This is a genomic window from Bacteroides sp. HPS0048, assembly GCF_964240755.1.
Lineage (GTDB): Bacteria > Bacteroidota > Bacteroidia > Bacteroidales > Bacteroidaceae > Bacteroides > Bacteroides nordii.
The window spans coordinates 1-57,671 of record NZ_CAXSVC010000031.1 but is presented as its reverse complement, the minus strand read 5'-3'; the positions used below and the strand labels follow the sequence as shown (position 1 = coordinate 57,671).

Below are 57,671 nucleotides of genomic sequence, written 5' to 3'. Positions count from 1 at the left end.
TATTTACCGGACGATTGCCACATGTCCCGATAGACGAGACTGAATTTAATTTCCTTTTTCATTGCCGTAATCTAATAAGGTGATTTTACATAATTTGGTTAACATGTCATCTATTACAAATATACAGAGTTATCTGACATAAAGACAAAATAAATCTAAAAAAGTTTAGTAAAAAGGATATGTTTTATATCATATTGTCACAAAACAAAAGAAATAAGAAGATTTTCACCTTCTTATTCCTTACAATTAAACAATAACAAGCCGTCTAAAACCACAGATTAAAATAAACACGGCTAATTCTCTTTCAATTTAAAATCTATCTAATTTATACCTATTGATTAAACAAAATCCTTCAATTCCTGTTGCAGTCTCTGACGTGTGAAAAAGATACGGCTTTTTACGGTACCTAATGGTAAATCAAGCTTCTCAGCAATCTCACGATATTTAAATCCTGAAACATGCATAGAAAAAGGTACTTTATATTCCTTGGGCAATGCATTAACAATGCGGCGCATCTCTTTGAGATCATAAGCTCCCTCGGTACTTTCAAATCCGGAATCTTGCGGCAAATTCAAATGATAAAGATTGTCTGTCTGGTCTACAAAAGTCTGATCGCGTACAATCTTACGATAATTATTAATAAAGATGTTACGCATGATGGTATACATCCATCCTTTGAAGTTTGTATCCGGGATATATTTGTCCTCGTTATCCAAGGCCTTAAGTGATGTTTCCTGCAACAAATCATTTGCTTCCTCACGGTTAGCTGTTAACTTATAAGCAAAACGAAGCAACTCTTCCTGAACTCCTATTAAATCTTTCTTAAAACTTAAACTTTTCATACTTAATGGTTTTTACGGTTAATATTTCGTTTCATTATCGATGTTGCAAGTTTAAAGGTATTTTTAGACTTTAGTAGGGGGGAATTCGTCTTTCTTTGGGGTGAAAACTATCAAAAAACAGTTTTTAGGTGCTTTTTGATAGTTATTGGGTGCTATTGATGATTTTTATTCTCTGTTCTATTGCAAGAATGATCACTTTCACCTATCTTTGAAAGTATTAATAACCCTAACAAATACACAAAATTATGACTCTATTAATCATTTTAGGAATTATCGTCATACTTGGAATCATGGTAGTTTCGATGTACAATTCACTGATAAAATTAAGAAATAACCGTGAAAATGCATTTGCAGATATAGATGTACAGTTAAAACAGCGTCATGATCTGATACCACAATTGGTAGATACCATAAAAGGTTACGCCACCCACGAAAAAGAGACATTAGACCGGGTGATACAGGCTCGTAACGGAGCAGTCAATGCATGTACGATCGACGATAAAATCAATGCGGAAAATCAATTGACATCTGCTCTTTCAGGATTGAAGATTACGTTGGAAGCTTATCCTGATTTAAAAGCCAATCAGAACTTTCTTCAGTTACAGGAAGAAATATCAGATATTGAAAACAAATTAGCATCAGTCCGCCGCTATTTCAACTCAGCTACAAAGGAACTGAACAATGCTGTTCAGACATTTCCTTCCAACCTGATTGCCGGTATATTTGGCTTCCACAAAGAAATTATGTTCGACCTGGGAACAGAACAGCGTGCCAATCTGGAACAAGCCCCTAAAATTAATTTCTAAACTCCTCACGGATAATTGATAAATCATGCAATACATCGGAATTCAAACACAACAGAACCGGAATAATATTCGTTCCGTATTTCTGCTGTTTCTGTTTCCTTGTTTAGTAGGGGTACTCTCCTATCTGTTCTGTTATTTGCTGGTAATGCTTACGCAAGAACAATATGTGGACTATAGTCGTATGGATATGGTGAATGACATATTCCTCCAATCTATACCTTATATAATAGGAGGTGTTACGATCTGGTTCCTTATTGCCTATTTTGCCAACACAAGCATTATCAAAGCTGCTACCGGAGCAAAGACACTGGAACGCAAAGAGAACAAGCGCATCTATAATCTGGTAGAGAACCTCTGTATGTCACAAGGTATGAAAATGCCGAAGATTAACATCATCAATGACTCTTCTCTGAACGCCTATGCCAGTGGAATTAATGAGCGTACTTACACTGTTACACTTTCCCGTGGGATTATTGAGAAACTAGACGATCAGGAGCTGGAAGGAGTCATAGCACATGAATTAAGTCATATCCGTAACCGGGATGTACGTTTGCTGATTGTTTCCATCGTATTCGTTGGTATCTTTTCTATGTTGGCGCAGATTGCCATACGTTCTATTTATTATAGTTCGCGTACACGTAGTAGCAATAGCAAAGGAAACGGTGTTATTGTGTTGATTCTGATTGCTCTCATTGTAGCTGCCATTGGCTATTTCTTTGCAAGTCTCATGCGTTTTGCCATCTCACGCAAACGTGAATACATGGCAGATGCAGGTGCTGCCGAAATGACAAAGAATCCGCTTGCTCTTGCCAGTGCGTTACGTAAGATTTCAGCCGATCCTGATATTGAAGCCGTAAAAAGGGAAGATGTAGCCCAACTTTTCATAGAACATCCGGGTAAACAGGCAAAGAGTAGTTTCAGCGGACTCAGTGGACTGTTTGCAACCCATCCTCCTATTAAAAAGAGAATTGAGGTATTGGAACAATTCTAAAAACGTCCATAACCTCATCTTTAAAGCATATAAAAACTTTTGCCATATAAATACGAATTTATTAAAACGCAAATGAACGCAGATTTTCACTAATTAGATTGCTGCGTTATGATTAAAAACAATATTCCATACAGAAAATCTGCGTTCATCCGCGTTTATCTGCGTTTCAATAATAATCCACTAAATAATCAATTGTGATATATTTACTGTATTTGTAATTACAATGTTATTTTTCCGAGGTTTTCGTAGTTCTTTTGTGATTTTTTCATAGCTTTGCCTACATATACATAAAAACACTTTATTTAATTATTTTATGAAACTAATCAAATCTCTCATCCTTTTGGCTGCGATAGCAGTTTCTGTCCCATCATTCGGACAAGGACTGAAAGCATTTAAGCTGAAAAACGGTCTTTCCGTATATATATGGGAAGACAACACGAAATCTGACGTATTCGGATTGGTAGGAGTACGTACAGGGGCAGTTAATGATCCTGCCGAGTATACGGGTTTGGCTCATTATCTGGAACATGTAATGTTTAAAGGAACCGACAAGATTGGTACACTCGACTGGACTACCGAAGAACCTATTTACCAACAAATCATCGCCAAGTATGATGAAATGGCCGACGAAGCTGATCCGGTAAAAAAAGAGGCTATCGGTAAAGAAATTAATGAATTGACTATTCAGGCCGGTAAGGTGAGTGTATCCAACGAGTTTTCTAATTTGATGGAAAGTATGGGAGGTAAAAACCTAAACGCTGCCACAGGTATGGATTTAACCTATTACCACAATTCTTTTCCTGCTTTCCAAATCAACAAATGGCTGGAAATCTCTTCTCAGCGTTTTCTGAATCCTGTATTCCGCACCTTCCAATCTGAGCTGGAAACGGTATATGAAGAATACAACCGCGGACAGGATAATCCCTGGCGTGTGCAATACGATTTTATTCAAAGTAAAGCGTACGAAGGACACCCCTACTCACGTTCGGTACTTGGTTTGCCCGAACATCTGAAAAACCCTCGGTTAAGCCAGTTAATCAAGTTCTACAATGACTGGTACACAGCAGAAAACATGGTATTGGTTTTGGTAGGTAACGTAAATGCCAACCAGATCAGTGGCAGAATAGCATCTACTTTCGGCCGTCTTCCTCAAAAAGCAACTCCCGAACGTAAAACCTATCCTGATCTGAATATTAAAGGCCGTACACAATATACGGCTAAAATTGGTCAATATCCATCAGTATGCATGATTTACAAAGGTGTACCAGCCGGACATCCGGATGAAAAACCCCTGGAAATAGCACTTGCATTATTACACAACAGTAGTGCTACCGGCGCACTCGATAAACTATCAATTGATGGTGAAATAACAAATGGTTCCGCATCTCTGGAAGCCAATCGTCAGCAAGGTCGTTGCAAAATAGCAGTAACTCCATTGTATGATGAAAACCAAAGACGTTTTGAATCAAACAAGAGTGCCGAAAAGAAAGCATTGAAAGCGATTCAGCAGATTGCTAATGGTGAAGTGGAAGATTGGATCATTAATGCCATCAAAACCAATATGTGCCGCGAATTCGATCAGGTCATGGAAGCAAGTGAAAACAAAGCACTCATTCTTTTACAAGCTTTTATCAATGAAGAAGATCTGGGACAGGTGCTCAACTACAAAGATGAAATCATGGCTATCAACATTGATGACATTAAGCGTGTAGCTAAACAATATCTGAGCAATGATTACTTAGCTCTTTATATAGAAAAAGGAAAATTGAGCAAAGATGCCAAAATAAAGAAACCAGGATACAAACCGATCGAACCTCCTGTAGGTAAACAGTCGCTCTATGCACAACAATTCAAGAGCTTACCTATTGGTCAGGTAGAAGAGAAGTTTATGAATTTTGGCGAAGTACAGACAAAACGGATCAACGACCGTTCTAAGCTGTTCTATACTGCCAACTCAGAGAATGAGGTATTCAGCCTGACACTGAAATATGGCGCGGGAGAACGTACATTCCCTAAAATTGGTATTGCTGCCAGCTTAATGAATAATGCAGGTATCATGGGGATTTACGAACCGCAAGAACTGAAAAAGGAACTTAGCAAATTGAACGTCAGCTGTAATGTATTTGCCGGTGATGACTATCTGTACATCTCAATGCGCGGATACGAAAACAATCTTCCGGAAGCCTGCCAGCTACTTGCCCGCCAGATCTTAATGCCAAAATTGGATGAGAAACAGTTAAGCCGTATCAAAGGTAGTACATTAGGATCACGTCAACAGCGTAAAGACAATGTACAGACCTTGGGAGTTGCTTTGAATCAGTACATCCGTTACGGAGATAAATCTCCTTTCATAGATGAACTGACCGACAAACAAATCCTGGAGTTACAGATATCAGAACTGACAGGTGATATCAATCGCGCTTCCAATTATGAAGCAGAAATCTACTATACAGGTACGTTGCCTTTCGACAATGTATATGAAATTCTGAGCAAAAACCTTCCGTTGGTGGCTAATGAGAAACCGACCGATTCACCACAGGTGAAACCGATAGCTCCCGTTACAGAAAACACAGTTTATTTCCTGCCGAACTCAGATGCAGAACAAGCTCAGATTTACTTCTTCATGCCGACAGCAAACTATGACAAAAAGGATGACGTATTGCGCGATGCATTCTACCAATACTTTTCCGGAGACTTCAACGGATTAGTGTTAAATGAGCTTCGTGAAAAACGTTCTATGGTCTATTCTGCATATGGGATAGTTACAACACCTATCCTTCCAGGGTATCCGACTACTTTCATCGGACAAATCGGCACACAAAACGACAAAGCCAATGAAGCATTAGCCCTCTACATGGATTTGTTGCGCAATATGCCGGAAAATCCGGATCGTATGGACAATATCAAGAGCTATCTACGCCAGGAAGCACTCACTACACATCCGGACTTCCGCGATAAAGCTCAATACTTTGAACAGTATAAGAGAGTGGGATATACACAAGACCCCGCTATTGAAAACATACCGAAAATTGATGCTTTGACTTTTGATGATATAATGAAGTATTATAAAGAAAACATCAAAGACAAACCAATTGCTATCGGTATCATGGGTAACCCCAAAGATATCAATGTAGAAGAACTGAAAAAATTCGGAAAAGTGGTAAGATTAACAGAGAAGAAACTGTTTAATACCAAAGATACATTGTTCTAAGAACTGAAAAGTAACTGATAATATGCAATCCCTGTTTGTAATACATTTATTACAGGCAGGGATTTCCATTTCCGGACATTAAAGCATTATAACGACCTCCTTCTTTTTTTGTTTAATTTCATTAAATAAAGTGCAGTTAATCTGTATTTTAGTATATTTGAATGTTAGTAATAAAAAAGAGTAGCGATATGAAAACGAATAAACGTACTATTACCTTAATGCTCCTGTTGATTATCGGTTTATCCGGAGTTTCTGCTCAAAGTAAGAAAAAGCAAAAAGAACAGAGAGAACAAGCTGTGAAAGAACAGATTGTATCGGAGAAGTATAAAATTAGTGTGAGTACCGCCTATCCTCGCCGTGGTAAGACCGTCTACTTATCTTCACCTTATTCACTGGAGATAAGAAATGATTCTGTTATTTCGTATCTACCTTTCTATGGACGCGCATACTCCATCCCTTATGGTGGAGGCGACGGATTGATATTTAAAGCACCTCTTGATGAATATGAAATGAAAATGAATAAAAAGGGAGCTGCAAAGATCGAATTTATAGCCCGTAGCCCGGAAGATAGGTTTAAGTTCAGCTTAATCATCTATCCCAATGGTTCAACCAGCATCAACGTCAATATGCAAAACCGTGAATCAATAAGTTTCTCGGGAGAAATGGCAGAGAAAGAGTTATAGGGAAAGTTATAGAGTGGTAAGGTTATAACCTTACCACTCTATAACCTTATAACTTTACATCTTCTTCCTCCTCCTCCCCTTTCAGAATCGGCAGGCAAATTTGATACTTTACTGCCAGAATGCGCGTTACAAAGACGCTGCATCCACTTATTATTTGCGTTACGACAGAGTCCAGTCCTAAAAGGTGACACATCCAATATACAACACCACCTACCACACATGCCATGGCATAAATCTCTTTACGAAATATCAAAGGAATCTCATTAATAAACACGTCACGAATCACACCGCCTGCCGCACCGGTAATGCTACCCATCATGATAGCAACCCAGAATGGGTATCCCAAAGCTATACTCTTTCCCACACCTACTACAGTAAACAGAGCCAGACCGACGCTATCAAATACAAAGAATGTATTATGCAAATGAATCAGATGTTTACCAAAGAAAATCACCCATAACAGAGCCATTGCCGTACAGATCAGATAGACGGGATTTGTCATCCACCCGGGAGTAACCCCAAGCAATACATCACGAATAGTACCACCGCCAATGGCAGTAGCCAGACCCACCACATAAGCTCCGAACCAATCAAAACGTTTGGCAGAAGCCAGACGAATACCACTGATTGCAAAAGCAAACGTACCTATAAAATCCAGAATTTGAACGAATGTTGGCATATCCTACTTTTTTTGTCTGCAAAGGAACAAATAATTCCGCAAGAAAGCGTACTTTTGTTTTCAGAAAAATAGATAGAAGAGCGATATGAAAATAACTATTGTTGCCGGGGCCCGCCCTAACTTTATGAAAATAGCGCCTATCACACGTGCCATTGATGCTGCACGGGCGCAAGGTAGAAGTATCTCTTACCGGTTGGTATACACCGGAAGGTGCGATGATACCAGTTTGGACGCCTCTTTATTTGCCGATCTCCATATGAGGCAACCGGATGTTTTTCTAGGAGTAAATGATAGCAATGCGACTCAATTAGCTTCGGGCATTATGGTTGCTTTCGACAAGGAACTGACAGAGAATCCCGCACATATCGTTCTTGTAGTCGACGATCTTACAGCTACAATGAGCTGTGCCATCGTTGCCAAGAAACAGGGAACTAAAGTTGCGCACCTTGTAGCTGGTACCCGTTCATTTGATATGAACATGCCGAAGGAAGTAAACCGGATGATCACTGACGGACTGTCCGATTATCTGTTTACGGCAGGTATGGTAGCAAACCGCAATCTAAACCAGACCGGAACAGAGGAAGCCAATGTATATTATGTAGGAAATATTCTTATTGACAACATCCGTTACAATCGTAATCACTTTATTCGTCCGCTTTGGCTTTCCGTACTCGGTGTAGAAGAAGGTGATTATCTTCTGCTCACCCTCAACAGACGGGTATTGCTGAACAAAAAGGAAAATTTACGCCGACTGATGGAAACAATTGTAGAGAAAGCTGCCGGCATGCCAATTGTTGCTCCGGTACATACCTATGTACGTGATGCAATCAAAGAACTGAGTATCTCTGCTCCCAACCTTCATATCATGCCCCCGCAAAGCTATCTTTCTTTCGGGTATCTGATGAATAAGGCAAAAGGTATTATCACAGACTCAGGCAATCTGGCTGAAGAATCTACATTCCTGGGCGTTCCCTGCATCACACTGAACAGCTATTCGGAACATCCGGAAACATGGCGTATCGGAACCAACGAGTTGGTAGGTGAAGATCCCGCCGCATTAGGCAAAGCAATGGATACACTGATGAAGGGGGAATGGAAACATGGCGGACTGCCCGAACGCTGGGACGGACGGACAGCCGACAGAATTGTGCAAATATTATTGTCCTGATTGCTTTTCGGAAAGAAAGGTACAGAGATAACCTAACTTATAAAAAGCAAAAAGCTTCAATGAAGGATGCTGGCTGGTAAGATTGCTTACCAGCCTTTTTTCATTATGCTTGAATAAAAAAGCGACAACAGATACCATTTTCAAACGTTTTACAGTAGTATACCATCGTAACAGCTTTACATGCGAATGCATCTGGTCTATGTGTCCGTCGAGATTACGGACCGCCCTGCGTATTTTCATAAGAAACTGTTCACTGTTCTCTTCCACCAAATGATATACCACATTGTCTATATGCAGTATTTCTACTCCCGCCTGCTCCAATTGCATTCCGAACAATGTATCTTCATATCCCAAATGGAATGATTCATCAAAGCATACCTTTAGAAAAGCATCTCTGCATATCATGAAATTCATGCTGATAAAGCGGTTATAAGGCTCCCGGTTTCTTTGTTCTGCCCTCTGTTCTTCAACAGCCATTCCATATTTATAACGTAACACGGCATTGGCAGGAATACTTTTGCGTGGATAAACGAATCCACCACAAACCACCAGACCGGGACGAGCCACTTTAAGATACTCGGCAATGAAAGAGTCGGATACCGGCATGACATCCGAGTCTAAAAACAACAGATAAGGATATTGGGCTTCCGAAGCCAGATAGTTACGGATACGGGCAGGCCCCTGATTTTCTTCCTTTTGCAGATAGCGGCAACCTTGCCATTCTGTTATTTTCCGGTTTTGTTGACGAATGTCTTCACGAGAGGCATCATCAGCCAGCAAAATCTCAAACGGGATTTGCAAAGCAACTGCCTGACTATGTACTTTCTCTATTAATGGCAGACAGACAGCATTGTACGTTGGTATCAATATAGAAATCATTATCAATCACAATTATAGGAGACAAAAGTAATACAAAAAAGGTTATTAAGAACTACGTTTTCAAGAGTAATTTGTTAACTTTGCCCCCTCATGTTGAAGTATATGAAGCTACTATATAAAAAACTTATCCTATTATTTCTGCTCGTATTTGCTGCGTCACAGTCTTTTGCGCAGCTAAAGGGGGTTATTACAGACTCAATTACACACGAGCCACTGATGTATATTTCTGTTTACTACGAAGGAAAAGGCGTTGGCGGAGTGTCCAATGCCAATGGTGAATATCAGATAGAGACCCGTAAAAACTGGAACGAAGTAACCTTCTCATCCATTGGTTACCGTACTAAAGTCATCAAACTGACTCCCGGGCAGAAAGTATTGGATGTACAAATGGTACCGGACGATGTAATGTTGACTGAGGTCGTTGTGAAGCCAAAGAAAGAGAAGTACTCAAAGAAAAATAATCCGGCTGTAGACTTCATGCGAAAAGTAATAGAGCATAAGAAGGCGCAAAAGCTGGAGGTAAACAATTACTATCAATATGATCAGTACGAGAAGATGAAGATGTCTCTCAACGATATTACTCCCGAAAAGTTGGAGAAAGGTATCTACAAGAAATACTCTTTCCTTAAAGATCAGATTGAAGTGTCGGAGACTACTAACAGTCTGATTCTCCCCATATCTATTCAAGAGACATCCTCACAAACTGTATTCCGTAAAAGCCCGGAAAGTAAAAAGACAATTATCAAAGGAATGAACTCCAATGGTATCAATGAATTCTTTTCGACAGGAGATATGCTTGGAACTGTTTTGCAAGATGTATTTACCAATGTTAACATCTATGACGATGACATCCGCCTGCTGCAAAGACGCTTCACCAGTCCTATAGCCAAAGAGGGACTCAATTTCTATAAATACTATCTGATGGATACGCTGACGGTGGAACGGGATACCTGTGTACACCTCACGTTTGTGCCGCAAAACTCACAGGACTTTGGCTTTACGGGCCATCTGTATGTATTGAAAGATTCAACATATGCCGTCAAGAAGTGCGTTATGAACCTGCCCAAGAAAACAGGGGTCAACTTTGTCAATCAGCTGGATATTGTACAGCAGTACGAACAATTGCCCAACGGAAACTGGGTCTTAATGGATGACGATATGCTGGTAGACCTCTCTCTGGTAAAGTCAATGGGTGGGCTACAGGTACAGCGAACAACGAAATATAGCAATTATAAGTTCGATCCTATTGAACAAAGGCTTTTCCGTCTGAAAGGTTCGGTAATCAAAGAGGCCGATATGCTGTCAAAGAGTGATGAATACTGGGCGGAAGTTCGCCAGGTGCCGCTCACCAAAACAGAGAGCAGCATGGATGTGTTCATGAACCGGATAGAACAGATTCCGGGGTTCAAGTACATCATCTTCGGAGCCAAAGCATTGATTGAAAACTTTGTGGAAACTACCGGACCTAAAAAACCGAGTAAATTTGACTTCGGACCTATCAATACTACGATATCCAACAACTATGTGGACGGTCTGCGACTGCGATTGAGTGGTATGACTACCGCCAATCTCAACCCACACTGGTTCCTGAGTGGTTATGGAGCTTATGGTTTCAAAGATCATCGCTGGAAGTATAGCGGGACACTGACTTATTCGTTCAATAAACGCGATTATGTAGTCTGGGAATTTCCCAAACATTTCATCTCTGCCACTTACAGCTACGACGTGATGTCTCCAATGGATAAATTCCTATTTACGGATAAAGATAACGTGTTTGTGTCGTTTAAGACTACAACTGTAGACCAAATGTCGTATATGCGTGATGTTGCTATTAACTATGAACTGGAAACCCCAACAGGTTTTGGTGTAAAAAGCATGCTTCGTCATCGTAATGATGAACCGACAGGTAATTTGAAATATTGGGCGAACAACAGTAGCGCAGACAAGATGCCATTGCCCAATGAAAAACCAATTCACGACATCACCACTGCCGAAGCAAGCGTAACCTTACGATATGCGCCGGGAGAAGCTTTTGTAAATTCCAAGCAACGCCGTATCCCGGTATCACTGGACGCTCCCATCTTTACTCTGACCCATACGGCCGGTTTCAAAGGAGTATTGGGTGGCGAATATAACTTTAACCGTACCGAAGCAAGTATCTGGAAACGCGTATGGCTCCCTTCGTCCTGGGGTAAAGTAGATATCAGTCTCAAAGGGGGAGCCGAATGGAATACTGTTCCCTTCCCATTGCTGATATTGCCGGAAGCCAATCTTTCGTACATTACACAGCGCGAAACATTCTGCCTTATCAACAACATGGAGTTCCTGAATGACCGCTTCGCCTCCCTTTCATTGTCGTATGACATGAACGGAAAGCTATTCAACCGTATTCCTTTATTGAAGAAGCTAAAGTGGAGAGAAATGATCCGCTTCCGCACCTTGTGGGGTACACTCACAGATAAGAACAATCCCTTCAAAAGTAATAACCCCGACCTCTTCCTTTTCCCGATGCGCGACGGCCAGTACACAAGTCATGTAATGGATCCGAAGATACCTTATATGGAAGCAAGTGTAGGTGTCTACAACATTTTTAAGCTGTTACATGTTGAATATGTACACCGCCTGACATATCGTGATAATCCGGGTATCAACAAATGGGGAATACGGTTCATGGTATTAATGGTATTTTAAATAGTGATTAACGGAGTAGTGATAAATGATTAGCTCCATGCGGATATAGCGTAGCCCACTTATCACTAATCACTTATCACTTACCACTAAATCACTTATCACTAACAATATGCAACCATTAGCAGAACGACTTCGGCCAAAGACACTGGATGACTATATAGGTCAGAAACATTTAGTAGGACCTGGTGCTATCCTGCGCAAGATGATTGATGCAGGAAGAATCTCCTCTTTTATCCTCTGGGGACCTCCCGGGGTGGGGAAAACAACGTTAGCGCAGATCATCGCCAACAAACTGGAAACTCCGTTTTATACATTGAGTGCAGTTACTTCGGGGGTAAAGGATGTGCGCGAAGTGATAGACCGTGCCAAGAGTAACCGTTTCTTTTCGCAGGGAAGCCCGATACTTTTCATTGATGAAATACACCGTTTCAGCAAGTCGCAGCAAGATTCACTGTTAGGGGCTGTAGAACACGGAACGGTAACACTCATCGGTGCTACCACAGAGAATCCCTCTTTTGAAGTGATTCGCCCCCTCCTCTCCCGCTGCCAGCTTTATGTACTGAAGTCTCTCGAAAAAGAAGACTTACTGGAGTTGTTGCAACGTGCCATCACCACAGATACGATACTGAAAGAGCGCCGTATCGAACTAAAAGAGACCAACGCCATGCTCCGCTTCTCGGGAGGCGACGCCCGTAAGTTACTGAACATACTGGAACTGGTAGTAGAATCCGAAACAGAAGAAACTGTCATCATCACTGATGAGATAGTAACCGAACGTCTGCAACAAAACCCACTTGCTTATGACAAAGACGGAGAGATGCATTATGATATTATCTCTGCTTTTATCAAGTCTATTCGTGGTAGTGACCCCGATGGTGCTATCTATTGGCTGGCACGCATGGTAGAAGGTGGCGAAGATCCTGCTTTCATAGCCCGCCGCCTTGTTATTTCGGCAGCCGAAGATATCGGACTTGCCAACCCTAATGCTTTACTTATAGCCAATGCCTGTTTTGACGCACTGATGAAATTGGGCTGGCCCGAAGGTAGGATTCCATTAGCAGAAGCCACCATCTATCTGGCTACAAGCCCGAAGAGTAACTCTGCATACAGCGCCATTAATGATGCTCTTGCCATGGTACGCGAAACCGGTAATTTACCCGTTCCGCTCCACCTGCGTAATGCACCAACCAAACTGATGAAACAGTTGGGATACGGACAAGAATACAAATATGCCCACAGCTACGAAGGTAACTTTGTGAAGCAGCAATTCCTGCCGGACGAGTTGAAAGACCGCCGCATCTGGCAGCCGCAACACAATGCTGCGGAACAGAAGCATGCCGAACGAATGCAGCAGTTGTGGGGTGAGAGATATAAAGAAGGAAAATAACCAATCAAACGAAAGAATATGAAAATTGTAGTATTAGACGGTTATGCCGCCAACCCCGGCGATTTATGCTGGGAAGGCCTGAAGGCACTGGGTGAATGCACGATTTACGACCGTACTGCTCCCGAAGAAGTATTGGAACGTGCTGCCGGTGCAGAAGCCATTCTTACCAATAAAGTAGTGATTACCGCAGAACATATAGCAGCCCTGCCCGAATTGAAGTACATCGGAGTACTGGCTACCGGATATAATATCATAGATATTGACGCTGCCCGTGCACGCGGAATCATAGTAACCAATATCCCCGCATACAGCACGCCCTCTGTGGGGCAAATGGTATTTGCACATATCCTGAACATCACTCAACAGGTGCAACACCACTCCGAAGAGGTTCATAAAGGACGCTGGACCAACAGCCCTGACTTCTGCTTCTGGGATACTCCGCTCATTGAATTGCTTGGAAAGAAAATCGGCCTTATCGGTTTAGGACAAACAGGATACAATACAGCCCGTATTGCCATCGGTTTCGGTATGAAGGTATGGGCATACACTTCTAAGTCGCGTCTGCAACTGCCGCCGGAAATCAAGAAGATGGAACTTGACCAGATTTTCCGTGAGTGCGATATAGTGAGCCTGCACTGCCCGCTAACTGAACAGACACGTGAATTGGTAAATGCATGTAGACTGGCGTTGATGAAACCCACAGCTATACTTATTAATACCGGACGTGGCCTGTTGGTAAACGAACAAGACCTTGCCGACGCCCTCAATCAGAAAAAGATTTATGCAGCCGGCGTAGATGTACTTTCTACTGAACCGCCTCGTGCAGATAATCCGTTATTGACGGCACGCAATTGCTATATTACCCCACACATTGCCTGGGCTACCACCGCTGCCCGCGAACGGTTAATGGGAATTATGCTGGAAAACCTGAAAGCCTATATGGCAGGTAAACCAGTAAATAACGTAGCAAAATAACAGAGAACTGTTCTTTTTACTGACACACTCTTTTAAAAAAAGAGACGAAGTAGAGAGAAAACAGAGAACATTGCATCATAAAAAATAGAAAAAGGGGCGTTATACACCTGGAAAAGGTGGATATAATACCGGAATAATCACCGTTTCATGCCATGGAAAGTTCAGTTTTCTTGTGTGCAAAAAGTTCCTCGGCTCCGGGGAGGCACTTCCTCGGCTCCGAGGAGGGAACGGCTCGGCTCCGGGGAGGGAACGGCTCGGCTCCGGGGAGCAATAGGTTCGGCTCCGGGGAAGAAAAAAAGGATTATCCGATTCTATTTCTCTCTCGCTGAGAGAATATCTCCTGATAGCAAAATAAAGCCGAAAAACAAGAAGAAAGAACCTTTGGAAAATAAAACAGGATGAATGACGTTCCATTAGTCATCCATCCTGTTGTTTTATTATCAAACTGCAAAAAGTTTAACGCTCTACAGTCCATTCTTTTTATCCAGCATACAATGGGCAGGAAATAGAGCACTCCTTGACTTATAGAAATACAATTTGACAGTTATTCAATTGACAGTGGACAGTTGACAATTGACAGTTATTCAATTGACAATTTGATTAATTATGCAGCGGGAGTACATAGCCCATCCCCCTCTGAGAGGGGATACCCTTTAAGACGGGGAAAGTGCATTGCCCCATAGCGCAGCACACTGTCAATTGTCAATTGTCCACTGTCAATTAAATAACTGTCCACTCAATAAGCGTGTCCCCCTTCATCCATCTCCTCTGCATCTATTTTCTTCTTATCAATGCTACGCCATGCATAGAAAATATAAGCAATAACGAAAGGCACGAGAATAGATACATACGCCATTGTCTTCAGGGTAAACTGGCTGGAGCAACTGTTGCTCAACGTTAGTGAACTCTGGATATCAGTGAATGACGGATAGTAAGCAGTATTATTATATCCGGCTATAAGTAACAGAGCAAGCACTGTCAGTATCGTACCACCACCGGCAAACCAGATTCCTTTATCAAATGTCTTTTTCAGAAGGGTACGCAGAATACCGAATAATACCAGCACCACACCGATCAGGAAAGTAGCCAATACAGCAGGCATCGCCAGGAAGTTGTTCAGATACTTATATGGTTCCATATAAATCTCTTTAGTATCCGGATTTACAGCATATCCATCAGCCAATAGTGTACGAATAACGAAAGCCAGGAAAAAAACAAGGAAAAGCCCTGCATTGGCGTAAAGCGCCCGGCGACATTTAGTAATCAATGCATCATCTGCAATATTATTAATAAAATAAAGCAATCCTAAAACACGCGCCAGAAAGAACACTGCCAACCCCAGAACGACATTCCACGGATTAAGTAAAGCATCCAATCCGTGCCAACCGTTGCCCCACTGACTGATAACGGGCATCATTATATTGCCCATATTCGCTTTATTGATATAAAAATCAGAACCGGTAAAGAAAGTAGCCACAGCACCACCAAGCAGCAACGGACCTACTACCCCATTGATCACCAAAAACGTCTGATACGTCTTTTTGCCCAACAGGTTGCCTGCTTTACTCTGAAACTCATAACTGACAGCTTGCAGCACAAAGCTGAATAAAATAATCATCCACAGCCAGTATGCACCACCAAAGCTTGTGCTATAAAACAAAGGAAAAGAGGCAAAGAAAGCTCCGCCAAACGTTACCAGGGTAGTAAAAGTGAACTCCCACTTGCGCCCGGTAGAATTAACCATCATTTTACGGTGTTCTTCTGTCTTTCCCAGACAGAAAAGCAACGAATTTCCACCCTGCACAAACAGCAAGAATACGAGTATAGCCCCTAATAAAGAGACTATCAGCCACCAATAATGTTGTAGGAATATATATGTACTCATAATTTAAAGGAGTTAGAAGTTAGTAATTAGTAGCCAGAATCCTTTTCAGAAACCTGAGGTCCTTTCTTTATCTCACGCAACATGATACCGATCTCTGCAATCAGCATGACGGTGAACAACACCACAAAGATAAAGAACGTGGCTTGAACAGAACCAACATCCAGTTTGGAAATAGCCACTGAGGTAGGCATCATATCGCGTATCGCCCAAGGCTGACGACCACATTCTGCTACTACCCATCCCGCTTGTCCGGCAATATAGCCTAACGGAATAGTCCACAAAGCGATGTATTGCATCCAGCGCATCTTCGACAAGTCTTTCTTATAAACAAAGAAGAGAACCAGCATAAAGAACAGGATAAAATACCCTCCAAGCATTACCATCACGCGGAATGCATAGAAGTTTAACGGAACATTGGGCACTAACTCGTTCACATCCTTGATATATCCATAACCAAAATACGGAACATTCTCTTTTAATACCGAATAGGCAAGCTGTGCATCAGCTTCATTACCTGCCGCTTTTGCCGCTTTATAGGCCTCCAGTGCAGCAATCGCCGTTCGTCCACGTTCCATTTTTTCGGCAGCAGAAAGGGCTATCGTACCATCCTTCTGCATATATCCTCCTTCAATAATATTATTGATACCGGGAACAAAAGCATTCATCTCGCGTTCTGCCAGCAAAGAAAGCAGTTTGGGTACTTCAATGCGGAAGAGAAAAGGTTTCACCCCATCATCATAGGTCTTCTTCTCAGGGTTCAGCATACCGATAGCTACCAGTCCGGCACCCTCCTGTCCTTCATAATAGCCTTCTACAGCAGCCAGTTTCATGGGTTGCGTTTGTGCAATCTGATAGCCGGAACCATCGCCCGTCCACAAAGCAAGCAAAGAAGCCGTCAAACCAAAGATTGCTCCGATCTTGATACTCGACATGGCAAACTTCGTATTCCGCTTCTTTAAAAGATACCAGCAACTGACACCTACCACAAAGATAGCACCCAGTACCCATCCACTCAGCACCGTATGAAAGAATTTATTGACTGCCACAGGCGAAAGGGCCACTGCCCAAAAGTCCACCATCTCATTACGAACACTTTCCGGATTGAATTCCATCCCTACCGGATGCTGCATCCAAGCATTGGCAACTAAAATCCACCAGGCAGAGATTGTCGCTCCCAATCCGGTAAGCCAGGTAGAGGCAAGATGGAATCGTTTGCTTACTTTATCCCATCCAAAGAACATTACAGCAATAAACGTGGCTTCCATAAAAAAGGCCAGAATACCTTCAATGGCAAGCGGTGCTCCAAAGATATCCCCTACAAACCAGGAATAATTACTCCAGTTGGTTCCAAACTCAAATTCGAGAATTAATCCGGTAGCAACGCCGACGGCAAAGTTAATACCGAATAGTTTCATCCAAAACTTAGCTGTGTGCTTCCAGAATTCATTACCTGTCTTGTAATACAGTGTTTCCATGATAGCCATTACAACCGCAAGCCCAAGGGTGAGCGGAACAAAGATCCAATGGTACATGGCTGTCATCGCAAATTGGGCTCTCGACCAATCAATCAATGAGGTGTCAATACTTTCAATCATATTATTTTGTAGTTAGTTGTTATTAGCTCGAAGTAGTAAAGGTGATGAGAAAGAGAACGTAATCAGTCTTCCGGCGGAATAGCCCGCCGAATAAGTTCTGCGCCCACGTATTCACTTTTTTCTTTATCCGAAGACAGATGTCCCAGGAAGTTTGGAAAGAAAAATATTTTAAGAATAAAAAACATGATAAACAACTTCACGAGAATGATAAGCCACAAAGTACGACCTAAGGTCATGCTACGAAAGCCCTCAAGATAGAAGTTCCAGATATTCAGGAGTGTATTCTTCATAAACAAACACGTAGTTAAATGATAGCAAACGCTAAAGTACGTTTTATATGAAGAATAACAAACAAAAGGAAGAAAAAGTTTAAAAATAGTGAGTAGTGATAAGTGATTAGTGGCTGCGCTAATATGCCGCATGGCACTAATCACTCATCACTACTCACTTATCACTCATTTTTAATACTCTTCACCGGATTCTCATTCGCCACATTCCATGCACGAAAGACAACGGTGCATATAATCAGTGCCAATACAAAGAGTGCTACCCCGATATGTGCACAAATACCCAATTGTACGGAGTCACTGAACTGCTCCAACCATTTGTTACTGATAAGATGAGCAAGCAGTGCACCGATGATTACAGCCGGCAATGCAGTCCATAGGATATTTTCTGAAAGTAATCGTAAAATCCCCGAAGCTTCGGCCCCATTCACTTTACGAATGGCAATCTCTTTACTGCGGTAACGAACTTCGTCATTGGTATAGCCAATCAATCCCATTAATGCTATCAGGAAAATAGAGATGGAAGCCAAGACAACTGCATTCCGAAAACGACGGACATCCGTATATTGCTCCTCCAACATCTGGGGTAATGACAAGAACACAACATCATCGGTAGGAAAGGCTTCTGCCATCTGTTGGTTGAGATCTACAAGATTTTGCTCGAAAGGCTCTTTCAGACGAAGGTAATTAAAGCCGGGATTCTGGCTGGTCATTAATAATATAGGTTCTTGCGGATGATAAGCACTTCTTATGGCATAATCTCCTACAACACCTACCACAATGTAGTCTCTCCGTCCGTACTGAATCCTCTTCCCTATAGGACTATCCGTCCAGCGTGCCTGCCGCACAAATTCTTCATTCACCAGTATTTCACCTTCAACCGCAATATTCTTTCCCTCCAGCACAGGAATGCCCATCATAGGTACAAAATCCGTATTGATCCAGTCAACACGGGCATCAACTCCTCTGCTTTCACCCACATCAAAAGTATCGCCACTATAACCGTAACAAATCATTTGTGCAGCTGCTGCATAGTCTTCTACCATCGGGAGGTTCTTAAAGAAGCTTTTTGTATTCCCCTCTTCATTACCAAACTGATGCCAACACATGACTACCCTGTCAGGGTTATAGCCCAAATCTTTATTCATTACCGTTTGATACTGTCCAAGTACTATAATAAGGAAACCAAAGATAAACGTCATTCCCATAAACTGAATGAAAAGCAACGGGCGCTTCCATGCGGTTCTCCGTTCGGTATAACGATGGAATACCTGTGTCACAGGAATAGAAGAGAACAATCCTGCGGGCATAATACCAGCCAGCAAAAGTACAGCAATCACCACCAGAACCGGTACCCATAACGTACGCCATGTAAAGAGTGATACCAAACGGGCAGCTGTAGTTTCTTCAACAAAATCCCGGAACTGGAACATGAGCAATACCGTAAACAGGATAGCAAGCAAAACAATCAGAACAGTCTCTGTGAAAAACATCCGAAATACGGTACCTCCAGTAGCCCCACTACACTTATGTACTCCTACAGCTTTGGCACGCCTCGCCAGAGAGGCAACCGATATTAATACATAATTGAATGCTGCTATCAGCAAAATCACAATGGCAAGAACAGACATAACAAGCACCATTGTCCTCACCGTAGGATTGGTAGAGTGGAGATCGGACAAAGGCCGGAAAGAACATTCCCAACGATTATTTTCCCTCTTGTTAAAGTTCGGCATATACTTCTTCAACATATCAGGCAGACGGGCTTCTACTGTCTTCATACCGGTCTCATCACGAAAACGGATAATAGCCATATAACTAATATCATATCCCCAGCCAGCACGGTTGTCTCTCCACAGAGAAGCCATAGGCATTACTACATCAAAAGAAATATCTGTATTCTCCTTCAAGTCTTCAAACACTCCGCGAACCATCATGGGTTGTTTACGATCCTGATACAGATTCTTGCCTATGACGGAAGATAATTCACCATCCATCGCTCCTATCTTCTTTGCCAAAGTATGCGAGATGAAAATAACATCCGGAGACACCAGGTCCTCCGGTTTACCTACCAATACCTTCAAGCCCAATGTAGCAAACAGGTTTTCATCTCCATATGCCATATATTCCTGCAACCTGGTATCTCCATTATACAATACTACGTTCCCCCAGTCACGTAAGGTCGTAGCATCTTCTACTTCATTCGGGAAATTCTCTTTCAACGCAGCAGAAAGAGGCCCAAAAGTATGAGAGAATGCTTTCCCTTCTGCACCATTCAGAGTATTAGTCATATAAGTGAGATACAACTGTTCCGGCTGGCGAAAGAAGTTGTGGAAGCTCAACTGAAAAGCAACACTGGCAAAGAGCAGAATACCAACAAATAGCCCCAGAGTAAGAGAGATTATCTTAATAAGATTGGAACCTCTCCCACGAATAAGGTTCTGTATCGTGTAATAAAGTTGTCGCATGATCACTCATTTTTAATACTCTTTACCGGATTCTCATTAGCAATGTGCCATGCCTTGAGTACCACACAGGTAACGATGAGTAGCAACGTTACGAATGCAATACCCACGAAAAGCAATGGATTCAGATCAATCTGCTCGGCAAACTGATCAAGCCAGGCTCGCCCTATAAAGTAAGAAATAACCGTACCAAGTACTACAGCCAACACCGATACATACAGAATATCACCTGCCAGCAACCGCAGTATTTGTGAAGCCTCAGCACCGTTTACTTTCCGGATGGCTATCTCCTTACTGCGACGTTGCGTTTCATCATTCACGTAACCAATCAGTCCCATGATAACAATAAGCAGTATAAAGCCGGAAGTAATCCATACAGAATTGCGGAAACGGTATACATCTTTATATCCATCCTTCACCATACGGTCCACCGGAACAAAATGGAGAGATATATTAGGGAAAGTCTTTCCCATAAACTCGTTCAGGCGTTTCAGGTTCTCATCATAAGGTTCTTTCAGGCGGACATTGAATGCATGGAAATTCTGTTCTTCATTTCCTATCAGAACAATAGGCGACTGGGCAGAATAGAAACTTTCGTTGCGTACATCACGAAAGACTCCTACAATCGTTCCTTGCACATCATTCAGATTTTTTCCTACTCCTCCATCTGTCCACTTCATTAAGCGCACTAACTCTTCATTTACCAACAAATCTCCCTTTTTCTTCAAGGTGGAACCTTGCAGTATTTCCATTCCCATTACTTCGGGATAGTTGTAGTGACAGATATTAAAATTGAGTGTGGCAATGCGTTTACCTTCGTTACTCATCAAGCCCCGCGTCCAGTATTGTCCCAGCACACTATGCGTTGCAGCTGTCACATCCTCTACCATTGGCTGACGGCGTAATTCATCTTTAATGTGTTCTACCGTTTCGCTGTAAACCCAACTTTCGGCTTCTGTCAATCCCAAGGTCTTGATTCCCATATCACGATTCATCAGATGACTATATTGCAACAAAGTGACCAATAACAAACCGAGTACAAAAGATACTCCTATAAACTGTATAAACAGCAAGGAACGTTTCCAGCTCTTTTTACCGTCAGTATGCCGGCGAAACACCTGCGTAACGGGAATACGTGAAAACAAACGTCCCGGTATACATCCAGCCAGTACAAAAAGTATCCCAATAGTCAGTAGCGGAACCCAAAGCGTATCCCATACAAAAAGAGAAGAAAGACGAACTGAAAGCAGATCTTCAATAACCTCGCGTGCATTGACTATCAGCAACATGCTAATCAAAACCGAAATCAAGACAAGAATTCCTGTCTCTGCCAGAAACATACCAAATATGTTGGCTGAACTGGCACCGCTACATTTATGCACTCCTACGCCTTTGGCACGACGGCTCAGTGTAGCAATTGAGATCAGCATGTAGTTCATAATAGCCACAAAGAAAATGGCAAAGCCCAAGAAACCATAAATAATCAGCCGCTTTTGTACTTCGGAAGAATCCAAGTGGCGCTTTACAAGTGGAATAACGCTAAAGTCTATCTTCCAATCATCAAACTGGCTCTCCGTATATTTCTCTATTACCCGTTGGATATTATTATTCACCTCATCCACATCCGAAGCATGACGCAAGCGTAAGAATGCATAAAAGACGTCATTCCCTTTCCAGCCGTATCCACCCTGATATCCTCCATCCTTATGGACAGAGACTACAAAGTCATGAGTAAGCATTGTATTTTCGGGAACATCCTTATAGATACCACGAATGGTAAAATCATGCTGTTTGTCTGCAGAGAGAATTCTTCCGATAGGATCTGTGTCTCCAAAAGTTTCACGGGCAAAGTGCTCGGATACAAAAACACTTCCGGGCATAATCAGGTCTTTGGGGTTACCTTTCAATACCGGTATACCAAAAGTCTGAAAGAAGCAGGTATCCACAAATATATAATTCACATCAGGCAGCAGTTTATCTTCATTATATATATGGTACTCTTTGGCAGGATAAACACAACTGGCGCTCTCAATCTCTTTCGGCATATCTTGTGCCAATACAGCAGCTACCGGATCAAAAACGGTGTAATCGTAATTGGTTCCATCGTCTCCCATTACCTCACCTGTACTGAGATTGGTCATCTGGCAACGTACCATTGCCAGACGCTCTGCCTCCGGGTAGCACTTCTCATAACTCAGTTCGAAAGCTATTTGCGAAAAGAGCAGAATACCAATGGTAAGTCCCAGAGAAAGGGAGATAATCCTTATGATATTGGAGCCGCGTTCGCGCAATAGAGTTCGTATACTATAATAGATTTGTCTCATTGTTTTTCTTATTTTATGCCGTTACACTTGCCACAACACTACCATCGAAGAGGTGTACCGTACGATGTGCAAACGAAGCATCGTGCTGAGAGTGAGTTACCATAATGATAGTAGTTCCTTCCTTATTAAGTTCGGTAAGTAAAGCCATCACTTCGGCACCGTTTTTTGAGTCCAGATTACCGGTAGGCTCATCGGCAAGAATCAGTTTGGGGTTAGTGACTACCGCACGGGCAATGGCTACACGCTGTTGCTGTCCACCCGAGAGTTGCTGAGGAAAGTGTTTGGCACGATGGCTGATATTCATTCGTTTCAGGATGTCTTCTACCATGCGGCGACGTTCGGATGCCTTTATGCCGAGGTACGTCAGGGGGAGTTCCACATTCTCATAGACGTTCAGTTCGTCTATCAGGTTAAAACTCTGGAATACAAATCCCAGTTTGCCTTTACGCACGCGGGTACGTTCTTTTTCTTTCAGTCCGGCTACTTCTTCTCCTAACAATTTATAGGAGCCTTCAGTAGGGTTATCCAATAGCCCAAGAATATTCAATAGTGTAGACTTGCCACAACCCGAAGGTCCCATTATGGCAACAAACTCTCCTTCCTTAACATTTAGGTTAACATGATTCAATGCTACGGTTTCTACTTCTGAAGTGCGAAATACCTTACTAATGTTTTCAATCTGTATCATACTGCTATTTATTTTATTGATTTATCTTCTGTTTATTCACTCTTTATACTATTCACCGGATTTTCATTGGCTATGCGCCATGCCTTCCAGACAACACAGGCAACAATAACAATGAGGACACCTATAACCACCCATACATACACCATCCAGTTAAGCGGTACGTGTTCGGCAAACATATCCATCCACATCGTATTGACGTACCACGATGCTACGCTGCCGATAACTGTTGCCGGCAATGCCACATAGAGAACATCTTTGGACAGAAGTTCCAGAATACCGGATGCTTCGGCTCCATTCACTTTGCGGATGGCAATCTCTTTACTACGTCGGCGCACCTCATCTGCCGTGTAACCTATCAATCCCATCAGCATCACAAAGAACATGGCTATAGTTGCCATCAGTGTGGCATTGCGAAACACGCGTAATGCGTTATAATTCTCTGCCATACTCTGCTCCAGACTACGGAAACTGACTGTTTTATCGGGGAAAGCTTCAGAGGATTCCTCATTCAGCTTACGTAAATTCTCGGCAAAAGGTTCTTTCAAACGAACGTGGATACAATTACCAAAGTTTTTGTAACAATGGACAATGAGCGGTTCCTGTTCGTTATAAAAACTATTGGTACGAAAGTCTTTCAATACTCCCACAACTTTGTAAGTACTGCCTTCAGCATGAACGATACGACCTACTATCTCATTTCCCCAACGCATCCGTTCTGCAAAGTTCTCATTCACCACCACTTCATCCTTTTCGCGGGCCATACGTCCCTGTTTCATCTTCATTCCCATCATAGCGGGATAGTTTTCTTCTTCCTCACAAAAACGGGAAGAAAAAAGTGCCTGTCCACCCTCATTCTGTATCATCATACCGCTAAAACCAATGCACGGAGGGTATGAAGCTGATGAAACACTCTCCACATAGGGCAATCCTTTGAAGAACTGACGGGCATAATTACTGTCTTCTGATGTACCGCCAAAGGTGGAATAGCTATAAACAACCTGTTTCGGATTATAGCCCGTATCTTTGTTCAATACATATTTGTATTGAACCATCACTACACACATCAATCCGCATATAAAAGTTACTCCAGCAAACTGAATAAACAGCAACGGACGTTTCCAACCCTTTTTCCCCTCCGTATAGCGATGGAATACTTGCGACACAGGTATCCGCGCAAACATTCGTCCCGGCAATATGCCACCTACCAGAAACAATAGGAACACAGTAAATAACGGTACCCAAAGCCTGTCAAAAGCAAACAATGACTCCAGTTTGGCAGCGGTTGTATCTTCAAAAAACTCGCGGAAGTTCACTAATATCAGTAACATCAGCAACAGTGCCAGCAGAATAATGATACCGGTCTCCAGCAGGAACATTCCAAAAACCTTACCACCGCTCGCGCCACTACTCTTATGTACACCCACGGACTTGGCACGGTAAGCCAATGAAGAAATAGAAATAAGCACATAGTTCAATCCGGCAATGAAAAGAATCGCAAATCCTAAAATACTCATTATACTCTTCATCCGTTTTACCTCGTCATAATTACGGTATACGTCACGGATGGGTTTCACCACAGCTGTATAGCCATACATTCCCTCACCCTCTTTAGGAAGATATTTCTGTATCATACCGTCCAGACGTGCAATGACAGCTTCCTTATCTGCCCCGGGGCGGAAACGGATGTATTCAAAGTAACTGTCGCCACCATTCCAGGAATAGTTTCCTATATCACGACTCCACATGCTGGGCATAGATATCACAGCCTCAGGGCGTAAGGTTGTGTTTTCGGGTAAAGCGGCATAGGTACCTTTTACCGTCATTTCCATGGATTTATTATATCTGAGTACTTTACCGACAGGATTCTCTCCACCAAAGATTTTTGTAGCCAGACGATCGCTCAGGAAAATAACATCCTTCTGCATCAGATCTCTCGGATTACCGCTAAGCACCTCAATACCCATTGTCTGAAAGAAGAGCGAATCTGCCATTATCTTATTATCATCAAACCGGACGCTTCCGTTATATAGAGGTAATGATGCCGCCCATTTACAAATGCTGGTAGCAGCTTCTACCTCTTCAGGGAAATTATCAAGGATAGCACCTGCCACAGGACCGTAATTCATATCCTGCGGTTCGCTCTTTTCACCGTTAACAGTGAAAATAGAGAAAACCTGATAAAGGTTGTCATAATCTTTGTAGCATTTGTCGAAACTCTGTTCGAATGCCACACGGGCAAACAACAAAATGCTCATCGTCAATCCCAGTCCAAGAGAGATGATCTTGATAAGATTGGAACCGCGTCCCCGAAGCAATGTTCTAATTACATAATAAAGTTGTCTCATATATCTTGCAAAGTTAATTGTTCTTTTCAGAAACGGAGAAGAAACGTTTCACAACGTCACCTCTCCCGCTGGCAATGCATGAAGCCAGTTAATCTTAAAGAAATCATATTAATTGTTTTATTCATCAGCATTTGTTTCATAAAAACAGATTCTATGTTTCTCTTTATAAAGCAGAAAGTATGCCAAAGCAATTAAAACATTGAGAAACAAAGAAGTACAAGAAAACAGGTTTTGTACAGCTGTCTAATTATTAGACAACGTTCGTCTAATTATTAGACAATACTTCTCCAAAATTGTTCTATAACACTGAATCGGAGTAAGCATCTATTGTTCGCCAAGAAGAAAACTTTATCTTTGCGCGAAGTTTTCAATTAACGAATTAGGAGTATGAAGAAAAAAAAGATTAGCGGCTTCTTGATTTATCTGTTTCTACTTTCAGGATGCGATATGATAGATTATCATCCATACGATGTACATATCAAAGGAGAAACAGAGGTCAATGCCAAAAACATCAAAAGAATAGAAGCCAACTGTAAAGACAAAACAACCATCCGTTTTGTAGCCATGGGCGATTCGCAACGGTGGTATGACGAAACTGAGAAGTGTATAAGCTCCATCAACCAACTGAAAAACATAGACTTTGTCATTCACGGAGGAGATGTAAGCGATTTCGGTGTCACCAGTGAGTTTATATGGCAGCGCGATCTCATGAATAGCCTGAAAGTTCCCTATGTGGTTTTATTGGGAAACCATGATTGCTTAGGAACGGGAAGAGAAGCATATACCAAAATATTCGGTCCGGCAAATTTCTCTTTCATTGCAGGAAACACAAAGTTTGTTTGCCTCAACACAAATGCATTGGAGTTTGATTATTCTGAGCCGATACCTGATTTCAATTTTATTGAGAACCAACTGACGGAGCGACAAGATGAATTTGAGAAGACCGTAGTAGCAATGCACGCAAGACCCGGTTCCGACGTATTCAATAACAATGTTTCAAAAGTCTTTCAACGTTACATAACACAGTATCCCCAGTTACAGTTTTGCCTGAATGCACATGACCATAGAGTAAGCACGGACGATCTTTTTGACGATGGCGTTATATACTATGGAAGCGATTGCATGAAACACCGTAGCTACATGTTATTTACTATTACCCCTGACAATTATACTTATGAACTGGTCAACTTTTAAATATGCTCTTTGTGCCGGACTAATGCTTCTGCTATTCAGTCCCGGCAGCTTTGCACAACAAGATTCAATTGTAAAACCCAATAAATATGACAAACGTATCCACCGCTACCGTGGACACTGGGAAAAACTAATACCCACACACACCAAAGTACAGTTTGCCGGGAACATGGGATTACTGTCCTTTGGCACAGGATGGGATTACGGAAAAAAGAATCAGTGGGAAACGGATGTGTTTTTAGGATTTATACCCAAATATGATTCCAAGCGTACAAAGGTGACCATGACACTAAAACAAAACTATATGCCCTGGAGCCTCAACCTGGGCAGAGGTTTCTCTACTGAACCATTGACTTGCGGTATCTATTTCAACACGGTATTCGGTAATGAATTCTGGGTTCACGAACCAGACCGGTACCCCAAAGGATATTACGGTTTCTCCAGTAAGATACGTTCACATATCTTCCTGGGCCAACGGCTTACTTATGATATAGATCCCCAACGACGATATACAGCAAAATCAATTACTTTCTTCTACGAATTAAGTACCTGTGACCTGTATCTGATAAGTGCTGCAACAAATAGTTATCTTCGTCCCAGAGACTATCTTAGTCTTTCATTTGGATTGAAATTACAACTGTTTTAATAGGGGGTACGAATCGGTAGTTGACTATTCATTTATCACGAATCACTACTCACAAATCATTTTATTACGTATATTTGTTCCGATATTAACTCTCAAATTTATGAGTAAACAAGGAACTATTCTTATCGTCGATGATAATAAAGGAGTACTGACAGCCGTTCAGCTACTCCTGAAAAACTACTTTACAAAAGTTATCACTCTTCCTTCACCCGTCACTTTACCGGCTGTATTGCGCGAAGAAGCTCCCGAAGTGATTCTTCTTGATATGAACTTTACATCTGGTATCAACAGCGGAAATGAGGGACTTTTCTGGCTACATGAAATAAAGAAACTACGTCCGACACTACCCGTTATCCTTTTCACGGCTTATGCTGATATCGACCTTGCTGTAAAAGGTATTAAAGAAGGTGCTACAGACTTTATCGTAAAACCTTGGGACAACCAGAAACTGGTAGAAACCTTGCTATCTGCCGCCACCCAGGCAAAAGGTGGAAAGAAAAAACACACAAAGCAGGAAAACAATTCTTGTAATTCCATGTATTGGGGAGAAAGCAGCGCCATGCAACAACTGCGCCAGCTTATAGAGAAAGTAGCTGTCACCGATGCCAATATCCTCATCACCGGTGAAAACGGCACAGGTAAAGAGATGCTGGCAAGGGAAATACACGCCCTCTCCCAGCGAAAACAAGAGGAAATGATAGTAGTGGATATGGGTGCTATCACAGAATCATTGTTTGAGAGCGAACTATTCGGACATGTAAAAGGCTCATTCACGGATGCATATGCCGACCGTACCGGTAAATTTGAAGCTGCCAACCACAGTACACTCTTTCTGGATGAAATAGGAAACCTCCCCTACCACCTGCAAGCCAAACTATTGACTGCCATCCAACGACGGAGCATCGTCCGGGTAGGTAGTAACGAACCGTTACCGATAGACATACGTCTTATCTGTGCCACTAACCGTAATTTACAGGAAATGGTAAACCGGGATGAATTTCGTGAGGACCTACTCTACCGTATCAATACGATTCATGTAGAAATCCCTCCTCTACGTGAACGAAAGGAAGACATCGTTCCACTCGCCGAACGATTCATCGCCCGATTCTGCAAACAATATGATAAGACTTTGATAAGTCTCGGACCTTCTGCCAAAGATAAACTGACCGCTCATCCCTGGTATGGTAATATCCGCGAATTGGAACATGCTATCGAAAAAGCAATTATCATCTGTGACGGAGCAGTAATACCTGCTGAAATATTCCAACTCTCCCGCCGTACGGAAATGCCTGAAACAACCGCTTCCACTCTTGAAGAGATGGAAATGAAGATGATACAAAAAGCGTTGGAGAAATGCGGAGGAAATCTTTCCGCCGTTGCTGCTCAATTAGGCATTACACGGCAGACGTTGTACAACAAGATGAAAAAGTTCGGCTTATGAGTTCACTCCTCCGGCAACTAACAGACAAATACTGGTTTCGTACGCTGCTAAGCCTTTCTTTAGGGATCACCACAACCTTGCTTGCCGTAAATGGAACCTTCATCTGGATGGGTATATGCCTTTGTGCCCTGCTATGGAGTCTTTGGTGGCAGTTACGACTTTATCGCCATCATACCCGCCAGGTGCTTTTCATGATTGATGCGTTGGAAAACAATGATAACTCCTTTCATTTTCCCGAAGAAGAAAGTACATCCGATAACTGGGAAATAAACCGTGCCCTTAACCGTGTGGGACGTATATTATATAATGTAAAGGCAGACACGGCACAACAGGAAAAGTACTACGAACTCATACTCAACTGTATCAGTACCGGACTGCTGGTACTGAATGACAACGGTGCGGTCTATCAGAAAAATGAAGAAGCCCTCCGTTTGCTCGGATTGAGTGTATTCACCCACGTACAACAACTAAGTCAGATAGATACAGGATTAGTAGAAATACTCTCTTCCTGTCGCCCGGGAGATAAACTGCAAACCACTTTCAACAACGAACGGGAAACAGTGAATTTATCCATACGTGTATCAGACATCACCGTACGGAAAGAACACCTGCGCATCCTGACACTCAACAATATCAACACCGAACTGGATGATAAGGAAATAGACTCATGGATAGGCCTGACACGCGTACTGACTCACGAAATCATGAACTCAGTCACTCCTATTACCTCTTTGAGTGATACCTTGCTCTCTCTTGCCGATACAAAAGACGAAGAGATATGCAATGGTTTGCAAACAATCAGTTCGACCGGAAAAGGATTGCTTTCTTTTGTCGAATCCTACCGCCGTTTCACACGTATCCCCGTACCCGAACCATCGTTATTCTATGTCAAGGCTTTTATAGATCGCATGGTAGAGCTGGCAAAGCACCAGAATCCGGACGGTAACATCTCTTTCCGGACTGACGTATCACCCACCGACCTGATTCTGTATGCTGATGAAAACCTCATCTCACAAGTGGTTATCAATCTGTTGAAAAATGCTATACAGGCGATAGGTGACCAATCAGACGGTTGTATCTCCATCCATGCCTGTTGCAACGAGGCAGAAGAAGTAATCATAGAAGTAAAGAACAATGGACCTGTGATCCTGCCGGAAGTAGCAGAACATATTTTTATTCCTTTCTTTACCACCAAAGAAGGGGGAAGCGGCATTGGTCTTAGCATATCCAGACAGATCATGAGATTGTCCGGCGGAAGTATCACACTGTTGCCAGGAAAAGAAACCAGGTTCATACTGAAGTTTAAATAACCTCCGCAACAATGCTTCTTCAAACAAAAAAGTCCGGTCATCTATTTATATAAGTACAAATTAACAGAAACACCACTCATGATAATACTTGCCAACAACCCACTATTCAATGGTATTGCTCCCAATGTACTCACCGAAGATCTCAGAGAGATTAATTTTCATACCCGGTTTTATCGAAAAGGAGAAATTCTTGCCCACCAGGGCGATGTATGCAACCGCCTCGTAATTCTTATAAAAGGCAGTGTGCGCGGAGAGATGATTGACGACTCCGGAAGGTTGATAAAAGTAGAAGACATTGCCGCGCCAAGAGCAATAGCACCGCTTTTTCTTTTCGGAAACGAGAATCGTTATCCGGTAGAAGTTACCGCTAATGAGGCTACCGAAGTGATTGAGATACCCAAAGCAAGTGTCCTGAAACTATTCAGAAAGAACGAGAAGTTTCTGGAAAATTATATGAACCTCTCTGCTAATTACGCCCATACCCTCTCGGACAAATTGTTTTTCATGTCCTTCAAAACAATCCGGCAGAAACTGGCATCCTATCTGCTTCGCCTATCCAATCAACAGCAAAGTGAACATATCACACTCAATCGCTCCCAACAACAATTGAGTGATTACTTCGGAGTATCCCGCCCCTCACTGGCACGGGAACTGGCTCACATGCAAGAAGATAAGCTAATAATAGCAGATAGAAAACAAATAACAATCCTACAAAAACAAGCGTTGATTCAATTGACGATGAGTGCTTCCCACACGGAGAAGTGCCATTCGAATGACAGGGAGGAATAAAGTTACTCCTACACTACAACCCGCGCAGCCCATTTTCAACTTTTAACTTTCTATTTTCCACTAACTTGTAACATTGGTTACAGAATTGCCTTAAACCATTCCTCTACCTTTGCGTTCAATTAATAACCAATAAATACGTAGAAATTATGAACATGTTCTGTTATCAATGCCAGGAGACAGCAAAAGGCACTGGCTGCACCCTAAGAGGTGTTTGTGGAAAAACATCCGAAGTTGCTAATCTTCAAGACCTTCTGCTCTTTGTAGTAAGAGGTATTGCCGTGTATAACCAGAAATTACGTTGGGAGAAGCGTCCTTCGGACGAAGCGGACCGCTTTATCTTTGATGCCCTCTTTATAACGATCACCAATGCCAACTTTGATAAAAAAGCCATCATTCGTAAAATCAAGGAAGGATTGAAGCTCAAAAGTAAACTCGCCCAGGAAGTGACTATTGAACATGCCCCCGATGAATGCACCTGGAATGGCAACGAAGACGAATTTGAAGAAAAAGCCCAAAGCGTAGGAGTGCTCCGCACATCGGACGAAGACATTCGTTCTTTAAAAGAACTGGTACATTACGGGCTAAAAGGTATGGCAGCTTACGTAGAACATGCCCACAACTTAGGGTATGAATCCCCGGAAATATTCGCTTTCATGCAACATGCTCTTGCCGAACTAACCCGTGACGACATCACCGTAGACGAACTTACCAGCCTGGTACTTGAAACCGGAAAACAGGGCGTATCAGCCATGGCGCAACTGGATGCTGCCAATACAGAAACCTATGGTAACCCGGAACTGTCGGAAGTTAATATCGGTGTACGAAATAACCCGAGTATCCTCGTCAGCGGACATGACCTGAAAGACCTGGAAGAGTTGTTACAGCAGACAGAAGGTACGGGCATTGATATCTATACTCACAGTGAAATGTTACCGGCACACTACTATCCGCAACTAAAAAAGTATAAACACCTTGCCGGAAACTACGGGAACGCCTGGTGGAAGCAGAAAGAAGAGTTTGAAAGCTTCAACGGTCCGATACTGTTTACCAGCAACTGCATTGTACCTCCCCGCCCGGATGCAAACTACAAAGACCGTATCTACATTACCGGTGCCTGCGGACTGGAGGGTGCAACTTATATTCCCGAAGCTAAAGACGGAGGACAAAAGGATTTCTCTGCTATCATTGAACATGCCAAACGCTGCCAGCCACCCGTAGCCATAGAGAGCGGTAAGATCGTTGGCGGATTTGCACACGCACAGGTTATTGCACTGGCAGACAAAGTGGTAGAAGCTGTCAAGAGCGGAGCCATCCGCAAATTCTTTGTTATGGCAGGTTGTGACGGACGTATGAAGAGCCGTGAGTATTATACTGAATTTGCTGAGAAATTACCTCACGATACAGTAATCCTTACCGCCGGATGCGCCAAATACCGTTACAATAAATTGCCATTGGGAGATATTAATGGAATTCCCCGCGTTCTGGATGCAGGGCAGTGTAATGACAGTTACTCATTGGCAGTAATCGCCATGAAACTGAAAGAAGTATTCGGACTGAAAGATATCAATGAGTTACCAATCATATACAATATTGCCTGGTATGAACAGAAGGCTGTGATCGTACTCCTTGCCTTATTGTCTTTAGGAGTGAAAAATATACATCTCGGCCCTACTCTTCCGGCCTTCCTTTCGCCTAACATAAGGAAAGTACTGATTGATAACTTCGGAATAGCCACAATAAGTACAGCAGACGAAGATATTATGAAGTTTCTGAGCTAAAAGAAGACTATTCTAACCGGTACTTCCCGCACGGGGAGGTTCGGCAAACGATACGGTGGCGAAGGTTTCCGGCACACCGTTTTGCTCACCTCCCCTCTCCGTTCTCTTCCTCCCTCTCAATAGATAACTTCTAAAACACAGCAGTTTTCAACAGAAGCCAGACCTCTGCGATAATCTGTGTTTTAATAATAAAACAGGTAGAAATATAACATTTTTAAACTATTTAACCTCCTTCCGGGATACAAAATACATCCAAAAGGGGGTTTTATTTGTTATCTAAATTACGTAACTTCGCACGGTGAAGCAAAAAAAGACTTATTTATAACCCTTATAATATATAGCCCATGTTATTCACTGCAGAAAATATTCTACTTGTAGGTTCTATCTTACTTTTCGTCAGTATCATTGTTGGTAAAACCGGATATCGTTTCGGAGTGCCCGCCCTGTTATTATTCCTTGTTGTTGGTATGCTTTTTGGAAGCGACGGTCTGGGCTTTCAATTCCATAGTGCAAAAACCGCACAATTCATAGGTATGGTGGCACTTAGCATTATCCTCTTTTCCGGTGGTATGGATACTAAGTTTACAGAAATACGTCCGATATTAACTCCGGGTATCGTGCTCTCCACCGTTGGAGTGCTACTTACGGCTCTGTTCACAGGGCTATTTATCTGGTGGCTCTCCGGCATGAGCTGGAGTAATATCTACCTGCCAATCACGACTTCACTACTACTCGCATCTACTATGTCATCAACAGATTCAGCTTCGGTCTTTGCCATTCTCCGCTCACAGAAAATGAATCTGAAACACAACCTTCGTCCGATGCTTGAGTTGGAAAGTGGTAGCAACGATCCTATGGCTTATATGCTTACGATTGTTCTCATACAGTTCGTTCAGTCTTCCGGCATGGGAGCCGGTGCCATATTAGGCTCTTTCTTTATTCAGTTTCTGGTAGGTGCTGCTGCCGGTTATGTACTGGGTAAACTGGCTATATTGATCCTCAACAAAATCAACATTGATAACCAGTCACTCTACCCCATCCTCCTTCTGTCATTTGTATTCTTCACGTTTGCTATCACCGACAGACTACATGGAAACGGTTATCTGGCAGTATACATTGCCGGTATAATGGTAGGTAATAATAAGATCATGTTTCGAAAAGAGATTGCTACCTTCATGGACGGACTCACCTGGCTTTTCCAGATCATCATGTTCCTCATGCTCGGCTTGCTTGTCAATCCGCACGAAATGCTCGAAGTAGCTTGTGTAGCATTGCTTATCGGGGTATTTATGATTGTCATCGGTCGTCCGCTAAGTGTGTTTCTCTGCCTGCTCCCATTCCGGAAAATAACATTCAAGTCGCGGTTATTCGTGTCATGGGTAGGATTGCGCGGAGCTGTTCCGATTATCTTTGCCACCTATCCGGTAGTAGCCAATGTGGAAGGATCAAATGCTATATTCAATATCGTATTCTTTATTACCATCATCTCTCTGGTAGTACAGGGAACTACTGTTTCCTATGTAGCACGTTTGCTTCATCTCTCCACTCCGCTCGAGAAAACCGGAAATGACTTTGGAGTAGAATTGCCCGAAGAGATAGACTCCGATCTTCGCGACATGACTGTAACACAAGAAATGATAGAGAAAGCCGATACGCTGAAAGATATGAATCTTCCGAAAGGTACACTCGTCATGATCGTAAAACGTGGAGACGAATTCCTTATACCAAACGGAAGTCTGAAACTACATGTAGATGATAAGCTACTACTCATTTCAGAGAAGAGTAAAGAATAAAAAGCCCTCTTCGATGAAGATAGTGTCAAAAGCCGGATAAAGCTATCAATATCTGACTTTAGGAACGCAGATGATCGCTAATTAACGCAGATACAATTTAATCTTTGCGCTACTTAGCGATCATCTGCGTTTTAATGTGACTTCTATATGCAATTACGTAATTACTCTATTTTCGCATTAGTTACCCGTTCCAGCAGGAAGCGGCTTTTGTTCCAGTGAAACGGCTTATACTCCGTATTCATCCGGATGTTATTATTACGGAATACAAGTCCGTCCACCGACTTGGCATAAAGAATCGGTGCATCAAAGGTATCGAATTCATTGTCTTCAATCACAATGCCTTCATCAACTCCACCATGAAAATACTTTTGTTGCGATTTCAGGTCAGGAATTTCAGGGTAGATAGAAATTACAGCATTTGTGAACTGAAACATATTTGTAAGTGCATTCACAAAACGATTTTTCCGGATAATTACATTCCGGCAAGCTCCTGTTTCATACCAACCATTGCAATCACCACACAGCAGAATGGCTGTACCGGATGTATGGTCAAACAAGTTATTCTCTGCAATCGTTTTCTTAGGAGTACTAAACAGCGCACCGCGAGCACGGTTGTTACGGATCACATTATCAGCAAATAGCACTTCCGGAGTCCAGGTGAGGTTCTCAATACCAAAACCACTTTCAGCATTAATAACCGCTTCAACAGGATCACGGAAAGAAATAACAAACTCACGCGCCCCCTGAACTTCCTCTTTATCATAGGAAGCAATCGCCGTAATGCTATTCTGGCTTCCCACGAGCTCCATTGTTGACGAACGTACAAACTGCACTTCATCCTCCGGTCGTCCCCACTCAAATCCCCAGGCCTGGTCGTGCATATACCGTCCTACCAAAGTACGGTCGTCTATCCGCTTGATAACTTTCAGGTAAGTACCATGCACATTGATAGCATCGTCCATCATGCCTTCATAAAGGCCGTTCCGGGATATAATCTTTCCTTTACAACCCGAAAAATGAGTGGCGTCGGCCTGAGTAGTGAAATAACGGGGATCATTCTCCCCACGAAGACAGACGTTAAATCCATCTAAGGTTATATTCTCACACAATTGTGCCAATAATCCCATTCCTTCGGCATAATGTACTTTCACATTTAATAATTGCGTATCTACATCATGCGAAAGAAATATTCCGGGAGTAGGCCGGAAATAAGTGCGCAGAGCAATTACCGTACCCGGAACAAGCCGGTTGTCCTTCCAGTTCTTTATATTGAGACGACGTGAAGCCACCTGGATAACTCCCTTATTCGGATAAGCTAAATCACTGGTGTTATAGACTATATGACGGCTTTTAGGATCAAAAGCAATGCCAGAAGAAGGACGAAGTTTCCAACCTTCCCCCAATGTCTCAAAAACTGAATCTTTACTGATCTGATAGTTCACCCAGGGAGCTACTTCAAAAGTAATACCATTCTCTACAGAATTCTCTACTATTTGTATCTGTGCTATATGCGGATTCTCAAAGTCAATATTAAAATCTTTCAGTATACAGTTTTCCGAATACAATAGAGAAACCGGAATCATGCGACCATGAAAAATAAAGTCAGACCCTTGTCCATCCAAAGTCAGATTTTTCATATTCTCAATAGCAATACCTACCTTCTTCGGATTTGTCTGGTCATGGTTGGAAATATAATATTGGCGAGACGCCGCATTCTTTTCAAAGAAATGATACCTGCCTGTCGGGAAACGTAATATGATGTTATCCCCCTCCTGGTAGTCGCTTTTGATCTTCTCTAAAATCTTTTGCAAGACAGGTGATGCATCTTTCTTCCCATTGGCTTTCAGGCCAAAATCAGAGACATCATACACACGATTGGCAGCGTATATATTAGCGGGAGGTAAAACTCCTAACAGAAGTACAAGCAGAGATGTAAGAATTGTTTTCATAGTAATCTTTTTATTAGACAAGTTTAGTATCCGGATGCAAAGATATACCTTTTGATTATAATTACATTCAGTTCTTGCTTTAATTCGTACGGTTTTGAGTATATTTCACCACAGAGTAACACAGAGTTTAAATCTTTATTGAAACGCAGAATGCAGACTTTCATCTAAGAGAACTACAGTCTTTTAATCTGTGTTTATCTGTGTTAATCCGCGTTTCATCAGATAAATACTACTCTGTGGTGAGTTTTACTCATTTCCGATCAGTTCCGCCTCCCGTTAATTTACTGTAAAACTTTTCAGGAGAATTCGGTTTTTGTTAATGAAATATTAATTTTGCGCAATTTTAATACAAATGTGCAAAAAACAAAATGGAACAACAACAAGGGTTCATAGATTATATTGAGCAAAGTATTGTAAACAATTGGGATCTCAATGCCCTGACAGATTACAAAGGAGTCACCCTTCAATATAAGGATGTTGCCCGCAAAATAGCAAAATTTCATATTGTACTTGAGAGTGCCGGTATTCAGCCCGGTGACAAAATAGCTGTTTGCGGACGCAACAGTGCGCATTGGGCAGTTGCCTTTCTGGCAACAGTTACTTATGGAGCTGTTATCGTTCCCATTCTCCATGAATTCAAAGCCGACAATATACATAACATTGTTAATCACTCCGAAGCAAAACTTCTATTCGTTGGCGATCAGGCATGGGAAAACCTGAATGAGGACGCCATGCCTTTATTAAAAGGAATCGCCTCTTTGAAAGACTTCTCTGCACTTGTTTCCCGTTGTGATCAACTGACTTATGCCTTTGAGCATCGGAATGAGATTTATGGACGACGTTATCCCAAATGCTTCCGAAAAGAACACATTTCATATCGCAAAAGCGATCCCGAAGAATTAGTAATAATCAACTATACCTCTGGGACTACCGGTTATTCCAAAGGAGTAATGCTTCCTGCCCGTAGTATGTGGTCCAATATAACCTACTGTTATGAAACGCGTCCTCTACAAGCCGGAGATACTATTGTATCTATGCTTCCGTTAGGTCATGTATTCGGTATGACCTATGATTTCCTGTATGGTTTCTCGGCAGGAGCACATCTCTATTTTCTCACCCGGATGCCCTCTCCCAAAATTATAGCACAGTCTTTTGCCGAAATCAAACCGAAACTGATTTCATGCGTACCCCTGATTGTAGAAAAGATCATCAAAAAAGAGGTGCTGCTCCGGCTGGACAACAGGATAGGCAAACTATTACTAAGGGTTCCTATCCTCAACGATAAGCTGAAAGCAGCCGCCCGGCAAACAGCCATGGAGATTTTTGGTGGTAACTTTAATGATATTATCATCGGTGGTGCTCCTTTTAATGCTGAAATCGAGGATTTCTTAAAAAAGATAAGTTTTCCTTATACAATTGCTTATGGGATGACCGAATGTGGCCCTATTATTTGTTCGGACTGTTGGCAAAACCTCAAAAAAGCTTCATGTGGAAAAGCAGCCAACCGAATGGAAGTAAAAATTGACTCACCCGACCCCAACACCCACGCGGGAGAAATCATCTGTAGAGGAGACAATCTCATGCTGGGATATTATAAAAACGCTGAAGCTACTGCACAAATTATTGATAAAGACGGATGGCTACACACAGGTGATCTTGCTACAATAGACGAGCAAGGTTATGTAACAATACGTGGGCGCAGCAAAAATCTTTTGCTTAATTCAAGCGGGCAAAACATTTACCCTGAAGAAATTGAAAGTAAACTGAACAATATGCCGTATGTAGCAGAGTCATTGATTGTATTACAGAATGATAAACTTGTTGCGCTCATATATCCTGACTTTGACGATGCGTTTGCACACGGTTTACAACAACCGGATATTGAAAAAGCAATGGAAGCAAACCGTTTGGAGCTAAACCTTCAATTACCTGCATTCAGCCAGATAAGCAAAGTAAAAATACACTTTGAAGAGTTTGAAAAGACAGCTAAGAAAAGTATCAAACGGTTTATGTATCAAGAAGCGAAAGGTTGATTACCCTTTCGCTTCTTGATACATCTTTATTATTATAATGCCACTGCGATGCAATTAAATCGAGCGGTTATTCGACCGAAAGACCACACGAGTCTAATTCGGTACAATTAAAATACATACTATGATTTCCGGTTTTTACTACTTATTCCACCAATTCTTGAAATAAATCATTCAGTGTCTGATCCAGATTGGCAGAAAAACCTACGTGTGGCCTTGAAGTCTGGATGCAGGAACTTCTCAGAGCCGTCAGCCACCGGAAACGTTCCGGAATATCCAACAGAGCAATTGTTCCTCCAGTCTCATGCCCCGAACAGACCTTACTAAAAGCCTCCATATGCTCGCGAAACGACTCTATATCCAGTTCCGGAGAAAAGGCTCTAAGCCTGTTTTCATTTATCTCATAACGCATTTTTATAAAGTCAGCCTGTTTTGAGAACAAGATAACTCCAACATTCATAAACTCCTCACGTTCCACCTTCGGTACAATGCGGATTACTGCATATTCATATAAGTGCTTTTCTGGCATCCTGTGCTTCTTTTACAAATAATTCGGAATGACGTATCCTTTCTGTTAGAAATTGAAAATAAATATCTCGTATATCCTGCTGTGTTTCTTCTTTATCCCGCCAATGCAACCAATCATCGGGTATCAAATCTACTATTTCCCGCAATATTTCATCAGTCAATATCTCTTTGTATTCCCGGTCCACTTCCTCCAGGTCACTCGCTTCGGCCAACAATGCATGCTCCTTTATCTGTGTAAAAGGACTCAGCGCATGTTTCTTCCAGTTCACCCACGAATGATGGAAAAACAGAGAAGCACCATGGTCTATCAGCCACAGTTCTTTATGCCACATTAACATATTGGTATTCTTGGCTGTACGATCCACATTAGTTAAGAAGGCATCCAGCCATACTATCTGTGAGGCTAATTTAGCATCCACTTTTGTCACCACAGGATCAAACGGTAATGCTCCCGACAGGAAATGCAACCCCAGGTTCAACCCACGACTTCCTTGCAACAGGTCTTGTATCTCTTCGTCTCCTTCCGAACGCCCGAAAGCTTCATCCAGATTTAGAAAAACAATTTCCGGAAGACGCAAACCCAACACATGGGCTACCTCTCCTCCTATTAGCTCGGCAATAAGAGCTTTTGTCCCATGCCCCGCCCCACGAAACTTTACCACATACTTAAATCCATCATCAGCTTCGGCAAGAGCTGGCAACGAACCTCCCTCACGTAAAGGCATGATATAACGAATTACATCAACGGTTCGTATATCGATCTCATTTCCTCTTATTATCATAATGTTTCTCTCCTTTCTGTTTATATCATATTTCTTTAAACAGTTGTGCTTTCAAATAGTTTCAGTTAAAACCTTAATGAAAACAGAAAGACAAATATACTAATAAAAGGCAAACAACATTGTTTTATCCTCATCTTTATAGTATACAAATATTAAAGATGCGATGGAAGTAAAACACACATAGATAGTGAAAAAACATGATTATACATGCAATATTAGCGTGTATAATGCAAAAATTATATACGTATTACATTCAATCTGATGGATAAAATAAAAACAAGGGATTATTACTACGATATTTTTTATAGTTATTAAAATAGGCACTAAAACGTTTTCGATGGATGAAGTAATAGAGTAGTAAGAGCAGAAAAACGATATATCAGGCAGGTATCTTATTAGAAATCAAGCATTTCAATATAGATATTTATTGCATACAAAAGTACTATTTTAAGTATGCGTTAAATAGGTAATTAATAGTGACTTAAATACGTACTTTTATACCCATAAAGTACGTATTTTCACAATGCTTATTTAGTATGTTTATACTTCAAAGAATTTGTATCCTTTATTAGCAGCCACATACACCACATACATTTGTATATTATAGTATGGGAATTGTACACGAATTGTTTTCGCATATTGCTTCACCTGTTCCACATCTTCGCGACGTGGAGCATTGAGTGCCAGTACTTTCTTTGCTTCGCTTGCTTTGAAATACTTGAACTCTACAATCCGGTGATCCTTATAATATTCCGTTCCGGGAATTCCTGTCATCTCAAAATCCGAACGTCCGGCAGGATGGTTCTGTTCTAATGCAAAGGTGTAGCATTGGCTCAGATAACGCGAACACAGTTCAAAGAACGAACAACGAATGAAATTCTCATTCATCTTATCGAATACCTGTGCGGGAAACTGCCCAAGGTATTGATCGTAGTAGTTATGGAAAATACCTTCCATACGCCGGTCGTGAGTAAATTGTTCAAAGGCAGGAACGTAGCGGTTTGCAAAGTTATCAATGTCATTCAACTGGTTATAATAATCCATATAAATGCTACGCATGGTCAGGTTGGGCAACGTCATTCGGAAGGAATTCTTCAATGTCGTCATGCCCAAATAAAACAAGGAGACAGGATAGAAATTCTTGTCGAAAAACTTCTGCTTATTGAACTTGCTTCGCAAATCAGGCTGTGCATAAGCTATTTCATCTTCCATCACCAATGTATTGAGCAACTGTTTGGCATTCTCCTGACTCAACGCAAGCCGACGAATCCAATGGATGTCTGTACGCAAATTCTCATCAATCATTTCATCGGGAACAATACCATTGACAGCAAACTTTTTAAGAAAGTAAGTCAGTATGGTAGAATTAAACAAAGGCTCCGCATTAGGCTGAAACCGGTAACCGTCATAGTTGCTCACGATCAGTTTCCATATTTCATCGAATTGTTCTTCGTTACCGGAATATTTTCGGAGTACATAGCGTAGGTACACTTCTGCCTCTGCATGAGTAAAGCCAAGCATATTTAGAAAGTCAGGTTCGAGTGTCAAGATCTCCGCAATGTTGTATCCACTGGTCAAATCGTCCATTGTGACGGGAAGTACTCCTGTACAGAAACAGGTACGTATGCTTCCCTCACCGATACCTGCCTTTATTATTTTAAAGAAAGTACGTAAGAAACTGTCGGCAGTAGTCACTTGCTCATAGAGCGGATCTTTGTAAGCAGTCAACAACTGGTTGGTAAAATTGTCATATTCATCAATAAGAAGATATACCGGAGGAAGATTATGGGACGATACGTAACGCAACATATCCTCCAACATCTTTGTGACATCGGTTTTATCACTAAATTCAAAATCCGGGAATAAACGTGCATACCTGGCATCGGCTTTCACCATATCATAGATGACTCCGCAATTCAAATCATTAAAGTTCTTTTGTAACCCTTCCAGTGTATCGGTTACTACCATTTTAGAAAAGTCAAAGCGAAGCACGAGATATTTATTATGCTCTTTTGTAGGATTACTTCCAACAGATGTACCTTCAAACAGTTCCTTGAAACGATCTGCCATATTCAAATCATAGTAAGCGGCCAACATGGACACTAACAAGCTCTTTCCGAAACGGCGCGGACGCAAAAAGACAGGAGCTTTATATAGTTCCAGATCGGGAATAAACATTGTCTTGTCCACATAGTAAAATCCGCGTTCGCGCATTTCTACATAGTTTGCCACAGCATAAGGCACAGTGATTCTTACTGTTGATTTCATAACCTACTCTTCTTATATGAATTTGATATTGCGAATATACACCTTTTGGATGAGATAATTTAAGTTTATTCGTATTTTTGCATTTTAATTGAAAAAGCATGAACTCCATAAAACCACGTATCACTAAGCTTCTCAATGCCCTCAACGAAGGCGTGTTTGAGAAAGAACACACCATAGCCCTTTCCCTTCTGGCAGCCATTGCCGGAGAAAGTATCTTTCTGTTAGGTCCTCCGGGAGTTGCCAAGAGCTTGGTAGCCCGAAGACTAAAATATGCATTCAAAGAAAACAGTGCATTTGAGTACCTGATGTCCAGGTTTAGTACACCGGATGAGATATTCGGTCCGGTTTCCATCTCTAAGCTGAAAGATGAAGACACCTATGAACGAATTACAGAGGGATATCTGCCTACGGCCTCGGTAGTCTTTCTGGATGAAATATGGAAAGCCGGTCCGGCAATTCAGAACTCTTTGCTGACTGTTATCAATGAAAAGATATACCGTAACGGGCAGTTCACAGTAAAAGTCCCCCTGAAAGTATTGATTGCGGCTTCTAACGAATTACCAGCCAAAGGAGAAGGGCTGGAAGCTCTCTATGACCGCTTTCTGATCCGGCAGTTCGTGGGATGTATTGAACAGGAATTTGCTTTCGATCGCATGATTGCTTCTACACGGGACACAGAACCTTGCATTCCGGAGAAACTGACAATCAGTCCTAAAGAATACTCAGCCCTGCAGGAGGAGGCGGAAAAAGTAACATTACATTATACCTTCTTTGAACTGATACATACCATCAAACGAACCGTAGAACAGTATAATACACAACGGGAGGCGAATCTTCCTCCTATTTATATATCAGACCGCCGCTGGAAGAAAATGGTTGGGTTGCTACGTACTTCGGCCTATCTGAACGAATCATCAACGGTCTGCTTTGCCGATTGCCTGCTGATCCCCTATTGCATCTGGGACGAGGTAAGCCAATTTCCCATTGCCGAAGATATTGTACAGCGGGCCATCACTGATAGTATCAACACCTATCTGTTAGGCGAAAAACAGCTGGAACAAAAACTGGATGCACTCAAAGAAGATATGAAAGCAGAACACAGTCTGCGGGAAATCAGCGACCCTGCTATTCAGGTGGTAGATACTTTCTATCATCGCATCGAAGGATATCGCATTGCCGGAAACCTGCTTATGTTTGCGTCCGACTATCAGAATCTGAAAAAAGACAGTAACCGCCTGTTTTATATCCAGCAGGATAAATTCCGTCCGGTAAACAAAGTACTGAAGGTATATGATTTTGTAAAAAACCGCAGTATCGCTCAGAAAGATATTTATTCCCTGCGAAAAGGAAACCGTTCCGTGTTTGTCAATAACCAGGAGTATCCGCTACTCTGCTATGACGATTGTGCTCCATTACCCGAACAGAATGAAGATGCGAGTACCCCCTTTGAGTTCCGGTTACAAGAGGTAATAGATTTACTGCATAACATGGAAACAGAATTTAAAAAACTATCTGAACGGGAAAACGAATATGCCAAGGAACACCTCTTTCTGAACGCCAAACAAAAAGGGGATCTGAAACGAATCCTGAATGGTACAGCCCATATCATTGAAAATTACCGGAACGAGTTGCGAATCATTGCTCATGCCCATGAACAAGAGAACAGGGACTATTAGGCTGAAAGAACTGCAAGACAGGTATTATGACCGTTTGCAGGATATTGCCTACGAGGTATATGATGAGCAGTTGCACAACCTCATCGTCAAGCCCGAAGAACTGGAAACCGACATCCGGCAATACTTTCGTCATACCCTGCCCTCTCTGCAAGAATTTTATTCAAGGTATGCCAGTCAGTGGGAGTATTTTCATGAAACAGATGAAGCTTCGGATACAAAGTTTCTACGTTTTCTGGAGAATAGTGCTTATCCACTTTCCATGAAATATAATCTGGTAGATCTCAATGTGAAATACTATTTGGAGCGATTTCATGCCCTCAAACCCCGTTCTAAAGAGTGGAAAGCATTGCGAATACTTTTCTTCGACAAATGGCACCAACTGTTATCCAACAATGAGTTCAATTACCAGATGGAGCATATCAACCGCCTGTGCGAAGAGTTTTACCGCCTGCAATTATCGCTCTCTAAGAATCTGCCTGTCCGGGGAGGTTCCCGGTTGGTATGGTTGCTCCGAAACCATAAACAAATAGCGGAACAGATACTGGAGTATGATGAGACAATCAAAAAAACTCCTGCCATACAAGAGTTAATTGAGAAATTAGGCAAACGGCATCAAGGTATACAGAAACGTTTTAAGATGACAGCCGGAATCCATAAAGAACAGATCATCACTCACTCTACCCGGAGTGACATTACCGGTATTTGTGAAGGTAATGATCTGAACAGCCTGTTACCAATTGAATATTGTTATCTGGCAGAAAAAGCCCTGCAACCTGTTTTCTTTGAGCGATATGCCGAGAAAAAGCTTCAAATGATTGATTATGCCTCACGTGAGCTACGGACCATGGATGATAAAAAGATGCCGGGTAACCAGGTTTCCGAGGAAGCTGAAGGTCCCTTTATTGTCTGTATTGACACCTCCGGATCAATGGCAGGAAAAAGAGAGAAACTGGCCAAATCGGCTCTGCTCGCTATAGCCGAACTAACGGAAAAACAACATCGCAAATGCTATATCATAATCTTCTCTGACGATGTGGAATGTATCGAAATAACTGACTTAGGAAGCAGTTTCGATCGTCTGGTAGATTTCCTGTGCCAATCTTTTCACGGAGGTACAGATCTTGCTCCTGCCATAGCTCATACGATCCGGATGATTGAAACACAAGGATATCAGGAGGCAGATATGGTGATGATATCCGACTTTGAGATGATGCCAATAGATAAAGAATTATCAGCCCACATCCGACATATAAAAGAGAATCAAACAAAAATATATGCCTTGTCTATGGGAGAAGAACCCAAACAAAGCTACCTGGATATTTGCGATAAATACTGGGAGGTGCTTCCCGCACGGGGAGATACGCCGGACGATGGAAAATGAAGAAAATTATGTGAAAGAGAAGAAAAATAGACGATTTAATTATTAAAACATGTTATATAACAGAAGAATTTTCTTGGTTAATTTGCAAATGTACAAAAAGGCCGTACCTTTGTAATGTGTTTTTCATAGTATTAGATTTAAGGTTAACAAAGGTTGGAGCAAGGCGTTGCTCCTTTTTTTATGCCCATACCTGAAAAACATAAATTCTTTATAAATTTTACATTTATCTATATGGATCTGTACTTTAATGATAATCCAATTTGTAAATAACCACCATTATATTAATAAAATAACCGGATGAGAATCCGGCAAAGTACATCACCACCCAAAATTCCAATAGCAGCTACTATCCACAAATGAGACTTCTTTAGATTACAAGACACTTTCAATGCCTGCACCATCCAAATAATAGAAAAGACCAGAAACGGGAAACCAATCAGCGACAAAACTATTGCCAAGTGAAAATAAGGCATAGAGAGTATTTCCGCCGGTGACATCGTAGGATCTATTTGTGACAATACTTGCATGGGTGGTAGGAAATTTATCAAATTCATCACAAGCATCGGGAGCTGAGCAAACAATACAGTACCAAACACATCTATAATCCGAATTTTAGAGTGTGAGAAAATAAGACCACCCAAATAGAATAAGGTAGCCGGAACTAACCACACAATAAGATGTTCTGCCAAATAGCACCACCAGGCGGGATTGGGAGCGGGACCAAAATGAAGCAAGCCGTGATAATGGTAGCCGGATGCCCAGCTCAATAATGCAGAAATTACCAGTCCCAGTATCCCCCAGGCTAATGCCTGCATTCCTGCAATCCGAATAAACGGATTAATAAGTATTTCTATTCTTTTCTTCATTTTATATATTCATTTTAGTTAGTTTTTCAATCAAATCATCCAATATATTGCGTACGGTTGGATAACTCACTCCCATACTTTTGGCCATATCTTTCAGGCTTCCACTGGATTTCACAAAATCAATAATAAACTGTTGCTCTTTCTCTGGCAAACGAGCCAATAAAGGTAATTCAAAACTACCACAGACTTCTGTGGCACATTGCTCACAAAACATACGTCCTACTTTCAGTGGGGCTTCACAAGAAGGACATTTCAACGGTAGACGTTTCTTTAGTTCACTCATTTTTTATTATATTTCCTTATAAAAGTATTCAGTGACGATATAAGAGTCGCATTGACTGGTAAAGAAGGGTTTGTATATATAGACATTTGCTTCTGAGGTTCCATTGTCTCACAATCTTTTAATATGTGATTCATTGAGTCAATCAGAAGTAATTCTGCTGTAGGCTTTGATTTCTTCAACAGTTCGGCATCTTTTACAGAGACCTGAATATCCTTTTTGCCCTGAACGATCAATACCGGTATCTTTAGAGAGGCAATAACCGTCTGAGGGTTGTATTTATACCAGGAAATTAAATAAGGCTGAACCGAAGCACGAAACAGAGACTGCACATACATAGACACTTGCTCTACTGTTTTACCACTTTTCAAAGATTCATTGATAGAAGCAACTTCTTTCTTTATCATTTCCGGCTGAGAAGCAACCTGCTCTTCAATCACTTCATAAGCCGGACGCCCTGCCCCTGCCAGAGAAACCAAAGCTTTCACTTCAGGCTGATTCACACAAGCCAACATCCCGATCAGAGAACCTTCGCTATGCCCTATCACAGTAATACCAGTAAACCTTTTATCTTTGGCCAGATAATTAATCCACCCTTTTACATCGTTTACATAGTCTTCAAAACGCAGCAGAGATTCTTCTTTTCCGGCAGCCGCACTGGTAGCTATCCCCCGCTTATCAAAGCGCAGTGAAGCGATTCCATTGGCAGCCAGTCCTTCTGCAAGAAACTTTAATGAGTTGTTTTTCATATTACCAATAGTCGAATTCCCATCCATATCCGTCGGACCGGAACCAGCAATTAATAACACGACCGGATATGTCTTCCCACCATTGGGAAGAAGCAATTCTCCATTAATATCTCCTTCCTTGGTATCCAGAGTTACGGTCTCACCATTCAATGGCATCAATTGTGCCTGACAAAGAAAGCAACAACAAGAAAATAAACTAACGAAGATTAAACTGATACGTTTCATGATATTTTTCTTTAGAAGTTCATCATTATATTTGCAAATATAGTTAGATAATTAAATAAATCAAATATATTTTTGAATAAAATTAAATATGATATTAATTTTATTCAAAGTCAATTCTTCATTATGAGTCAAACACCATACTAGTTATTCTCACCAAAATACTTTGTTGATGGAGCAATCAGTTTATCTTATAAGAGTAATGATCAGCTTTTCGGATCTTTCAACTATAGAACTCTACACATAGCAGGTCACTACCTGATTGATTTCATCCTAACACATAAATCATATAAAATAGCATAGGAATATACATTTATAAAACACTGATAATCAATATCTAAAAGGCTATTCACTTTTACATATCAGGATTGTACACTTTAGTATAACAAGACTGTACAATCCTGTTATTCTTCTTCAATTCAAGATAAATTCCATAGAAATTGGGAGTCATTAATCATAAAAAAAGGTCATCTCAGTTTTACCTGAGACAACCTTCTATTTTTCCCCCAAAAAGGAAGATTCCTTTATTTCTTAATCACTTTAACAGTACTTGTACCATCTTCCGTAGTAACTTTAACAATATACTGTCCGTTTATCAAATCAGATACATTTAAGTTCGACACGTTCTCAGCCTGTTTCACTGTTACTCCCATTAAGTTAATGACAGCAACATTACAAGGAGTTGTAAAGTTCAATACATCAACTACCGGATTAGGATAAACAGATACACCAGCTCCCTGCTCAGTAGAAGAGATACCTGTGCCACCGCCACCTGTAACTTCGTTTAATGAGAAGATGTTTTCCAACTTATCATTAGCAACTTTTGTCTGAGCAGTAGCCAATTTAGTTCCTAAAGTAGTTACACCGGTAGTAAGATTGGCAGGGCTTGATTGAGTCATGGTACCATTAGAGATATTAACCCAGAAAGCAAGAGGAGTTTCGGCAACATGAGATTTTGCATCTGCTGTATACCCAACCATATAAGCATAATCACCACAAATAGTCATACCTCCGAATTCTTCATTCTTCTGATTCTGTTCACCTTCATTTACTTTTGAGGTTACTGTAGAAGTGACTTCCAAAGAACTTTTATTTAGGACAGCAAGGTATAAATCATTAGTAGAAACAGACTCTTTACTTGAATCAAATGCTAACTTTGTGTTAAATGAACCAGCAATTAATAAAGCATCGCCTTTTACTTCCATAGATTTTATAAAACAGTAATTACCTATACTATGAGTGGTTGAATATTTTTTGGTAGAAGATGTATTATTATCCAAATTAATAGCAGAAATAATATGTCCATATTCTATAGTACCATCTTCGGACATAGTTAGTTCAAATTTCTCATCTTTTGAGTCTATTGTCAATGTAACATTACCTACAGCCATAAATCCTGAATAAAGTTCATTGCCTGCAACCGTAAATGTGGCAGACTTAACAAACATCTGCTTTTCCGTTTGAGATTCCGATACAGCCATAGAGGCGACAATACCATTAACATTCATTTCTTCATTCAAAGCAAATACAGCACCAGAAGACAGGTCTGAATATATTCCCCATCCAAAAGTATCCAAATAATTTCCCTTAAACGAAAAACCGTTATTTTGAGTTAATCCAGTGTAAAGTGCTGAAGCATATAATTTTCCATTATTATATTCTAATTTATTAATATCAAAATATAAAGCCCCTGGTTCTGGTTCATACATTCCACCTGCCACCAACTCTGGCAATCCTTGTGGTACAAAGCTCTGTATAGCCTTCAACACACCATTCACATCATACTTTGCAACAAAACCGGCAGCCTGTTCAGCAACATATGCATCGCCCTTTTTCATTCCTTCCTTCTCTACCGCATTTCCATCTGTACTACCAAACTCTACTACATCTGCAAAGTTACCTGCAATATAAACATTCCCAGACGCATCAGTAGTTATAGCCTTAATAGTAGCAGCACCAGCTAAAGCTACCCCCCACTTTTCTGTGCCATCGGCGCCATACTTCAACAAGTAGGAACTCACGGCAATCGGAGCCAAATCTGTACCCGCAAATGAAAAACCATCTCCAGCAAATAAACCCGTTACGTACATATCTCCCTGTGCAGAAAGAGCTACAGGATTACTGTTATTTACATCCTTAACAGGAAGAATACCCATCTGAGACTTTGTCCAACTGTTATTTACAGTCGGCTGTGCCTGTGCTACAACTGATGCAGCCACACATAAAGCAAAAAGTAATACTTTTCTCATAAACAATCTTTGTTAAAAATTAGACATAAAAAAAAATATATATAAGTCTTTGTTATGGCTAAATGAAAAACATTACAGCCATAACAAAGATACCTCCAACTTAGTTTGCCAACCCAGGATTGGCTTCTATTGCTTCACTTGGAATACGAATGGTATAGCGAGAATCATTTTCCTCAAGTACATAACTTGTTCCACCAAATGTTTTTTCCAAACGGGGACGTGTTGTCCTACGAAGATCAAACCAACGATGTCCTTCAAAAGCCAATTCACGGGTACGTTCATTATATATCTCCTGCAATAACTCATCGCGGCCCATAGCATTTACGGCTGCTTCTTTTGTTGCATAAGCATTGGCCGTATATCTTTTCTCCATAAGAGTAAGTAAGTTTTCACGAGCTACATCTATTGCAGCCTCACCTGTCATCAAAGCAGCCTCAGCAGCATTCAAATATATTTCACCAGTTCTAAAAGAACATGCGTATTGATTACTTCCTCCTTTAGCTACTAAAATATTGGAGGCGGTCACCTGATTGAAATATTTTGATCTACGTAAATCGCTCGAACTATACATTCTCCATAAAGTTGTATTCACTTTGGCTGCACGTACATATGCAGAAGTCATCACCTGCTCCAATGCCAAAATATTCTCCGAAGAGTTATATTCATTAGGTAATACAGTAGAAATAGCCATATCTACCAAATCATGTTTAACCTCCAATACGGCCTGTGATGCTTCAAGAGATTTTGCCCATTCGCCCATATACAAATAAACACGCGAACGAAGAGCATTTACACTCAATGTATTGAAACGGTAATTGTATCCTAAATCCCACTCATCTGCATTCAGATACTTTTCGGCCTCCGTGAGATCAGAAAGTATGGAAGTATAAACTTCAGCAACAGTGTTACGGGATAACGTAGCCTCCGTATCGCTATTCAATTTTAACGGAATAGCTTTCGAGGTAGCAGGATCGCAATTTGTATAAGGCTCACCATATAAATTCACCAATAAGAAATGCATATAAGCACGAAGCATATAAGACTCTCCTACCATTTGATTCACCTCATCAACGGTTCCATCTTCTATATTATCCTTAGATTCAATTGTATAATTAGCAATAAATGATGTATGATAATACCGACGCCAATTGAATTGTGCAGTATTTTCTGACGGACTTACATCATTCCAAATCCAAATATCCTTGTAAGAATTCAAATCTTCAGCTGCAAGCGTTCCATCCATTACCATCTCGTCTGACCGGAAAGCAGCCAGTCCCCTATCATCCGGAACATAACTATATGCTTGAGTCAACAAGGCTCTGAATTCCTTTGCTGTCCGGGGAATTACTTTTCCTACCGGCTGTATATCCAGATATTTATCACAACTGTATAAAGTAGCTATACAAAGCATAGCACACAGTAGTTTTATATTCTTTAGTATCTTCATAATCTGTTAAAAATTCACGTTAAGACTAAAAGTAAATGACTTGGGTATAGGTTGTGCAAACTGATTACTCATCGTTTCGGGATCCATGAAGTTCTTGTAATTAGCACCGAAAACCAACAGGTTACGACCTTCAAGAGCTACTGTAGCTGAACGGATACCCAATGTATGCATCAGCGTTTCGGGAAGCTTATAGCCCACCCGGATATTTTGCAACCTCACATGATCGGAACGCTTCACCCAAGTATCCATCATTTCATAAGTCTGGAATAAACTATAATGTGAATATTCGGCAGTCCGCTTTTTATCCGACATTAATGCCGGAAGAGTTGTATTCGTATTTGTAGGCGTCCACCTGTTTAATATATCTTTATTAGTATTCATTCCTCTATCAAATCCGGTGAGCGAGTAAGATGGAGAAACCCGTGAATACATTTTCAGATTAAAGATAAAATTGACTACTACTTCAAAACGTTTTATATTGAATGTATTCACAAAACCACCAGAAAATAACGGATCACTCGAGCCAATATACGAATACAGATTACGCTGTTCTTCAGCAGATAATGTACTGGCACCTGCATTGTTAAGTTTCAACAGTTCTACTGCAGTTACTTTCTCACCCTCTTTGTTATAAAACAAAGGATACCCTTCATCATCCAGCCCTGCCGACTTATAAGCGAAAAGAGCACCAACCGGATAACCTTCACGTCCGGGAGTTGTTTGATTAGCCGGAACTGTCTCACGCAACACTTTGTTTTGATTATAACCTAAATTAAAATTCGTAAACCAGGTAAAACCATTACGATTAATGTTACGAGTAGTCAAAGCTACTTCAAAACCATCATTGCGCATACTTGCCCAGTTTACATAAGTCGACATAAATCCTGTTTCAAGAGGCAACATTTGCAAAGCGATAAGATCAGTACCTTTACGACGATAATAGTCTACTGTTATATTCAATGCATTATTAAACAATGCGATATCCGTTCCAAAGTTCATCGTTTTTGTCTTTTCCCAACGCAAACGCTTATTAGGAGGATTACTCATCACTATGATTTCTTCAGTTACGCCTGGCAATATACTTACATTACCATAATCTCCCATTACATATGAAGAGGTAGTCTTATCTATATTTCCCTGTACGCCATAAGAAGCTCTGACTACCAGATTATCAATTTTCTTAAAATCCTTCATGAATGGTTCGTTATTAATTCTCCACAGTCCACTAAACGAATACAATGGTAAGAAACGGTACTTCTTAGAAACTCCAAAGATATCAGACCCATCAAAACGCACACTACCACCTACTGTATAACGTTGCAGCAAAGAGTAAGACGCTGTAGAGAAGAAAGATGCATAAGCATTCTCCACATAATTTTTTGTATGCAAGGGATATAGACGAGCCCATGATTCATTCGGAAAAATAACAGGTTTTGTAGTCAAGGTTTTACGATCAAATCCATAACCAGTACTGTTCAAAGCACTATACCAGGTTTTACGTATTTCAGTTCCCACCATCATCTCAAACTCATGAATATCATTATAAGAATCACGATATTCAGCCTGACTTTTCCAGTTCACCTGAGAATTGGTAGTAGCAGCCTCTGTATGCTTCCCTCCCTCCGGCAAAAAAGACTTATTATCAAGAGAAGACAATGTAGTGCGTTCCTTGTCCTTACGCATTGCATATGTATCATGATCGGCAATAGACTCTTTTGAAACAGCGTCCAACTGCAAACCAACCTGTGAAGTAGCTTTAAATTTATCATTAAAACGAAGCTCCACATCGAAGATAGCAGATAAAGCATTAGTAGTCTGTTCATAAGAAGTATTATTTCTTTCTTCAAATACATTGAACTGCAAATCAGAGTCCCCTTTTCCTTGAATATCGATATCGTAAACATAATTACCATTTTCATCATAAGGTGTCTGATAAGGATTTGCCCTACGCGAATAATAGACCGGATTTGAATAACCATCCGAATCTGTCAGATTAGATTTACTGGTCCTGCGATTAGCAAATAAAGCCGCACCGACTTTCAACATCTTATTGACTTTATAAGATGTCTTCAACACCATATTCAGACGATCGGCCTCTACTCCTTTTACATTACCTTTCTCATCATAATAACCTAAAGAAGTATAATAGGTTGCCTTTTCCGTACCTCCGGAAAGACTTACATTGTATTCCTGGTTAAAAGTTCCACGGAAAAGGATATCATTCCAATCTGTATTTATTGACCGCAATTTATTAATATCATTTTGTGCATCAGAACTAAGCGCATTCCATCCGCCATTCTTATAAGCACTTGTCAAGCCATAACGAGATATGATGCGTGCTACTTCACCTTTATTTTCACGATAGGTATAATCACTTCCCAATAGATCAAGTTCCAGATTTACTTTTTCATCCGAACTTAATAAGTTTAAACGATCAATATCGAATTTAGGAGAATAAGACAACTTGGTAGAGAAGGTTATCTGAGGTTTACCAGCTCTACCACTCTTCGTTGTAATCACAATCACACCGTTAGCTGCACGTGCACCATAAATGGCCGTTGCTGCAGCATCCTTCAATACTGTAATACTTTCAATATCCGCAGGATTCAAACCCGCAATAGCCGACTGATATATATTGTCTATATCTTTCAAGTCTTCCATTGTCGGAATCTCTGTTCCTGTCATCGGCACACCGTCAAGCACCCAAAGAGGGTCTTGCGTACCATTCAAAGAGGCAGTACCACGAATACGGATCTTAGGAGCTGCCCCAGGAGCTCCCGAAGATGCAATAGAAGACAATCCGGCTACCTGGCCGGAAAGTGCCTGATCAATACTCATTACCGAACCAATCTTATCATCTGTAATATCCAGTTTAGTAACCGCAGCTGTCAATTTACGGCGTTCAATCGTTTGATATCCTGTTACAACAACCGCATCGAGCATATGCGCCGACGGTTGCAGAACAATCTCATAACTGCTTTTTCCGGCAACCAGATGTATGGTTTGTGATTCATATCCTACATAGCTGCACTGAAGAGTGGTCACTCCATCAGGCACGTTGATAGTGAACTTTCCGTCCATGTCCGTTATCACTCCTAAAGTAGCCTGGGAACTCCCTGCTTTCTTTAGGATCTCTGATGACACAAATACCGAGGCTCCAATCAGAGGCTCTTTGTAATCACCAGCAATAACCACACCTGTGATCTTCCTTTCCGCTGCATTTGCTCCAAAGGCAATGATGCAGCAGAGAGAAAATAATAAATAACTGATTATTCTTTTCATCAATAATTACGAATATAATTTTAATTAGCTACTATTTCAATGATTATTTCAAACCCAGCGCAGTGTTAATGCGCAGAATCATATCTTTATAATGATACTTTGTAGCTGTGTCTGATGTTCCCAGACGACTCTGCAACAAGTCTTTTATACGAAGCAACTCACCGCGTTTCACAGAGATTGCATCTGAAATACGATTCAACTGCGAACCGTAGAAGTTTAATTCGCGACGAGCCCCCATACGATCACTATCTAATGAATGATGTGCATACTCATCACAACTACACGCAGGCTCCTGATGATTCAACAAGAAATGATCATCCATCAGTTTTTTGTTGATCTTTACACCTTCACTTTCGGCAGCAGCAGTAATCAAGGCATCCAGGAAATTCTTCTGCAGGGCACGAGTCATAACGTCAGGTATTGCACCACGTTCGGTAGTAGCAAAAATACTACGATGCAAACCATCCATCAGGTCCACAGCAGTAAAAGCCTTCTTACCATTCACCGACTCATTTTCGAGCATACGCATCAAACGATTGTTTGATAACAAATCCCATAGAATATATGATTGTGCATTCTTTAGTATCAGCGTAGGAGCATTCTCTACTACACCCAACGGAGTGTTGCGGAGCAAATAAGTGTATTCTCCTACTTCTGTATCAAACAGCCATTTAGGATAAGTCAGAACTTCATCAAGCAAGAATTTCAATGCAGTTTGTTGTTTCTCTTTCTCTACGAAAGTATAAGTCTTCTGGCCATCACCAACAACCGTATTCTCAATATAGATACCACCAATGTTGGCCATCACATGATAAAGATAGTTGTTCCACTGATTGATAACAGCATAGTACAAACGTGAAGCTTCTTCGTAGGTTTGTCCTTTCTCGCCGGTAGTAGTCCACTGGATAATCTGTGGCACGATACGTTTCAGGTTCTCAATACCCAAAAGAGAAGAACGTACTGCATCATCACCTAAATCTTCGTTCTGAGCACGTGGATCTACAGCATCACGTACATCCTGCGCTTCGCTATACTTATAAAGGCGGTCAGTATGGCGACCTAAGAAATCATAAAGCAGCTCTTTTTCCGCTTCCGGAGTTTCCTTACCATACCAACGATATCCGTATTCAATAGCAAAGATATCATACGGACCAATATGCGGAGAAAGTACCGTCACCCCATCACCCGGCTGTGCCACATAGTTGAAACGGGCATAGTCCATGATAGAGGAAGAAGTGGAATTCATACGGTCTGTAAATGACTTGGAACGCAATGAGTCTGTAGGAAATGCCCATGACCCCATCATGTTATGACGAAGTCCCAAAGAGTGACCTACTTCATGGCACGCTACGAAGCGCATAGCATCTCCCATCAGTTCATCAGAGAGTTTCACTCCACGGGCCTCAGGACGGATAGCACCCGTCTGCACCGTAATCCATTCCTGCAACATACCCAATACATTGTGCCACCACATGATATCTGCTTCAAGAATTTCTCCCGAACGCGGATCAAGAATAGACGGTCCCATCGCATTGGCTTTTGTAGAAGCAGCATAAGTCAGCACAGAATAATTCACGTCATCCATATCTATCGTCATGCTATCTGTAACCTCTTTTGCGATAATGGCATTTTTAAAACCGGCACGTTCAAAAGCCATCTGCCAGTCTTCAATACCTTGTTTGATATACTTACGCCAACGGTAAGGAGTAGAATTTTCAATATAAAACACAATCGGTTTAGCAGGTTCTACCAACTCGCCACGCAAGTAACGTTCACGATCTTCCGGTTTCGGCTCCAATCGCCAACGAGTGATAAATCGTTTTGTATCCACTCGTTGTTGCCCGTCACTATAACTCAATAACGGATTCGTAAAATAGCCTACACGTGCATTATCCAGTCTGCCTGTCATTGGTTTCTCCGGAAGAAGCATCAGTGAAGAGCTTACTTCTACAGTGACATATACGGAAGTGGTTCCTTCTGTTACTTTCGTTGTTAACTCGGAGGTTGCTACCACATTGTTTTCAAACGACTTAATAGAAAGGATCCGTGATAAGTTCTTTATAGAAGATGTACCTAAATTAATATTGGTAAACACATTATTGATGCTTGTTTCCGTACCATCATAAATGTCGTTCACCTTAACAACCATCATTGTTGAGTCATTATTAAATGCCTCAATCTTAAAACCAGCGATCAATGGAGAAATATAATTATCACGTACCGATTGACTGATGGCATCTTCGGCAGGTGAAAGAGGCAACGGACGACTCTGACGGATAAGCAACTTATTGGTTGCTTTATCAAGTTCGAAACGTACCATCTGGTTTTCGTAGTTAACGCCACGGTTCACTCCCGCTTCATTCAATTCAGCAGGAACACGTTGCAGTTTATTCACTACCAACATATCTCTACCCAGCAAACTCGCCGGAACCTCAAAATAATAGTCGTTCTTTTTCTGATATACGTTAAACATACCACGACGAACGATACTACCATCTCCGGTCAGTTTCTCATACTCATTTTTGGATTTAATACTGTCGTTGGATTCACTTTTCTTTTTCTTGCGGAACCATCCCATAGAATCGGGAGTCGGATTTCCGGCATACAATACAACGGAAGGACCGCACAGGAAAGCACCTGTGGCCACCGTAATCAGCAGGCTTGTTCTAAATTTCATCAAGTTAATCTATCAATTATCTGTTATTTCATTCTACTCTATAGAAGAAAGGGGACGACAAAGATAATAAAACTATCAATATGAACTATTATCAGCAACAAGTTTTGACCTTTTTTCTTAATTAAAACGAATTTTACTTGCATTTTCATACAAATGAATCCTGTTCCCTATTACACTTTAACAAAGTTTCTCTAAATTGAAATATAAAAAGAGAAGAGATATCACATATCAATCCGCCAATAATGCGTATCAGTAATTGAAATTCTATTTTAACCTAATCAGTTTGGGGGTTAATAACCTCTACCGTTACTTTCTCTTGTATTGATAAAGTCCTGTCTCATAGAGTAACGTACGAAGTCCCGGTACAGGGCCGACGCATTAAAATGCGCTGTCCTGTAAAAGTGTTGACAGGTATTTTTCATCCCATCCTGCTTTC

The 57,671-nt window shown here is 41.3% G+C and carries 41 protein-coding genes (1 of these 41 running past the window's edge); 19 read left to right on the top strand and 22 right to left on the bottom strand.

All coding sequences use genetic code 11. The features are described 5' to 3' along the window. Both ACESQI_RS19270 and ACESQI_RS19265 read right to left on the bottom strand, forming a co-directional pair. Window positions 1-62, bottom strand: partial view of an oxaloacetate decarboxylase gene (locus tag ACESQI_RS19270; RefSeq protein ID WP_122201618.1) — the 5' end (the start) only. 1,714 nt of this gene lie to the left of the window's left edge; the window shows 62 of its 1,776 coding nt (coding positions 1-62); the start codon lies at window positions 60-62; its stop codon lies beyond the left edge, outside the window. Window positions 63-338: 276 nt separating this feature from the next. Then, a complete protein-coding gene (locus ACESQI_RS19265) occupies window positions 339-842 on the bottom strand; it encodes an RNA polymerase sigma factor (RefSeq protein WP_007485269.1) in 504 nt (167 codons plus the stop codon). Between the two features lie 245 nt (window positions 843-1,087). On the opposite strand from ACESQI_RS19265, the gene ACESQI_RS19260 reads away from it, so the two are divergent. The 4 genes from ACESQI_RS19260 to ACESQI_RS19245 all read left to right on the top strand — a co-directional run bounded on the left by ACESQI_RS19260 (window position 1,088) and on the right by ACESQI_RS19245 (window position 6,533). Beyond that, the gene (locus ACESQI_RS19260) at window positions 1,088-1,648 is read left to right on the top strand and encodes a LemA family protein (RefSeq protein ID WP_007485268.1); all 561 of its coding nucleotides are present in this window, start codon (window positions 1,088-1,090) and stop codon (window positions 1,646-1,648) included. A 25-nt stretch (window positions 1,649-1,673) separates the two neighbouring features. Continuing rightward, window positions 1,674-2,639, top strand: a complete 966-nt coding sequence (locus tag ACESQI_RS19255) for a M48 family metallopeptidase (RefSeq protein ID WP_007485267.1) — start codon at window positions 1,674-1,676, stop codon at window positions 2,637-2,639. A gap of 313 nt (window positions 2,640-2,952) precedes the next feature. Then, window positions 2,953-5,850: a pitrilysin family protein gene (locus ACESQI_RS19250; RefSeq protein WP_025866458.1), complete on the top strand. Its 2,898-nt coding sequence runs from the start codon at window positions 2,953-2,955 to the stop codon at window positions 5,848-5,850. A gap of 188 nt (window positions 5,851-6,038) precedes the next feature. Further along, a complete protein-coding gene (locus ACESQI_RS19245) occupies window positions 6,039-6,533 on the top strand; it encodes a DUF4251 domain-containing protein (protein ID WP_195660098.1) in 495 nt (164 codons plus the stop codon). A gap of 46 nt (window positions 6,534-6,579) precedes the next feature. On the opposite strand, the gene ACESQI_RS19240 is transcribed toward ACESQI_RS19245, so the two are convergent. Continuing rightward, window positions 6,580-7,212, bottom strand: a complete 633-nt coding sequence (locus ACESQI_RS19240) for a trimeric intracellular cation channel family protein (protein ID WP_007485263.1) — start codon at window positions 7,210-7,212, stop codon at window positions 6,580-6,582. A gap of 85 nt (window positions 7,213-7,297) precedes the next feature. Here ACESQI_RS19240 and ACESQI_RS19235 point away from each other — a divergent pair, with 85 nt between their 5' ends. Continuing rightward, window positions 7,298-8,380, top strand: coding sequence for a UDP-N-acetyl glucosamine 2-epimerase (locus tag ACESQI_RS19235; RefSeq protein WP_195660097.1), 1,083 nt, complete (start codon window positions 7,298-7,300; stop codon window positions 8,378-8,380). Here the strand turns inward: ACESQI_RS19235 and ACESQI_RS19230 are convergent. Next, window positions 8,369-9,259 (bottom strand): glycosyltransferase family 2 protein, encoded by an 891-nt coding sequence (locus tag ACESQI_RS19230; RefSeq protein WP_007485262.1) that lies wholly within the window; start codon window positions 9,257-9,259, stop codon window positions 8,369-8,371. The genes ACESQI_RS19235 and ACESQI_RS19230 overlap by 12 nt on opposite strands. Before the next feature lie 102 nt (window positions 9,260-9,361). Here ACESQI_RS19230 and ACESQI_RS19225 point away from each other — a divergent pair, with 102 nt between their 5' ends. The 4 genes from ACESQI_RS19225 to ACESQI_RS19210 all read left to right on the top strand — a co-directional run bounded on the left by ACESQI_RS19225 (window position 9,362) and on the right by ACESQI_RS19210 (window position 14,714). Next, window positions 9,362-11,950, top strand: coding sequence for a DUF5686 family protein (locus ACESQI_RS19225; protein ID WP_373126815.1), 2,589 nt, complete (start codon window positions 9,362-9,364; stop codon window positions 11,948-11,950). A 109-nt stretch (window positions 11,951-12,059) separates the two neighbouring features. Further along, window positions 12,060-13,337: a replication-associated recombination protein A gene (locus ACESQI_RS19220; RefSeq protein WP_195349887.1), complete on the top strand. Its 1,278-nt coding sequence runs from the start codon at window positions 12,060-12,062 to the stop codon at window positions 13,335-13,337. Between the two features lie 18 nt (window positions 13,338-13,355). Next, window positions 13,356-14,312 (top strand): D-2-hydroxyacid dehydrogenase, encoded by a 957-nt coding sequence (locus ACESQI_RS19215; RefSeq protein WP_195349888.1) that lies wholly within the window; start codon window positions 13,356-13,358, stop codon window positions 14,310-14,312. A gap of 147 nt (window positions 14,313-14,459) precedes the next feature. Next, entirely contained in the window at window positions 14,460-14,714 is a 255-nt protein-coding gene (locus ACESQI_RS19210; protein WP_373126813.1) for a hypothetical protein, read from the top strand. 334 nt (window positions 14,715-15,048) lie between these two features. Here ACESQI_RS19210 and cydB read toward each other — a convergent pair whose 3' ends face one another. From cydB to ACESQI_RS19175, 7 genes are all read right to left on the bottom strand, one after another. Further along, window positions 15,049-16,197, bottom strand: a complete 1,149-nt coding sequence (gene cydB / locus ACESQI_RS19205; RefSeq protein WP_007485257.1) for a cytochrome d ubiquinol oxidase subunit II — start codon at window positions 16,195-16,197, stop codon at window positions 15,049-15,051. A gap of 26 nt (window positions 16,198-16,223) precedes the next feature. Further along, window positions 16,224-17,792 carry a cytochrome ubiquinol oxidase subunit I gene (locus ACESQI_RS19200; protein WP_373126811.1) on the bottom strand — a complete coding sequence of 523 codons (1,569 nt, stop codon included), beginning with the start codon at window positions 17,790-17,792 and terminating at the stop codon, window positions 16,224-16,226. Window positions 17,793-17,854: 62 nt separating this feature from the next. Beyond that, window positions 17,855-18,082: a DUF4492 domain-containing protein gene (locus ACESQI_RS19195; RefSeq protein ID WP_007485254.1), complete on the bottom strand. Its 228-nt coding sequence runs from the start codon at window positions 18,080-18,082 to the stop codon at window positions 17,855-17,857. Window positions 18,083-18,243: 161 nt separating this feature from the next. After that, entirely contained in the window at window positions 18,244-20,547 is a 2,304-nt protein-coding gene (locus tag ACESQI_RS19190; protein WP_373126809.1) for an ABC transporter permease, read from the bottom strand. A gap of 2 nt (window positions 20,548-20,549) precedes the next feature. Further along, a complete protein-coding gene (locus ACESQI_RS19185) occupies window positions 20,550-22,868 on the bottom strand; it encodes an ABC transporter permease (protein ID WP_002560615.1) in 2,319 nt (772 codons plus the stop codon). Window positions 22,869-22,881: 13 nt separating this feature from the next. After that, the gene (locus ACESQI_RS19180) at window positions 22,882-23,556 is read right to left on the bottom strand and encodes an ABC transporter ATP-binding protein (protein ID WP_007485251.1); all 675 of its coding nucleotides are present in this window, start codon (window positions 23,554-23,556) and stop codon (window positions 22,882-22,884) included. Window positions 23,557-23,588: 32 nt separating this feature from the next. Beyond that, the gene (locus tag ACESQI_RS19175; RefSeq protein WP_373126806.1) at window positions 23,589-25,901 is read right to left on the bottom strand and encodes an ABC transporter permease; all 2,313 of its coding nucleotides are present in this window, start codon (window positions 25,899-25,901) and stop codon (window positions 23,589-23,591) included. A gap of 387 nt (window positions 25,902-26,288) precedes the next feature. Between ACESQI_RS19175 and ACESQI_RS19170 the strand changes: the two genes are divergently transcribed. The 7 genes from ACESQI_RS19170 (at window position 26,289) to ACESQI_RS19140 (ending at window position 34,849) form a co-directional block, all read left to right on the top strand. Then, a complete protein-coding gene (locus tag ACESQI_RS19170) occupies window positions 26,289-27,095 on the top strand; it encodes a metallophosphoesterase (RefSeq protein WP_002560619.1) in 807 nt (268 codons plus the stop codon). 22 nt (window positions 27,096-27,117) lie between these two features. After that, on the top strand, window positions 27,118-27,738 hold the full coding sequence (locus ACESQI_RS19165) for a hypothetical protein (RefSeq protein ID WP_223382408.1): 621 nt from the start codon (window positions 27,118-27,120) through the stop codon (window positions 27,736-27,738). Between the two features lie 100 nt (window positions 27,739-27,838). Continuing rightward, complete coding sequence (locus ACESQI_RS19160) at window positions 27,839-29,179, top strand: sigma-54 dependent transcriptional regulator (protein ID WP_195349676.1); 1,341 nt, start codon at window positions 27,839-27,841, stop codon at window positions 29,177-29,179. Further along, window positions 29,176-30,489: a PAS domain-containing sensor histidine kinase gene (locus ACESQI_RS19155; RefSeq protein ID WP_122201628.1), complete on the top strand. Its 1,314-nt coding sequence runs from the start codon at window positions 29,176-29,178 to the stop codon at window positions 30,487-30,489. Before ACESQI_RS19160 ends, ACESQI_RS19155 begins: the two co-directional genes overlap by 4 nt. Window positions 30,490-30,567: 78 nt before the next feature. Continuing rightward, window positions 30,568-31,278, top strand: a complete 711-nt coding sequence (locus tag ACESQI_RS19150) for a Crp/Fnr family transcriptional regulator (RefSeq protein WP_373126803.1) — start codon at window positions 30,568-30,570, stop codon at window positions 31,276-31,278. 146 nt (window positions 31,279-31,424) lie between these two features. After that, complete coding sequence (gene hcp, locus ACESQI_RS19145; protein WP_195349680.1) at window positions 31,425-33,056, top strand: hydroxylamine reductase; 1,632 nt, start codon at window positions 31,425-31,427, stop codon at window positions 33,054-33,056. 344 nt (window positions 33,057-33,400) lie between these two features. Further along, complete coding sequence (locus ACESQI_RS19140) at window positions 33,401-34,849, top strand: potassium/proton antiporter (RefSeq protein ID WP_002560625.1); 1,449 nt, start codon at window positions 33,401-33,403, stop codon at window positions 34,847-34,849. Window positions 34,850-35,010: 161 nt separating this feature from the next. Here ACESQI_RS19140 and ACESQI_RS19135 read toward each other — a convergent pair whose 3' ends face one another. Further along, the gene (locus ACESQI_RS19135; RefSeq protein WP_234130009.1) at window positions 35,011-36,798 is read right to left on the bottom strand and encodes an alpha-1,3-galactosidase B; all 1,788 of its coding nucleotides are present in this window, start codon (window positions 36,796-36,798) and stop codon (window positions 35,011-35,013) included. Between the two features lie 368 nt (window positions 36,799-37,166). On the opposite strand from ACESQI_RS19135, the gene ACESQI_RS19130 reads away from it, so the two are divergent. Then, complete coding sequence (locus ACESQI_RS19130; RefSeq protein ID WP_002560627.1) at window positions 37,167-38,831, top strand: long-chain fatty acid--CoA ligase; 1,665 nt, start codon at window positions 37,167-37,169, stop codon at window positions 38,829-38,831. Window positions 38,832-38,973: 142 nt separating this feature from the next. On the opposite strand, the gene ACESQI_RS19125 is transcribed toward ACESQI_RS19130, so the two are convergent. The 3 genes from ACESQI_RS19125 to ACESQI_RS19115 form a co-directional block, all read right to left on the bottom strand. Then, window positions 38,974-39,357 (bottom strand): DUF3037 domain-containing protein, encoded by a 384-nt coding sequence (locus tag ACESQI_RS19125; protein ID WP_007485243.1) that lies wholly within the window; start codon window positions 39,355-39,357, stop codon window positions 38,974-38,976. Continuing rightward, on the bottom strand, window positions 39,335-40,117 hold the full coding sequence (locus ACESQI_RS19120; RefSeq protein WP_085929648.1) for a HipA family kinase: 783 nt from the start codon (window positions 40,115-40,117) through the stop codon (window positions 39,335-39,337). Before ACESQI_RS19120 ends, ACESQI_RS19125 begins: the two co-directional genes overlap by 23 nt. A gap of 561 nt (window positions 40,118-40,678) precedes the next feature. After that, complete coding sequence (locus ACESQI_RS19115; protein ID WP_373126800.1) at window positions 40,679-42,406, bottom strand: AAA family ATPase; 1,728 nt, start codon at window positions 42,404-42,406, stop codon at window positions 40,679-40,681. A 98-nt stretch (window positions 42,407-42,504) separates the two neighbouring features. Here ACESQI_RS19115 and ACESQI_RS19110 point away from each other — a divergent pair, with 98 nt between their 5' ends. Both ACESQI_RS19110 and ACESQI_RS19105 read left to right on the top strand, forming a co-directional pair. Continuing rightward, window positions 42,505-44,082: an AAA family ATPase gene (locus tag ACESQI_RS19110; protein ID WP_373126798.1), complete on the top strand. Its 1,578-nt coding sequence runs from the start codon at window positions 42,505-42,507 to the stop codon at window positions 44,080-44,082. Further along, on the top strand, window positions 44,057-45,463 hold the full coding sequence (locus ACESQI_RS19105) for a VWA domain-containing protein (RefSeq protein WP_373126796.1): 1,407 nt from the start codon (window positions 44,057-44,059) through the stop codon (window positions 45,461-45,463). Before ACESQI_RS19110 ends, ACESQI_RS19105 begins: the two co-directional genes overlap by 26 nt. Before the next feature lie 281 nt (window positions 45,464-45,744). Here the strand turns inward: ACESQI_RS19105 and ACESQI_RS19100 are convergent, their stop codons facing one another. The 7 genes from ACESQI_RS19100 to ACESQI_RS19070 form a co-directional block, all read right to left on the bottom strand. Then, entirely contained in the window at window positions 45,745-46,329 is a 585-nt protein-coding gene (locus ACESQI_RS19100; RefSeq protein ID WP_373126794.1) for a YIP1 family protein, read from the bottom strand. 1 nt (window position 46,330) lies between these two features. Beyond that, window positions 46,331-46,612: a DUF2089 family protein gene (locus ACESQI_RS19095; RefSeq protein WP_002560633.1), complete on the bottom strand. Its 282-nt coding sequence runs from the start codon at window positions 46,610-46,612 to the stop codon at window positions 46,331-46,333. Then, window positions 46,609-47,583, bottom strand: a complete 975-nt coding sequence (locus ACESQI_RS19090) for an alpha/beta hydrolase family protein (RefSeq protein WP_373126793.1) — start codon at window positions 47,581-47,583, stop codon at window positions 46,609-46,611. The genes ACESQI_RS19095 and ACESQI_RS19090 overlap by 4 nt, the downstream gene beginning before the upstream one ends. A 521-nt stretch (window positions 47,584-48,104) precedes the next feature. Then, window positions 48,105-49,829, bottom strand: coding sequence for a T9SS type A sorting domain-containing protein (locus ACESQI_RS19085; protein ID WP_373126791.1), 1,725 nt, complete (start codon window positions 49,827-49,829; stop codon window positions 48,105-48,107). A 100-nt stretch (window positions 49,830-49,929) separates the two neighbouring features. Continuing rightward, window positions 49,930-51,276, bottom strand: coding sequence for a RagB/SusD family nutrient uptake outer membrane protein (locus tag ACESQI_RS19080; RefSeq protein ID WP_373126789.1), 1,347 nt, complete (start codon window positions 51,274-51,276; stop codon window positions 49,930-49,932). A 6-nt stretch (window positions 51,277-51,282) separates the two neighbouring features. Continuing rightward, a complete protein-coding gene (locus ACESQI_RS19075) occupies window positions 51,283-54,558 on the bottom strand; it encodes a SusC/RagA family TonB-linked outer membrane protein (RefSeq protein ID WP_373126787.1) in 3,276 nt (1,091 codons plus the stop codon). Window positions 54,559-54,601: 43 nt separating this feature from the next. Further along, complete coding sequence (locus tag ACESQI_RS19070; protein ID WP_320935356.1) at window positions 54,602-57,235, bottom strand: zinc-dependent metalloprotease; 2,634 nt, start codon at window positions 57,233-57,235, stop codon at window positions 54,602-54,604. Window positions 57,236-57,671 lie beyond the last annotated feature (436 nt).

Excerpts from the sequence above, each read along its gene's own strand:
- ACESQI_RS19210 (WP_373126813.1), top strand. The coding sequence starts at position 14,460 with ATGCCATGGAAAGTTCAGTTTTCTTGTGTGCAAAAAGTTCCTCGGCTC.
- hcp (WP_195349680.1), top strand. The coding sequence starts at position 31,425 with ATGAACATGTTCTGTTATCAATGCCAGGAGACAGCAAAAGGCACTGGC.
- ACESQI_RS19125 (WP_007485243.1), bottom strand. The coding sequence starts at position 39,357 with ATGCCAGAAAAGCACTTATATGAATATGCAGTAATCCGCATTGTACCG.
- ACESQI_RS19100 (WP_373126794.1), bottom strand. The coding sequence starts at position 46,329 with ATGAAGAAAAGAATAGAAATACTTATTAATCCGTTTATTCGGATTGCA.
- ACESQI_RS19070 (WP_320935356.1), bottom strand. The coding sequence starts at position 57,235 with ATGAAATTTAGAACAAGCCTGCTGATTACGGTGGCCACAGGTGCTTTC.
- ACESQI_RS19135 (WP_234130009.1), bottom strand. The coding sequence starts at position 36,798 with ATGAAAACAATTCTTACATCTCTGCTTGTACTTCTGTTAGGAGTTTTA.
- ACESQI_RS19255 (WP_007485267.1), top strand. The coding sequence starts at position 1,674 with ATGCAATACATCGGAATTCAAACACAACAGAACCGGAATAATATTCGT.
- ACESQI_RS19075 (WP_373126787.1), bottom strand. The coding sequence starts at position 54,558 with ATGAAAAGAATAATCAGTTATTTATTATTTTCTCTCTGCTGCATCATT.
- ACESQI_RS19185 (WP_002560615.1), bottom strand. The coding sequence starts at position 22,868 with ATGAGACAAATCTATTATAGTATACGAACTCTATTGCGCGAACGCGGC.
- ACESQI_RS19090 (WP_373126793.1), bottom strand. The coding sequence starts at position 47,583 with ATGAAACGTATCAGTTTAATCTTCGTTAGTTTATTTTCTTGTTGTTGC.
- ACESQI_RS19225 (WP_373126815.1), top strand. The coding sequence starts at position 9,362 with ATGAAGCTACTATATAAAAAACTTATCCTATTATTTCTGCTCGTATTT.
- ACESQI_RS19195 (WP_007485254.1), bottom strand. The coding sequence starts at position 18,082 with ATGAAGAATACACTCCTGAATATCTGGAACTTCTATCTTGAGGGCTTT.
- ACESQI_RS19140 (WP_002560625.1), top strand. The coding sequence starts at position 33,401 with ATGTTATTCACTGCAGAAAATATTCTACTTGTAGGTTCTATCTTACTT.
- ACESQI_RS19180 (WP_007485251.1), bottom strand. The coding sequence starts at position 23,556 with ATGATACAGATTGAAAACATTAGTAAGGTATTTCGCACTTCAGAAGTA.
- ACESQI_RS19105 (WP_373126796.1), top strand. The coding sequence starts at position 44,057 with ATGAACAAGAGAACAGGGACTATTAGGCTGAAAGAACTGCAAGACAGG.
- ACESQI_RS19245 (WP_195660098.1), top strand. The coding sequence starts at position 6,039 with ATGAAAACGAATAAACGTACTATTACCTTAATGCTCCTGTTGATTATC.
- ACESQI_RS19175 (WP_373126806.1), bottom strand. The coding sequence starts at position 25,901 with ATGAGACAACTTTATTATGTAATTAGAACATTGCTTCGGGGACGCGGT.
- ACESQI_RS19080 (WP_373126789.1), bottom strand. The coding sequence starts at position 51,276 with ATGAAGATACTAAAGAATATAAAACTACTGTGTGCTATGCTTTGTATA.
- ACESQI_RS19165 (WP_223382408.1), top strand. The coding sequence starts at position 27,118 with ATGCTTCTGCTATTCAGTCCCGGCAGCTTTGCACAACAAGATTCAATT.
- ACESQI_RS19150 (WP_373126803.1), top strand. The coding sequence starts at position 30,568 with ATGATAATACTTGCCAACAACCCACTATTCAATGGTATTGCTCCCAAT.
- ACESQI_RS19250 (WP_025866458.1), top strand. The coding sequence starts at position 2,953 with ATGAAACTAATCAAATCTCTCATCCTTTTGGCTGCGATAGCAGTTTCT.
- ACESQI_RS19240 (WP_007485263.1), bottom strand. The coding sequence starts at position 7,212 with ATGCCAACATTCGTTCAAATTCTGGATTTTATAGGTACGTTTGCTTTT.
- ACESQI_RS19215 (WP_195349888.1), top strand. The coding sequence starts at position 13,356 with ATGAAAATTGTAGTATTAGACGGTTATGCCGCCAACCCCGGCGATTTA.
- ACESQI_RS19230 (WP_007485262.1), bottom strand. The coding sequence starts at position 9,259 with ATGATTTCTATATTGATACCAACGTACAATGCTGTCTGTCTGCCATTA.
- ACESQI_RS19110 (WP_373126798.1), top strand. The coding sequence starts at position 42,505 with ATGAACTCCATAAAACCACGTATCACTAAGCTTCTCAATGCCCTCAAC.
- ACESQI_RS19085 (WP_373126791.1), bottom strand. The coding sequence starts at position 49,829 with ATGAGAAAAGTATTACTTTTTGCTTTATGTGTGGCTGCATCAGTTGTA.
- ACESQI_RS19220 (WP_195349887.1), top strand. The coding sequence starts at position 12,060 with ATGCAACCATTAGCAGAACGACTTCGGCCAAAGACACTGGATGACTAT.
- ACESQI_RS19200 (WP_373126811.1), bottom strand. The coding sequence starts at position 17,792 with ATGATTGAAAGTATTGACACCTCATTGATTGATTGGTCGAGAGCCCAA.
- ACESQI_RS19260 (WP_007485268.1), top strand. The coding sequence starts at position 1,088 with ATGACTCTATTAATCATTTTAGGAATTATCGTCATACTTGGAATCATG.
- ACESQI_RS19130 (WP_002560627.1), top strand. The coding sequence starts at position 37,167 with ATGGAACAACAACAAGGGTTCATAGATTATATTGAGCAAAGTATTGTA.
- cydB (WP_007485257.1), bottom strand. The coding sequence starts at position 16,197 with ATGAGTACATATATATTCCTACAACATTATTGGTGGCTGATAGTCTCT.
- ACESQI_RS19170 (WP_002560619.1), top strand. The coding sequence starts at position 26,289 with ATGAAGAAAAAAAAGATTAGCGGCTTCTTGATTTATCTGTTTCTACTT.
- ACESQI_RS19095 (WP_002560633.1), bottom strand. The coding sequence starts at position 46,612 with ATGAGTGAACTAAAGAAACGTCTACCGTTGAAATGTCCTTCTTGTGAA.
- ACESQI_RS19160 (WP_195349676.1), top strand. The coding sequence starts at position 27,839 with ATGAGTAAACAAGGAACTATTCTTATCGTCGATGATAATAAAGGAGTA.
- ACESQI_RS19265 (WP_007485269.1), bottom strand. The coding sequence starts at position 842 with ATGAAAAGTTTAAGTTTTAAGAAAGATTTAATAGGAGTTCAGGAAGAG.
- ACESQI_RS19235 (WP_195660097.1), top strand. The coding sequence starts at position 7,298 with ATGAAAATAACTATTGTTGCCGGGGCCCGCCCTAACTTTATGAAAATA.
- ACESQI_RS19190 (WP_373126809.1), bottom strand. The coding sequence starts at position 20,547 with ATGCGACAACTTTATTACACGATACAGAACCTTATTCGTGGGAGAGGT.
- ACESQI_RS19115 (WP_373126800.1), bottom strand. The coding sequence starts at position 42,406 with ATGAAATCAACAGTAAGAATCACTGTGCCTTATGCTGTGGCAAACTAT.
- ACESQI_RS19155 (WP_122201628.1), top strand. The coding sequence starts at position 29,176 with ATGAGTTCACTCCTCCGGCAACTAACAGACAAATACTGGTTTCGTACG.